The organism is Blautia sp. HCP3S3_B11, from assembly GCF_052064435.1.
Lineage (GTDB): Bacteria > Bacillota > Clostridia > Lachnospirales > Lachnospiraceae > Blautia_A.
The window spans coordinates 1-57,671 of record NZ_JBQHVP010000021.1 but is presented as its reverse complement, the minus strand read 5'-3'; the positions used below and the strand labels follow the sequence as shown (position 1 = coordinate 57,671).

Annotated in this window: 48 protein-coding genes, 2 tRNA genes, 1 pseudogene and 1 riboswitch (1 of these 52 running past the window's edge); of the genes and pseudogenes, 27 read left to right on the top strand and 24 right to left on the bottom strand. The window is 39.7% G+C overall.

The features are described 5' to 3' along the window. The 11 genes and pseudogenes from ACTNC0_RS15265 to ACTNC0_RS15215 all read right to left on the bottom strand — a co-directional run. Positions 1-716 (bottom strand): annotated as a pseudogene (locus ACTNC0_RS15265) (DNA topoisomerase); its annotated part reaches 64 nt to the left of the window's first position; the annotation flags it as partial. A gap of 73 nt (positions 717-789) precedes the next feature. After that, positions 790-1,425: a helix-turn-helix domain-containing protein gene (locus ACTNC0_RS15260; RefSeq protein ID WP_441088044.1), complete on the bottom strand. Its 636-nt coding sequence runs from the start codon at positions 1,423-1,425 to the stop codon at positions 790-792. A 148-nt stretch (positions 1,426-1,573) separates the two neighbouring features. Next, positions 1,574-2,806, bottom strand: a complete 1,233-nt coding sequence (locus tag ACTNC0_RS15255; protein WP_427808746.1) for an ATP-binding protein — start codon at positions 2,804-2,806, stop codon at positions 1,574-1,576. Positions 2,807-2,958: 152 nt separating this feature from the next. Continuing rightward, positions 2,959-3,537, bottom strand: coding sequence for a DUF4366 domain-containing protein (locus ACTNC0_RS15250; protein WP_441088043.1), 579 nt, complete (start codon positions 3,535-3,537; stop codon positions 2,959-2,961). Beyond that, the gene (locus tag ACTNC0_RS15245) at positions 3,497-4,285 is read right to left on the bottom strand and encodes a replication initiator protein A (protein ID WP_441088042.1); all 789 of its coding nucleotides are present in this window, start codon (positions 4,283-4,285) and stop codon (positions 3,497-3,499) included. Before ACTNC0_RS15245 ends, ACTNC0_RS15250 begins: the two co-directional genes overlap by 41 nt. 820 nt (positions 4,286-5,105) lie before the next feature. Continuing rightward, positions 5,106-5,182: transfer RNA gene (locus ACTNC0_RS15240), tRNA-Arg, on the bottom strand. 1,009 nt (positions 5,183-6,191) lie between these two features. After that, positions 6,192-7,067, bottom strand: a complete 876-nt coding sequence (locus tag ACTNC0_RS15235; protein ID WP_441088041.1) for a DUF3881 family protein — start codon at positions 7,065-7,067, stop codon at positions 6,192-6,194. 32 nt (positions 7,068-7,099) lie between these two features. Beyond that, the gene (gene serS, locus ACTNC0_RS15230) at positions 7,100-8,389 is read right to left on the bottom strand and encodes a serine--tRNA ligase (RefSeq protein ID WP_441088040.1); all 1,290 of its coding nucleotides are present in this window, start codon (positions 8,387-8,389) and stop codon (positions 7,100-7,102) included. A gap of 246 nt (positions 8,390-8,635) precedes the next feature. After that, positions 8,636-9,157: a DUF4446 family protein gene (locus tag ACTNC0_RS15225; RefSeq protein ID WP_117676585.1), complete on the bottom strand. Its 522-nt coding sequence runs from the start codon at positions 9,155-9,157 to the stop codon at positions 8,636-8,638. A gap of 13 nt (positions 9,158-9,170) precedes the next feature. Beyond that, a complete protein-coding gene (locus tag ACTNC0_RS15220) occupies positions 9,171-10,136 on the bottom strand; it encodes a ParB/RepB/Spo0J family partition protein (RefSeq protein ID WP_441088039.1) in 966 nt (321 codons plus the stop codon). Beyond that, positions 10,136-10,903, bottom strand: a complete 768-nt coding sequence (locus ACTNC0_RS15215) for a ParA family protein (RefSeq protein ID WP_117676583.1) — start codon at positions 10,901-10,903, stop codon at positions 10,136-10,138. Before ACTNC0_RS15215 ends, ACTNC0_RS15220 begins: the two co-directional genes overlap by 1 nt. A 454-nt stretch (positions 10,904-11,357) precedes the next feature. Between ACTNC0_RS15215 and ACTNC0_RS15210 the strand changes: the two genes are divergently transcribed. Beyond that, positions 11,358-12,311 carry an alpha/beta fold hydrolase gene (locus ACTNC0_RS15210; RefSeq protein WP_441088038.1) on the top strand — a complete coding sequence of 318 codons (954 nt, stop codon included), beginning with the start codon at positions 11,358-11,360 and terminating at the stop codon, positions 12,309-12,311. Between the two features lie 277 nt (positions 12,312-12,588). On the opposite strand, the gene ACTNC0_RS15205 is transcribed toward ACTNC0_RS15210, so the two are convergent. The 12 genes from ACTNC0_RS15205 to rpmH all read right to left on the bottom strand — a co-directional run bounded on the left by ACTNC0_RS15205 (position 12,589) and on the right by rpmH (position 25,982). Beyond that, positions 12,589-14,298 (bottom strand): DUF4340 domain-containing protein, encoded by a 1,710-nt coding sequence (locus ACTNC0_RS15205; RefSeq protein ID WP_441088037.1) that lies wholly within the window; start codon positions 14,296-14,298, stop codon positions 12,589-12,591. Then, the gene (locus ACTNC0_RS15200; protein ID WP_441088036.1) at positions 14,299-15,783 is read right to left on the bottom strand and encodes a GldG family protein; all 1,485 of its coding nucleotides are present in this window, start codon (positions 15,781-15,783) and stop codon (positions 14,299-14,301) included. A gap of 17 nt (positions 15,784-15,800) precedes the next feature. Further along, positions 15,801-16,664: an ABC transporter permease gene (locus ACTNC0_RS15195; RefSeq protein ID WP_441088035.1), complete on the bottom strand. Its 864-nt coding sequence runs from the start codon at positions 16,662-16,664 to the stop codon at positions 15,801-15,803. A gap of 2 nt (positions 16,665-16,666) precedes the next feature. Further along, complete coding sequence (locus tag ACTNC0_RS15190; RefSeq protein WP_441088034.1) at positions 16,667-17,740, bottom strand: ABC transporter ATP-binding protein; 1,074 nt, start codon at positions 17,738-17,740, stop codon at positions 16,667-16,669. Between the two features lie 209 nt (positions 17,741-17,949). Further along, positions 17,950-18,690, bottom strand: coding sequence for a 16S rRNA (guanine(527)-N(7))-methyltransferase RsmG (gene rsmG, locus ACTNC0_RS15185; protein WP_441088033.1), 741 nt, complete (start codon positions 18,688-18,690; stop codon positions 17,950-17,952). 349 nt (positions 18,691-19,039) lie between these two features. Next, the gene (mnmG, locus tag ACTNC0_RS15180) at positions 19,040-20,914 is read right to left on the bottom strand and encodes a tRNA uridine-5-carboxymethylaminomethyl(34) synthesis enzyme MnmG (RefSeq protein WP_441088032.1); all 1,875 of its coding nucleotides are present in this window, start codon (positions 20,912-20,914) and stop codon (positions 19,040-19,042) included. Positions 20,915-21,092: 178 nt separating this feature from the next. Beyond that, a complete protein-coding gene (gene mnmE, locus ACTNC0_RS15175) occupies positions 21,093-22,466 on the bottom strand; it encodes a tRNA uridine-5-carboxymethylaminomethyl(34) synthesis GTPase MnmE (RefSeq protein WP_441088031.1) in 1,374 nt (457 codons plus the stop codon). 429 nt (positions 22,467-22,895) lie between these two features. Then, positions 22,896-23,834 carry an RNA-binding cell elongation regulator Jag/EloR gene (jag, locus tag ACTNC0_RS15170; protein WP_441088029.1) on the bottom strand — a complete coding sequence of 313 codons (939 nt, stop codon included), beginning with the start codon at positions 23,832-23,834 and terminating at the stop codon, positions 22,896-22,898. Positions 23,835-23,854: 20 nt separating this feature from the next. Continuing rightward, on the bottom strand, positions 23,855-25,144 hold the full coding sequence (locus ACTNC0_RS15165; protein WP_441088050.1) for a YidC/Oxa1 family membrane protein insertase: 1,290 nt from the start codon (positions 25,142-25,144) through the stop codon (positions 23,855-23,857). An 87-nt stretch (positions 25,145-25,231) separates the two neighbouring features. Then, a complete protein-coding gene (gene yidD / locus ACTNC0_RS15160; protein ID WP_182430666.1) occupies positions 25,232-25,444 on the bottom strand; it encodes a membrane protein insertion efficiency factor YidD in 213 nt (70 codons plus the stop codon). After that, positions 25,413-25,784 carry a ribonuclease P protein component gene (rnpA, locus tag ACTNC0_RS15155; RefSeq protein WP_117676616.1) on the bottom strand — a complete coding sequence of 124 codons (372 nt, stop codon included), beginning with the start codon at positions 25,782-25,784 and terminating at the stop codon, positions 25,413-25,415. The genes yidD and rnpA overlap by 32 nt, the downstream gene beginning before the upstream one ends. A 63-nt stretch (positions 25,785-25,847) precedes the next feature. Then, a complete protein-coding gene (gene rpmH, locus ACTNC0_RS15150; protein WP_008708004.1) occupies positions 25,848-25,982 on the bottom strand; it encodes a 50S ribosomal protein L34 in 135 nt (44 codons plus the stop codon). A 662-nt stretch (positions 25,983-26,644) separates the two neighbouring features. Between rpmH and dnaA the strand changes: the two genes are divergently transcribed. The 7 genes from dnaA (at position 26,645) to ACTNC0_RS15115 (ending at position 35,101) form a co-directional block, all read left to right on the top strand. After that, positions 26,645-28,000, top strand: coding sequence for a chromosomal replication initiator protein DnaA (dnaA, locus tag ACTNC0_RS15145; RefSeq protein ID WP_117676574.1), 1,356 nt, complete (start codon positions 26,645-26,647; stop codon positions 27,998-28,000). Between the two features lie 278 nt (positions 28,001-28,278). Continuing rightward, the gene (gene dnaN / locus ACTNC0_RS15140; RefSeq protein ID WP_441088028.1) at positions 28,279-29,394 is read left to right on the top strand and encodes a DNA polymerase III subunit beta; all 1,116 of its coding nucleotides are present in this window, start codon (positions 28,279-28,281) and stop codon (positions 29,392-29,394) included. A 13-nt stretch (positions 29,395-29,407) separates the two neighbouring features. Continuing rightward, positions 29,408-29,617, top strand: coding sequence for an RNA-binding S4 domain-containing protein (locus ACTNC0_RS15135; RefSeq protein ID WP_117676572.1), 210 nt, complete (start codon positions 29,408-29,410; stop codon positions 29,615-29,617). Positions 29,618-29,621: 4 nt separating this feature from the next. Next, on the top strand, positions 29,622-30,710 hold the full coding sequence (recF, locus tag ACTNC0_RS15130; protein WP_441088027.1) for a DNA replication/repair protein RecF: 1,089 nt from the start codon (positions 29,622-29,624) through the stop codon (positions 30,708-30,710). 73 nt (positions 30,711-30,783) lie between these two features. Continuing rightward, complete coding sequence (locus ACTNC0_RS15125; RefSeq protein WP_441088026.1) at positions 30,784-33,297, top strand: hypothetical protein; 2,514 nt, start codon at positions 30,784-30,786, stop codon at positions 33,295-33,297. Positions 33,298-33,320: 23 nt separating this feature from the next. Then, positions 33,321-34,190 carry a 16S rRNA (adenine(1518)-N(6)/adenine(1519)-N(6))-dimethyltransferase RsmA gene (gene rsmA, locus ACTNC0_RS15120; protein WP_441088025.1) on the top strand — a complete coding sequence of 290 codons (870 nt, stop codon included), beginning with the start codon at positions 33,321-33,323 and terminating at the stop codon, positions 34,188-34,190. A gap of 458 nt (positions 34,191-34,648) precedes the next feature. Beyond that, positions 34,649-35,101 carry a DUF1002 domain-containing protein gene (locus tag ACTNC0_RS15115; RefSeq protein ID WP_441088024.1) on the top strand — a complete coding sequence of 151 codons (453 nt, stop codon included), beginning with the start codon at positions 34,649-34,651 and terminating at the stop codon, positions 35,099-35,101. Positions 35,102-35,444: 343 nt separating this feature from the next. Here ACTNC0_RS15115 and ACTNC0_RS15110 read toward each other — a convergent pair whose 3' ends face one another. Further along, on the bottom strand, positions 35,445-36,098 hold the full coding sequence (locus ACTNC0_RS15110) for a GTP pyrophosphokinase (RefSeq protein ID WP_117676566.1): 654 nt from the start codon (positions 36,096-36,098) through the stop codon (positions 35,445-35,447). Between the two features lie 366 nt (positions 36,099-36,464). Between ACTNC0_RS15110 and ACTNC0_RS15105 the strand changes: the two genes are divergently transcribed. From ACTNC0_RS15105 to ACTNC0_RS15015, 19 genes are all read left to right on the top strand, one after another. Further along, complete coding sequence (locus ACTNC0_RS15105; RefSeq protein WP_441088023.1) at positions 36,465-37,370, top strand: S1 RNA-binding domain-containing protein; 906 nt, start codon at positions 36,465-36,467, stop codon at positions 37,368-37,370. 80 nt (positions 37,371-37,450) lie between these two features. Then, positions 37,451-39,121 carry a putative manganese-dependent inorganic diphosphatase gene (locus ACTNC0_RS15100; protein WP_441088022.1) on the top strand — a complete coding sequence of 557 codons (1,671 nt, stop codon included), beginning with the start codon at positions 37,451-37,453 and terminating at the stop codon, positions 39,119-39,121. 50 nt (positions 39,122-39,171) lie between these two features. After that, the gene (locus tag ACTNC0_RS15095) at positions 39,172-39,759 is read left to right on the top strand and encodes a flavin reductase family protein (RefSeq protein WP_441088020.1); all 588 of its coding nucleotides are present in this window, start codon (positions 39,172-39,174) and stop codon (positions 39,757-39,759) included. A gap of 28 nt (positions 39,760-39,787) precedes the next feature. Beyond that, positions 39,788-40,300, top strand: a complete 513-nt coding sequence (locus ACTNC0_RS15090; protein ID WP_441088019.1) for a shikimate kinase — start codon at positions 39,788-39,790, stop codon at positions 40,298-40,300. 228 nt (positions 40,301-40,528) lie between these two features. After that, positions 40,529-41,821 (top strand): UDP-N-acetylglucosamine 1-carboxyvinyltransferase, encoded by a 1,293-nt coding sequence (locus ACTNC0_RS15085; protein WP_117676561.1) that lies wholly within the window; start codon positions 40,529-40,531, stop codon positions 41,819-41,821. Positions 41,822-41,916: 95 nt separating this feature from the next. Continuing rightward, positions 41,917-42,017: riboswitch (SAM riboswitch) on the top strand. Between the two features lie 77 nt (positions 42,018-42,094). Next, a complete protein-coding gene (gene metK / locus ACTNC0_RS15080; RefSeq protein ID WP_441088018.1) occupies positions 42,095-43,276 on the top strand; it encodes a methionine adenosyltransferase in 1,182 nt (393 codons plus the stop codon). A 259-nt stretch (positions 43,277-43,535) separates the two neighbouring features. Then, complete coding sequence (locus ACTNC0_RS15075; RefSeq protein ID WP_441088049.1) at positions 43,536-44,684, top strand: sensor histidine kinase; 1,149 nt, start codon at positions 43,536-43,538, stop codon at positions 44,682-44,684. Then, positions 44,681-45,370: a response regulator transcription factor gene (locus ACTNC0_RS15070; protein WP_441088017.1), complete on the top strand. Its 690-nt coding sequence runs from the start codon at positions 44,681-44,683 to the stop codon at positions 45,368-45,370. The genes ACTNC0_RS15075 and ACTNC0_RS15070 overlap by 4 nt, the downstream gene beginning before the upstream one ends. Positions 45,371-45,382: 12 nt before the next feature. Further along, on the top strand, positions 45,383-46,849 hold the full coding sequence (locus ACTNC0_RS15065) for an aminotransferase class I/II-fold pyridoxal phosphate-dependent enzyme (RefSeq protein WP_441088016.1): 1,467 nt from the start codon (positions 45,383-45,385) through the stop codon (positions 46,847-46,849). A gap of 10 nt (positions 46,850-46,859) precedes the next feature. Beyond that, positions 46,860-47,447, top strand: coding sequence for a guanylate kinase (locus ACTNC0_RS15060; protein WP_441088015.1), 588 nt, complete (start codon positions 46,860-46,862; stop codon positions 47,445-47,447). 52 nt (positions 47,448-47,499) lie between these two features. Continuing rightward, positions 47,500-48,489: a DNA polymerase III subunit delta' gene (holB, locus tag ACTNC0_RS15055; RefSeq protein ID WP_441088014.1), complete on the top strand. Its 990-nt coding sequence runs from the start codon at positions 47,500-47,502 to the stop codon at positions 48,487-48,489. Position 48,490: 1 nt separating this feature from the next. Continuing rightward, complete coding sequence (locus ACTNC0_RS15050; protein WP_117676554.1) at positions 48,491-49,390, top strand: PSP1 domain-containing protein; 900 nt, start codon at positions 48,491-48,493, stop codon at positions 49,388-49,390. Further along, entirely contained in the window at positions 49,383-50,123 is a 741-nt protein-coding gene (locus ACTNC0_RS15045) for a tRNA1(Val) (adenine(37)-N6)-methyltransferase (RefSeq protein WP_117845292.1), read from the top strand. Before ACTNC0_RS15050 ends, ACTNC0_RS15045 begins: the two co-directional genes overlap by 8 nt. A gap of 91 nt (positions 50,124-50,214) precedes the next feature. Next, positions 50,215-51,066: a 16S rRNA (cytidine(1402)-2'-O)-methyltransferase gene (rsmI, locus tag ACTNC0_RS15040; protein WP_441088013.1), complete on the top strand. Its 852-nt coding sequence runs from the start codon at positions 50,215-50,217 to the stop codon at positions 51,064-51,066. A 259-nt stretch (positions 51,067-51,325) separates the two neighbouring features. Further along, complete coding sequence (gene gyrB / locus ACTNC0_RS15035) at positions 51,326-53,251, top strand: DNA topoisomerase (ATP-hydrolyzing) subunit B (protein WP_441088012.1); 1,926 nt, start codon at positions 51,326-51,328, stop codon at positions 53,249-53,251. Between the two features lie 19 nt (positions 53,252-53,270). Then, positions 53,271-55,841 (top strand): DNA gyrase subunit A, encoded by a 2,571-nt coding sequence (gene gyrA, locus ACTNC0_RS15030; protein ID WP_441088011.1) that lies wholly within the window; start codon positions 53,271-53,273, stop codon positions 55,839-55,841. 2 nt (positions 55,842-55,843) lie between these two features. After that, positions 55,844-56,401, top strand: coding sequence for a hypothetical protein (locus tag ACTNC0_RS15025; protein WP_441088010.1), 558 nt, complete (start codon positions 55,844-55,846; stop codon positions 56,399-56,401). Positions 56,402-56,418: 17 nt separating this feature from the next. Then, the gene (locus ACTNC0_RS15020; protein WP_441088009.1) at positions 56,419-57,129 is read left to right on the top strand and encodes a lysophospholipid acyltransferase family protein; all 711 of its coding nucleotides are present in this window, start codon (positions 56,419-56,421) and stop codon (positions 57,127-57,129) included. A gap of 195 nt (positions 57,130-57,324) precedes the next feature. After that, positions 57,325-57,412, top strand: a tRNA-Ser gene (locus ACTNC0_RS15015). Positions 57,413-57,671: the final 259 nt, after the last annotated feature.

The following is a 57,671-nucleotide window of genomic DNA, read 5'->3' as shown; positions in this document are numbered from 1 at the left end:
CTGGCTGCTTCAGCTTCAGCCTTTTTCTTGTAGCGTTCGCTTGATGCAGTAAATCCGTCCAGTCCGATCTGAACCGTGTAGAAAGGTTCGGGCTTGAATGCAGCAATGGCAGCTTCACGCATCACCGCCATCGCAAGGGTAGGGGTCATTACACGACCGACATTCAGGGTCTGCCCATAAAGGGTCGAAAAAAGTCGAGTAGCGTTAATACCAACAATCCAGTCGGCTCGCTCTCGACACAGTGCTGCTTCATACAAAGCATCATATTCAGTTCCAGACCTGAGATTTTCAAAGCCCTCCTTGATAGCCACATCTTCCATGGACGAAATCCAAAGTCGCTCAAACGGCTTTCTGCACCCGGCTTTGTGGTACACCAGACGGAAGATCAGTTCTCCCTCACGACCGGCATCTGTTGCGCACACAAGACTTGCAACATCTTCTCTGGCCATGAGCCTTTTCAGGATACCGAACTGCTTCTTTGTACCGGAGGACACTTCATACTGCCAGTCCGCCGGGAAGATCGGCAGGTCAGCATATGCCCATTTGCTGTATTTTGCATCGTAGGCTTCGGGCTGTGCCAGCTCCACCAGATGACCGACACACCAACTGACGATGTAGCCGTTGCCTTCCAGGTAGCCATCTTCACGCTTGGTAGCACCTAAGACCTTGGCAATGCTCTGGGCGACTGAGGGTTTCTCAGCCAATACTAATTTCATTTGTATCTACTCCTTTCCAAAAAAATAAGCAGCCACACACCGGAGTGCATGACTGCTATGTATTGAACCTTTATTATTGTTCTTTTAGTAAATAACTCTTGTCGATTGAAAGATTAACGCAAGTTGCCGCCGCAATATAGATTACTAAAATAATAACCTCTAACACCAAGGTATTGTACGGGCGAGGATAGAATCTTGCCGCAACGCTTATGATAAATCTAATCGGGAAATAAAGTCCCAACCAAGCAGAAATCTTGTAAAACTTTCTGCGGAAGTTCTTTGTTTTTTCTGTTGCACTGGATGCTTTCTTTTGATAGGAATATTCAAAACCACCAATAGCTACAACAAATGGAATAAAACTTAAAAATCCAAAGAACACATGTTGCAGAATAACTGTTGTCATAAACTGCATCAAAAGCACCATGACTTCGAGAGTTACCAAATAGATCATAATCTGCCCCAAATTATCATTTTGTACTTCTTTTACTTTTGGCAGGTCATTGTCACTCTGGTAATCATCGTTTAGTAAATAATCTGTTGTAACGCCAAACAGCTTGCTGAGTTGAAGAATGTTATTTGCATCAGGCATCGCAGTTCCTGACTCCCAACGAGATATAGCTTGTCTTGAAACATCCAACTTTTCAGCTAAATCTTCTTGCGACATTCCATTGGACTTTCTCAGTCCGATAATCTTATCTGAAAGTTTCATATGAAATCCTCCTTTGCTTTGGTGATTTCATTGTACACAAATCCACTATATTTCACCACCGCACCAACTTTACATATCCGCAACAAGATGTTACATTACCTGTTCTTTCTGCTATGGCTCAAATTCTTTCGGGTTGTAAGTGTTGTTTTTACTCCTGTAACAGCCAGTCAGCTATGTCGTGGATCTCAATTCCTTCATAGCTATATTTGGGATGTTTGGTTCGGGCAATAATCATTTTCGGATAAGCATCTCTAATCTGAAGCAGAGGGGAACATTCTCTCTCAAATGTTTCCTGTCCGGAAATGTTGTCACATACCTGAATATAAATTTTCTCGCTGCCCCTTTGAGCAACAAAGTCTATTTCTTTTTGATAGAGCTTGCCAACATAAACATCGTACCCACGGCGAAGAAGTTCGATACAAACAATGTTTTCATATACTCTGCCATAGTCCATATTTCTGCTTCCAAGTATTGCATATCGAATACCACTATCGCACAAATAGAACTTCTCAGAGCTTTCAAGATATTTCTTGCCACGGATGTCGTATCTCTTAATATCATAAAATACGAAAGCATTGCACAAATACTTAATATACTTGCCAACGGTTACATGATTGGTTGGGGTATCATTCGCTGTCAGCAGCTGACTGACCTTATTAGGAGAAGTCAGGTTGCTAATGTTATCCATAAGGAACTCACTCAGGCGTTGTAAAACCAAAGTGTCTGGCAGAGCGTACTTCTGTACCAAATCTCTTGTAACGATGGTTTCATAGACTTCTTTGATATAGTTTGTTCTGTCTTTTTCAGTTCTGTAAGCGTAAGAACCTGCTAAACCGCCCTTGATAGAATAATCATCAAAGAGCTTATCTTTATCACCAATATCATCATAATACTGGCAATATTCCTGGAAACTAAAAGGGAATACATGAATTTCAATATAGCGTCCAGTAAACAGCGTTGCCAGATCTGCACTCAACAGGAAAGCATTGGAGCCGGTTACATAGATGTCGTACTTACCCTTGGAGTAAAGGCTGTTGATTGCCAATTCAAACTTGGGACACATCTGAACCTCATCCACAAACAGATAGTTTGTTTTTCCAGGCTTATAATGCTCCTCTACATAGCTGTGTAACGCATGATATTCCTTTATTTCTTCATAAGCCAAGTCCATAAAGTCAATGAAGATGATATTGATGTTTTCAAAATGGCTTTTCAGGTAATCAATATATGCCTGCATCAGTTTAGACTTACCGGATCGACGAATGCCCGTGATGATCTTGATGTCAGGAGTGCCATTCAGTTCAATGATTCTGTCGAGATACTTTGCTCTCGTAATTGTTTTCATATAGTCACCCGCTTTCAAAAGTTGAAGATTTTTCATTTCTTGAAACTGTCTCGATGTACTTATTATACTGTCTGATAATAGTATATGCAAGAGGTCGCTTTCAAAAACACAAAATATTTTATTTTTTGAAAGTGGTGACTATGTAAAGGCAATCCGAAGATTGCCCCAGGCATCATGCCTGTCCATTGTTATACGGGTTCGTTGTCCTCGTCGTCAGCGATGAAGTCCACATCATCGTCCTCGTATTCCTCACTGTAGCCGTAGTCCTCATCATCGTCTACATAGTCTGCATCCGGGTCAGGCTTCGCAGCTTCTTTTTCCTTTTTCTTTTCCTGCATCTTCTTGAATACAAAGAAGCCACCGCCGCCGATCAGAGCTACCATTACCAGAACAGCGGGCATCATGTTGGTCTTAGGCTTCTCAGGTTCAGGCTCGACCACATCAGGCTCAGGCTCGGTTACATCGGGAGTAGGTTCGGTTACATCTGGTTCCTCAGTCTGGTCGATATACTGTGCAGCTTCTTCCTCATCCATGAGCTTGAGCAGGTCAGCTTCATCCACCTGATTCAAGAAGTGGACAGTTTCATTTCCCTCATCGTCACGGTCGATGATGATATAAAAGTAGTTGCCGTTCTTTGTGACCACCGTGATAAATTGTTTTCCATCTTTATCAGGAGAACCGATGTCATCAACCAGAGTCAGATTGCCGTCAGGAGTAAGGGCAGGCTCACTTGCGTACTTCAGTTGTGTTTTCTTTGAAACGGTCAATAACAAACCTGATATGCTCTGAATCCAGTTTCATAAAGGTGCTTCGGACGATTTCTACCGGCTTATCATCACTGGCTATTCGTATCTGTTTACGGTTGCTGCACATCACTTCAACGATAAGTCTGAGAATCAGTTCAAGGATTTCTCCATCAAGCCGGAAGTCCTGCTTCAGATATTCCATTTCAAGCTTATCGTAAAAATACTCATAATACCGAGTGAACTCTCCGGTCCCATCGTCTTCCTGTCCGTGAAAAACGGAAGAAAGGAAAGGATCAGTATCACTAAATTCAGTATCTTTAATATCAGTATTATTACATTGTGATTTTGGAAGTTCTTGAGTTGTGATTTTCATTGTTCCAGAATTGTGATTTTCACAATTCAAGAGTTGTGAATCCACAGCAGAAATAAAGTTCTTCACATAGATCAGATTGGGTTTTCCCAAGCCCTGACGCTTTCGCTCGATCAATCCTGCTTTCTTCTCAAGTTCGCTGAGTAGCTTTATAGCCTTTTGTTCAGCACAGTTCAAAGCCGACTTTGCTTCGTCGATTGTGAAGATGATATACACGCGACCGTTTTCATCTATCCAACCGTTCTTGGCAGACAGGCTCATGCGATCAAGCAATATACCGTACAGCATCTTGGCATCGGCAGAGATGTTCCAAAATCTCTCGTTGGTGAATAACACCTTCGGAACTCGATAGAATGTGAACAGTTCTGATTGCTGACCGTAGAAGTAATCATACGTCACTCATTTTCACCACCTCTTTCTGCGGGAAATTTTCTTTTTCCAGAGGGGAGCTGCGGAATGTCGTGCCTCTTAATCCAAACGGACAACGGACGAAATAGCAGGAACGATACCTCCAACGAGGTTGATGATACTCACAATATCGACAGCCTTTGGGCTTTTGGCAACGGACACGCTCATACATATCAACGCACCCCCAATTCCTTCAAAATCTTTTTGGTACACCAACCGATGCAGGGATGATCTCTACCATAAGGGCAACCATCGCATTCTAACTTCGGTTTTTGGGGTACAGAGATTAAGTAGTAGCATTTATCTTCGCCCAGACAGCAGCCCGTTTTATTGTTTTTCCAAAAATGACAGTAGCGGCAGTCGTTTGGCTTGTCTGGGGAATAGACGATCTTACTCAAAAATCAAACCTCCAATCTTTCAGATTTACCCATGAATTTTGGGCATAAAAAAAGAGCGTCTATCCATCCCCAATGCGGGGCAAATAGACGCTCTATGTACATGGTAATATTCAATTTTATCTGCTATAACTGGGTGATACTTAAAACATCCGCCTTTTGCAATTAGCAAGAATTTTAGCACGATTTTGGGGCTGATTAGCAGGAAGGGCATTTCCATTAGCAAAAACAGCCTTTTTTCTGCTAATCATTAGCAGAAATTTTTGTCTTATAACAGTAGTTCGATTTTTTAGAGCTTCTCAAAAATCAGAATTTGGAGTAAAATTCAGAACCATGATTTAGACACAGTAAGGGGAAGCTGTTGGGATGAAAAAAGCCGAAAACCCTTGAAAACAAAGGCTTTCGGCGTTGTTAGCTGGCGTCCCAAAGAGGACTTGAACCTCCGACCCCACGCTTAGGAGGCGTGTGCTCTATCCAACTGAGCTATTGGGACGTATTAAATTTTTTTGTCAGCCCCCGTAGTTATCGGACTCAGCTCCCTCCTAAGGTTTTTCCAAGGTGAGCGTTGTAACGCTACCTTAGGAGGCACTTGTTCTATCCATTAAACTAACAGGACTAATACCGGATTTTTGGCTTAAAATCAAGGTTTTCAGCCATTTCAACGGCATTGGATTTTATGATTTAAAACTGACTTACGTCAGCTGAATCAATCTTATATGATGAAATTTTTTGGTATGAAGTTATCGCCTTTTCCAAAAACGCATGTCCTCTTAATTGTGACATCACATAACAAAATCGAACTCAAATTCATTTTTCTGTTATACGCCGAGGCGATAACTCTGGTCACCGCTTAGGAGGCGAGTGCTCTATCCAGCTGAGCTACGAGGACACTTGACTCACAATCGTAATTCTACTATATTTTTATTCGAATTACAAGAGAATCTTTCATATTCTTTTCGTACACATTTAGAACCTGTCACTGTTCACAGGTAGTATCCCGCGATGTGTTTTTTGTGAGCGAAGGTCACCTACAGAACCTGCCACTGGCAGCTTCTTACGGATGCTTGTCAACAGAAAACCCGAGACATGCCGCGCGAATTTATGCGAATAGCATAAATTAAGTTTGCGAAGCATGTTACTGAGAACGCAGTGAACAGTAACCTTACCCAAAATTCAAATGTTTTCATCAAATATGTTATGAAGTGGATATTTTCTCCTCCACAATTGATTTGTATCAATCGGATATCCGCAATCCGCTTTGCTACGTGGCTCTACACCGAATAACTGCTCTGCAGTTTATCAGGAGGGGCTTGTACCCCTCCTGATACAAGTAAGTCCCCACCCACTGCTTATTGCTCTTCGCAATTGAAACAGGGAACTTACTTGATTTGGTTAAACTATCGTTGTTATGTTTCACGTGAAACATAATATTTTATCTGATATTCATACCAGTTTTTTATACTTATATGCCATCACTAACTGGTTAAATATCTCCCACTTATTTAATAATGTAACTGACCCTGAAGCCAGATGATTCCTTTAAATCGGCGGCCGATCTTGAGTTCTCCCAGAAGATCTTCCCGGTTGATACACACGTCAAACTGCATATCATTACATTCTATAGTAATCTGACAAATTTTCTCTCCTGTAATGATATTTTCAAAAGTCATATAATCAATAATCTCCCCCATGACGCTGTACTGGTCACATTCAATGCCATATGGCATGAAATACGAATCTACAATGGAAAGAATATCATCAGTGACAATTCTCTGTGAAATCATAGAATATGTATCCATATCCTCCATTGTGAGGCTTTCCATTGCCTCTTCGTCTCCGTTGCGGGCTGCCGCAATCAAATGGTTTCTGTTTTTTGTCAGTTCCCGTTCAGCTTTTACAGCCTCTTTATCTTTCTCCACCGGAAAAAGAATTTTTCCTTCCCTGGCCAGTCCGGAAAGGGTTAAGGGCTGGCCATCAGGAAGCATACCGCTTTTGTATTTTTCTTTCATGTACTCAGCGGCATTCTGAAGATAAAAAATTAAAGTAACTCCTATTCTCAGATCGTCACAGGCACCGGCAAAAGACTCTTTTTCTGTATGTCTCTCTATTATGACATTCTCCTGTGTCGTAATACCTGTTCCGCGAAAGAAAGGAAAATAATAGTCCGGATAAAATACGTTGTTTTCATCATACTGTCCACAGACAGTGATTCCACAATCGCATCCATAATTCTTGGAAAACTCAGCAAATACACCCTCCGGATGATCCTTTACTATTGTTTTATCATCATAATTTTCAACCACATCCGTAATGATCTGCCTTATACTGCTTCTTTTGGTGATCTTGGAAAAACCAACTGCTCTCAGATAACTGTGCATAAGAACACCTCCCTGAAAAAGCTCACTCTCCATTAAGCGTGCTTTTTCTCAATCTTTGTCATGCCGCCCATATATGGCTGCAGAGCTTTCGGAATGCTTACAGATCCGTCTGCATTCAGGTTGTTCTCCAGGAATGCAATAAGCATTCTAGGCGGTGCAACAACTGTATTATTTAATGTATGTGCAAGATATTTGCCGTCTTTACCGTTTACACGAATCTTCAGACGACGTGCCTGTGCATCTCCAAGGTTAGAGCAACTTCCTACTTCGAAATATTTCTTCTGACGTGGGGACCATGCTTCTACGTCAAGAGATTTTACCTTCAGATCTGCAAGATCACCGGAACAGCACTCAAGTGTACGAACCGGAATGTCAAGAGAGCGGAACAGATCTACTGTATTCTGCCATAATTTATCAAACCACATTGGACTTTCTTCCGGTTTGCAGACAACGATCATTTCCTGTTTTTCGAACTGATGGATACGGTAAACACCTCTCTCTTCAAGTCCATGAGCACCTTTTTCCTTACGGAAACATGGAGAATAACTTGTAAGAGTTTTTGGAAGTTCCTCTTCCGGAATAATCTGGTCGATGAATTTACCAATCATGGAATGTTCACTTGTACCGATCAGATATAAATCTTCGCCTTCGATCTTGTACATCATAGCATCCATTTCTGCGAAGCTCATAACACCTGTTACAACGTTGCTTCTGATCATGAAAGGAGGTACACAGTAAGTAAATCCTCTGTTAATCATGAAATCACGCGCATAAGAGATTACTGCAGAATGAAGTCTTGCAATATCCCCCATCAGGTAGTAGAAACCATTTCCTGCAACACGTCTTGCACTGTCAAGATCAATTCCGTCAAAGCTTTCCATAATATCTGTATGATATGGAATCTCATAATCCGGAACAACCGGCTCACCGAATTTCTCAATTTCTACATTTTCACTGTCATCTTTGCCGATCGGTACAGACGGATCAATGATATTCGGGATTACCATCATATTTTTGAGAAGTTCTTCTTCTACTTCTTTTTCTCTTGCAGAAAGTTCTTCAATACGTGTTCCGGAAGCAGCTACCTGTTTCTTGACTTCTTCTGCTTCTTCTTTCTTTCCCTGTCCCATCAGAGCACCAATCTGTTTGGAAATTTTATTTCTCTCAGCGCGAAGAGCCTCTACTTCCTGTTTGATCTCTCTGTTTTCTTTGTCCAGTTCCAGCACTTTATCCACTAATTCCAGTTTATTATCCTGGAATTTATTGCGGATGTTCTGTTTTACAACTTCCGGGTTTTCTCTCACAAATTTAATGTCTAACATCTTGTTCCTCCTGAATAAAATAGTTACTGTTTACATCATTCACAGTAGCATAAAATATTTTGTAACTATTCATTGATCTGCTTTTTTTCAAATTACCAGGCAGTTACTATTCTTTTATGTATTCTGGCAGCCGCCTGGCGGATATATTGTTGCCATACAGTTACTATTTTGTTACTGTTTACTTCGTATCCAGTAACACTGTTTTTTATTTTATCTTTAAGTATGCTCTTTCTTTTCTGTTTTTAATCAGTCCTGTTCGAGATTATCCAGGCCGAAATTAACAGCTTTTCGAAGTGCTTCCACTTCTTCCTGGCTAAGCATAACATAAGATTCGCCTTTTACAATTTCTTTCATATACAAAAAGCAATTGTCACGGCTATGCACTGCATTTAAAATTAGCCCCGTATTTTCCTTGTCCAACAAGGCCAATGCAAAACTTAATTTGCCGCCTACATCATCAAATGCATCATATTTCTCTACACCATACTTATTAAACATCTTATCAAGATTCTTTTTAATAAAAAGGAGATCATGATCGTGTTCTTCTTTCGCATCATACAGTTTATCTATCTGAGCGAATTTTCTTACAAATACTTTCTCCAGAGACTGTGCATCCGAGCCTTTCATAAACGTCTTATATTTTCGTTCCAGACGACTCAAGCGCATATTCATACTGATATTCCTTACCAGCAGGAAGATAGTAAGAATCAGTAGTATAATAATGATGATCCCGGAATCAATTCCAAGACTTTCAAAAATGCCACTCATATTACTGTCACTCCTAACCAATGGATTCAAAGAGATCTATGATTCTCTCCAATTCATCCTTGGAATAATACTCAATTTCAATTTTACCTTTGTCATTTTTCTTTCGGTGGATCTGTACTCTGGTGCCCATGATACTCTTCATTTTTTCTTCCAGACTCTCGTAGATTGCATCTTCCGCAGAGCTGAATTTACTCTTTTTCTCTGTTTTCGGTGGCTCCAGCATGCGTTTGACAAGTGCTTCTGTCTCTCGAACACTTAATTTCTCGTCGAAAACTTTCATCGCAACAGATTCCTGTTTTTCTTTGTCTGATATTGCAAGGATTGCACGTGCATGTCCGGCAGTTATCATCTCATCGATCAACATCTGCTGCACTTTTTCACTGAGTTTAAGAAGTCTCATAGCATTTGTTACAGCAGTTCTGCTTTTGCCTACACGCTCTGCGATTTCATCTTGTTTAAGGTGAAATTCATCAATCAGGCGTTTATATGCCATTGCTTCTTCGACCGGATTTAAATCTTCCCGCTGAATATTCTCAATCAGGGAAATTTCTACTAATTCCTGTTCAGAAAAGTCTTTTACAATTACAGGAACTTCTTTGAGTCCGGCAAGTTTTGCTGCTCTCCAGCGTCTTTCTCCTGCAATTATTTCATAATAATCCTTTTTATCGGATACAAGCAGCGGCTGGAGAACTCCATACTGTTTAATGGACTCAGATAGTTCTAACAACGCATCTTCATCGAACTGTTTACGAGGCTGATTTACATTAGGCTCTACGCTTGATATTTTTACTATCATTGCTGTTTTTTTATGCCCTGCTGTATTGCTTTTTTCCTTCGTACCAGTTGTTTCTTTTTCAGTTGCTACAGTTTTATTTTCTGTTTTAGCTGTTGTTTTTTTTACAGGTTCTTTGACAGCAGACTTCTTTTCCGGAAACAGTGCATCTAAACCTCTGCCAAGACCGTTCTTTCTGCCTGCCATTAATTATCCTCCCTGTTGATCACTTCTTCAGCTAAAAGTCTGTAGCTCTCTGCTCCCGCTGATTTTGGATCATAAATTGTTATCGGCTGTCCATAACTTGGTGCCTCTGCTAATCTTACATTTCTCGGAATAATCGTTTTGTATATATTCTGATTAAGATTTTCCTTTACGTTCTCCACAACCTGCAGAGACAGATTTGTTCTGGCATCATACATTGTGAATACGACACCTTCCATTTTCAGACGCTTGTTTAATCTGTCTTTTACCAGATCAATCGTATGGATTAACTGCGAAAGTCCTTCCAATGCATAGTACTCGCACTGAATAGGCACTAATACTGATGTTGCTGCAGTCAACGCATTAATTGTCAGCATATTTAGTGATGGCGGACAATCAAGTATTATGTAGTCGTATTTGCGTCGAAGCTTATCTGTAATTCCTTTTAATATAAATTCTTTATTATCGATGCCTACTAATTCGATTTCTGCACCGGAAAGATTAACATTAGATGGAATCAGGTCTACGTTTTCGACAACATTTTTTATAATCGTATCTTTCGTCTCGGCTTCTCCAAGGAGAAGTTCATACAATGTATTTTCTACAGAATTCTTGTCAACTCCAAGTCCACTGGTTGTATTACCCTGTGGATCTATATCAATTGTAAGAACCTTCTTTCCCTTTTCTGCCAGACAGGCCGAAAGATTAATTGCAGTTGTTGATTTACCAACTCCGCCTTTCTGATTTGCAACTGCTATAATTCTTCCCAACTTCATTCCTCCTTTATGAGGTTTTATTTGTCATTGTGCGTATTGCAGATTTATTATAACACTTTTATTTTAATCCCGCCACATAATGTTTCACGTGAAACATAAAAAAACAAATAAATTTTTTTTAAAAAATTGTTTAGTTTGTATGGCTCATGATTTTCTTGTAAAATCAATGTCCTCGCAGTATAATATCTTTATATATGTTTAGTGTTTTTTATAGCAATTCTAGAAAATAATGCAAATAAGACAGTTCAGCAGAGTGCGAAGGACAAGAAAGATATCTGCAGGCGTGCTGACACAGGACTTCACGCTCTGACGGGCTGAATTAATTGCAGTATTTTATGAAACTGCTATAGTTACTGTTACATACTATTTTGTCATAAAATATATTCCTTAAAATAAGGTATGCAGTAACGTTTTAAACATTTGCTATGCTTAATAAAGGAGGCTGAAAATGAACAGAAACAAACATAAATTTCTTACATTTGCTGCTCTGATGACTGGTGCAACTGTTACAGTCCATCTGATCAACCGCACTGTTGCTGCTGCCGCACAGCTTAAACAGATGCTTCATATTTCTGATGATAATTACTTTGAATGGCGTTTTGGCAATATTTACTATACAAAAAAAGGAACCGGCTCACCAATTTTATTAATTCATGATGCTTTACCAGGAGCTTCCGGATATGAATGGAGCAAAATTGAAGATGAACTGGCAGTTGACCATACCGTATTTACTGTTGATCTTTTAGGTTGTGGACGCTCCGATAAATCCAGCATCACATATACCAATTTTGTATATGTACAGATGATCTGTGACTTTATCCGGAAAATTATCGGAGAAAAAACAGATGTAATTGCCAGTGGATTTTCCAGTTCCTTTGTTGTAATGGCCTGTCATAATGAGAAAGAGCTCTTTAACAAAATCATGCTGGTTAACCCTCCAAGCTTTACTCAGTTAAGGCATATGCCAACAAGAAAAGACCACTTATTAAAACTTGCTCTGGAGGTTCCAATTTTTGGAACATTGATTTACCATATGATCGTTTCACGTGATAATGTATGTAATTTGTTTATAGAGAAAATATATTACAATCCGTTTCATGTGGATTCTCAGATGACAGATGCATATTATGAGGCAGCACATAAGGGCGGATGTTATACGAAATATCTGTACTCCAGCTTGGCTTCCAAATACATGAATATTAACATCAGTCATGCTGTCAAGGCGTTAGATAACAGTATTTATATCGTTGAGGGAGAAGCAGAACCAAATGCAAAGTCCATCACAGATGAATATTGTTCTTGTAACCCGGCTATAGAAATTTCTACACTGACTGGTACTAAGCATCTTCCTCATGTTGAAAAACCAGAAAACTTTCTCGAACAGGTTAAAATCTTCTTTTAGTGGCAAATTAGAACATATTTGAAAAAGGCGTTCTGCAAAATGTGCGCCACGATTTGTGGGAATGATTTTTCAGTCACACCTTATCGTATAAAAAACATAAGAAAACAAAGCTATTCCATATAAGTTATGAAACAGCTCTTATAAAGCGAAAGCGGCCCTATAAAGTTGTTCTCAAACACAAAAAGCTTCGACACACAGATTTATTTCTATGTATCGAAGCTTTTTTATAGCAATTCCAGAAAATAATGGAATTGCTATGGTCTTTATTTACATTTTCTTACTCTTCTGTATCGCTTTCAGATGTATCTGTTGTATCAGATGCACTCGCGGACTTTGAATCATCATCAGTTACTGCATCACTATTATCGGATGTTTCTGTTTCACTATCAGTTTCAACATCTGCTAATGTTGTTTCATCTGATTCCACTTCGTCTGAATCTATTTTAGTCTCATCCTTCTCAACGCCTGCGACTGACTCGAATGCTGAAAATAACTCTTTTACATTCATTTTGTTTACAAGATATACCTTGTTATCTACTACTGCTGCATAGTAGTTTGTATCATAACTGTAGTAGGAAACTTCCAGCGTGTCTCCGTCTTCTTCTGTAAATGTTACTGTCAGTTCTGCATCTCCATCCGGATCATATTTTTCCGTAAGGCATTTCTGTGCTGCCATGTTGATCAGTTTATTATAGAATGTTGTAAATGTTGTTTCATCCAGATCCGCGCCGTCAAGTTTATACGTTACTGTTTCTGTATCATTTCCATCTTCGTCTGTTGATGTTTCACGTGAAGCATTTACCTTATAATCTGTTCCCTGATAATTTACTTTTAAGCTTGCAAGGCTGTTTACAGATACATAACTTACTGTCATATCCCAGAAATCTTCTTCTGTTTTATCTGTAAGTGCAGACAGTGTTTCTTCCGACATAGTGTAGACTTCATTACTGTCATTTACCATGACATATCTGTTACTGTCATCAGCTTCGTTACCAACCAGAATTGTAAGCTGTTTATCTACCATCTCTGTCTTTTTCTCATCTGTCGAATCTTCATTATCTGATGAATCGTCTGCATCCGATGCCTCAGCACTATCTTCTGATTCGCTTGCAGATTCCTGCGTATCTTCACTTGTATCTGTCGTTTCTGCTTCTTCCTGATAATCTACGGTGATTGTCGAATACGGTTTATCCAGTCCATATTTGCTCTTATCTTCGCATTTATAATCTGCCATGGAATTATAAGCCATGCTTCCAAAAGAAGATACCAGAGAACTTACTGTAGCTGAATCTGCCTTATCCTCTTCTCCATTAGCACTTACTGACCATACGCTGGTATCCGCATCCTTTTTTAATTCATAGGAATTATTTCCGTCTGCAGAAATCTTAGTGATTGTATCTGTGCCGGAGATTGCCGGGAAGTCTTCCATCTGTGCGTAATCATATAATGTCTTTGTAAATGGTTCTACGCAGGAAGAATCTACCAGATAAACTGTTTTCTCATCATCATCTTTTCTTACATAATACTGGCTTGTAGATGAATTCTCATCTCCTACATATAATGTAGTTGTTGTATCATCACCGTCTTCATCCTCTGATTTCGTCACAATCTTAATTGTATTTGCCGGAGAATCCAAACCATACTCTGCAAGGTCATCTACATCTTCCAAAACTCTGCCTGACTCTACGGAAGTAACCGATGACGCAGCACTGTCCAAAGTACTCTGATTTACCGGAAAGTCTGTATCATCTTTTTTTACCCAGCTATCATCTTTTTTTTCAAATGTTGTTTCTGTATCATCAACCATGAAAGCCAGAGATTTAATGTCGTCAGCAGAAGCAGTAAATACAGAGGTGCTTTCTTCGGATTCCTCTTCTGATTCTTTCTGTTCCTGGTGGGATACGTAGGTTTTTACGCCTGCGTATGCCCCACAGCAAACTGCAAGAACTGCAACTGCAAGAATCATTTTTACAGTTTTATTCTTCATTTAAGCTTTTCTCCTCTTCATCCAGACTACCAAACCTACAACCAGGAAGAATCCAGGAATCAGACCGATCGTACAGATTTTCCAGAATGCAGCATCATAATCTGTAAGTGTCAGATAAGATACGGACAGGCTCTTTGACGGAATAGATACGGTTGCGCTGTCTTCTGTATCAGTCATCCATTTCAGTGATTCAATGATCAGCTTTTCATTTCCGCCTGATACCATCTGATTAACCTGTGATTCCATTAGATTAGAAGTAGAATAATAAACAATCTGAGTTTCTTTGTCATCATCCAGAGTTTCTGTAATGCTCACTCCCAGATCAAATGGCCCTTCTTCATCGCCATCTTCTTTCTCTAATGTATCACTGTTAAGATCTGTCTTTGAGTATGCCTGATCAGAAGTTGTTAAGATACTGTTGATCGTTACAGTGTCTCTCACATCATCCATCTTCTTGATTCCCTGTGCATATGGTGCAAGTACATAATATCCGCCGGAGGCTGTCTCAGAACTTGCATCTGTACTGTTTACAGTCGGAACCAGATAATATGGCATCTGCATTGCATAATGCTGGCTGTCACCCTCAAATACAATTCCTGCTTCTCTCTGAACACCATAATTTTCAAGAACTGCATCAAAGTTTGGCAGATCTTCTGTTGTATAATTAGAGAAGATCATTGCTTTTCCACCATTTTCAAGATAATCGATAATGGCATTTTTTTCATCTTCAGAGATATCTGTAGATGGAGAATCAATAAACAGACAATCTGCATCATCCGGAACACTGCTTTCTGTAAGAAGATTCAGTGACTGAATATCCATGTTTGCTTTTTCGATGTCTTCTTTGATAGAAGAATCCATCTCTTTTTCTCCATGTCCTTCCAATGTGTAAAGAACCGGAAGATCTTCAGAAGTTACATATCCGATAGCACTTGTGATCTGACCTTCGCCATCAAAACCAGTTGTCTGATAACTGTATGTCTGATAATCCATTGTACTTTCATAGATATTGTTATAATCAATAACTTTGTTTCGATCTCCGCATACCACAATAAGACTATTTGCAGAAAGATCATCGCTTGTATACTCGGCTACAAATTTAGGATTTACTACCGGGTCTTTCTGTTCTACTTTAATATGTTTGGATTCATCTTCATATTTCTTAAGAAGATTCGTGATATTTTCATCTTCTGAACCGCTCTGTGCAATCTGATAAATCGTTACATCCTTATCCAGATCTTTCAGCATTGCCTTAGTATCGTCGCCGATACTGTAAAGCTTCTCACTGCTGATATCGATCTCTGAGTATTTGGATGGAATCGCACTTACAATCATATTTATCACAACTACAACTGCAATAAATATTACTGACATTACCATTGTATAGGAACCGTTTTTAATATGTTTCTTGCTGACAGTTCCAATCAATTTCTTTTTATCAAACTTCGTATGTTTACTGTTTTTCATTTTTTCTTTCAGCTTCATTTCCCTTCACCTCCCCACTAATTCCAACGTCTCTTCAGAATAGACTGTGTTGTAAGGAACAAGCATACTGCGATCACTGAAAGAAAATATACAATTCCTTTTATGTCAAAAATGTTACTCGTGAAATTATCAAAATGTCCACTCAGGTTGAATACATCCAGAACTTTCTGAATTCCGCCTTCAAAAATACTGGATTTTACTACATAAATGATTACAAGTATTACTTCTCCGATCACTCCGATCACTGCTGAGATCAGAACATTCTTAATCATTGTATAAATAATAATCGCTGCTGCCAGAATCAGTAATCCAAATGCTACACATGTAGACATTGATGTCTGAGAGAAAAATGAAGAAATACCATTCATCATGTAGAAGGCAAATAAAAGGACAAATGTAAGTACTGCCGCAATTACCTGGCTTTCAGTTAATGCTGACATAAATACACCGATTGCAATATTTGCACATCCAAGAAGGAAAAATCCAAGAACTGCTGTATAAGCAGATGCAAAGGATACTGTACCAAACTTAGACATAATCAGTGGATAAGCACACATAACTGCCATAGGAATGGCATATACCGTTACCAATGCAAGATATTTACCTATTACAATACCACCTACAGAAACCGGTGATGTCAAAAGCAGCTGGTCTGTTTTCTGTTTTCTTTCTTCTGCCAGTACACGCATCGTCAGGATTGGCACTCCAATAAGGAACACAAAGGTAATGGCACTTAATGTATATTCAAATTTAGGATATGCTGCTGAAAGCTGATATGCAGAAAAATAAATACCTGCCAGTACAAGGATAAAAAAGATAAACAAATATCCTACCATGGATGTTAGGTAGCTTTTCAGCTCTCTTTTATAAATAGCTGTCATGATTATTTTTCTCCCCCTTCATCATTTTTCTGTGATTCTGTTGATGTCTGTTCCACGTTTACAGCTTCCGTTTTAGCTTCTGCTGTTTCCTGGCTTTCAGAGCTCTTCTGGTCTGTATCATCTTCACTTGCAGATGCCGGTTTCTCAGATGCTGTAAGTTCAAGGAATATTTCCTCAAGAGATACTTTCTTGGACTTCATCTCATAAATTGGGCTGTTTATATCAGACATCTTGTAGAATACTTTTTCTCTGATATCATTATTCTCTTCTGTGGAAACCTTAGCGCTCCAGAGATTCTGTTTCTCATCCTTCTCAATAGTCACGCTGTTAACTCCTTCAATGCTTTCCAGAGCCTGTTTAATCTGTGATTTTTCACCTTTAATAAGCATTTCAAGAGTATTAGATCCTTCTGCCAGCTTTCCAAGGTTCTCCGGAGTATCACTGGCAACCAGTTTTCCATGGGAAATGATCAGCACGTAATCACACACCGCACTTACTTCAGATAAGATATGCGAGCTGAGGATTACTGTATGCTTCTTCTTTAAATCTTTGATGAGAGTACGGATTTCAATAATCTGTTTCGGGTCAAGTCCTACTGTCGGCTCATCCAGAATGATAACCTCCGGGTAGCCCATGATTGCTTCCGCCAGTCCAACTCTCTGTCTGTAGCCTTTTGACAGATTTTTGATCAGACGATTTCTCATATCAGAAATCTTTACCATATCCATGACTTCTTCTATCATGGTTGCTTTTTTGTCTTTTGGAATTTTTTTGAGATCAGCCACGAATTTCATATATTCCAGAACGGTCATATCAAAATAGAGTGGCGGCTGTTCTGGCAGATAACCGATACATTTCTTCGCTGCTTCCGGTTCTTCAAGGATATCGTGTCCGTCAATCCTGACGGTTCCTTCTGTGGATGCAATGTATCCTGTTATCATATTCATTGTGGTGGATTTGCCTGCACCGTTTGGTCCAAGGAATCCATAGATTTTACCTTTCTCGATTTTAAAAGAAAGGTGGTCAACTGCCGTATGGTCGCCATATCGTTTGACCAGATTGTTTACTTCAATCAATGTGTTCTCCTCCTTTTATTTAAATGCCGCAAATTCGTCCTGGTGTGTTTGAAAAAGACTTTCCGCAGAAATGATTTTCCAAACACGCTCTGGCTTCAGGATTAATATAGAAAATGTCCTCAGGCGAAACAGAGAATGGGGGAACCCGAGGACATCTCTATAAGAACAGTTTATGATGAAGTTGTGATGAAATTAGGATAAAAGTGTGATTATTTTGTGATGTTTGTGTGAGATAATGGTTCTTTCAGCGGAGTTCCTGCTTTACGCGGATATTTACCCGGAGTTGGTTTCTTCTTATCTATAATGACAAGAGAACGGTCAATTTCCGAATCAGGAAGCTGGAAATATGTGATATCTCTTAACTGTCCGCCAAGGATTTTGATTGCTTTTTCAGCCTCTGTTGCTTCTTCCTGTACAGTTCCTGATTTATAGGAAATAAATGTTCCACCTGTCTTTACATATGGAAGGCAATATTCTGACAGCGTTGCAAGATTTGATACTGCTCTGGATACGCAGAGGTCATATTTCTCACGATATTCCTTGTTCTTCGCATACTCTTCGGCTCTTCCATGAATTGCCTTAATTCCTTCCAATCCGAGAAGCGTAAAGCTTTCCTCCAGAAAATTCACTCTCTTCTTCAGGGAATCCAGCAGGCAGGCTTCCAGATGCGGGAATGCAATCTTTAACGGTACTCCTGGGAATCCTGCTCCTGTACCAATATCCATGATTGTTTTTACTTTTGTCATATCAATCGCTTTTACGCAGGACAGGCTGTCGAGAAAATGCTTTGTCAGCACTTCCTCGAATTCTGTAATTCCTGTCAGATTCATAACTTTATTCTTCTCTACCAGAAATTCATAGAACTGAATAAACTGATCTTTCTTTTTCTGACTCAGTTCTATTCCCAGCTCTTTACATCCGTTTTCCAATGTCGACAGATTATATGGCATGGTATTTTTCTCCTTTTTATACTTATTTCTAATTCTCTAATCGTTGTTTTTTCAACTTATAACTGATTTTTCTTTTTTATTTCGGTATTTCAGATTTTGAGTTTCCCTGCTATTTTATTAGCTTTTCTCTCAACTTTCTATTTTTCTTTTTGTTATTTTTTTGGGATTTTTAATGTTCTTTTCTGTTCTTTTTCTACCTGACTCTGCATATTTCAGTGTTGTTTTTTGTACTTTTAAATCGTTTTTTGGTGGTCAAAGAGTCCTTTATTCAGTTCTTTTATATCGTAAAATATGCTTGCTTTTTCATATTTTCACATGTATAAGTACATTAAATAGTGCTTATCGTGTCTTATCTTGCACTTGAAAGATATACCAGTAAAACAGATATATCTGCTGGCGATACCCCTGAAATTCGGGAGGCCTGTCCGATAGAAATCGGTCTGTATGCCTCCAGCTTCTGGCGGGCTTCGATTCTCAGACTGCCGACTTTCTCATAATCAAGATCCACTGGGATTTTCTTTGCTTCCAGTTTCTTAAACTGTTCTACCTGCTTTAACTGTCTGCGGATATATCCATCATACTTGATGTTAATATCAACCTGTTCCTGTACATCCCATGGAAGTTCTGAACGTTCTTTGTCAAGCGGTTTAATTGCTTCATAGGAAAGTTCCGGACGGCGGATCAGTTCTGCCAGTGTTGTTCCTGACTTCAATGGAGTACTGTTGTAGCTTTCCAGAAGTGCCTGAACCTCTTTATTTGCACCGATATTTGTATGTTCTACTCTTTCAATTTCTTTCTTAATCTGTTCTTCTTTTGTAAGAATCTTCTGATATTCTTCCTCGCTGATAAGACCTACCTGGTAGCCCTTCTTACGAAGTCTCAGATCTGCATTATCCTGACGGAGAAGAAGTCTGTACTCTGCTCTGCTGGTCATCATACGGTATGGTTCATGGTTCTCCTTTGTTACCAGATCGTCAATCAGGACACCGATATACGCCTCTGAACGATCCAGAATCAACTGTTCTTGGCCTTTAACTTCCATAGCCGCATTAATTCCGGCAATCAGTCCCTGAGCCGCCGCTTCCTCATATCCGGAGCTTCCGTTAAACTGTCCGCCGCTGAATAAACCTTTAATTTTCTTGAATTCCAGTGTTGGATATAGCTGGCGCGGATTAATGCAATCGTACTCAATGGCATATGCATTTTTGACGATTTTGGCATGTTCAAGTCCCGGTACAGAGTGATACATTTCCTCCTGTACATCCTCTGGAAGTGAGCTAGACATTCCGCCGATATACATTTCATTTGTATAAAGTCCCTCCGGCTCAATAAACACCTGGTGTCGGTTTTTATCAGCAAAACGCACTACCTTATCTTCGATAGATGGGCAGTAACGTGGTCCTGTTCCCTCGATCATTCCTGAATATAGCGGAGAACGATCCAGGTTTGCGCGGATAATCTCATGTGTTTTCTCATTGGTGTATGTTAGCCAGCATGATTTCTGTTCGATCTGAACATCTTCCGGGTTGGTTGAAAAAGAAAACGGAACAACCCTCTCATCTCCGAATTGCTCTTCCATTTTGCTGTAGTCAATGGTATTTCCAGCAATACGTGCCGGCGTTCCTGTTTTAAAACGGAACATTTCGATTCCCAGTTCTTTCAGAGAATCTGTAAGATAATTGGCAGCCTGGAGTCCGTTCGGACCTGTGTAGTTGCTTACATCGCCGTAGATACATCTTGCTTTCAGGTAGGTTCCTGTACAGAGAACGACTGCCTTACAATTATAAATAGCACCTGAATAAGTTTTTACGCCTTTAATCTTTCCATCTTCAACCAGAAGCTTTGTTACTTCACCCTGCTTAATAGTAAGGTTCGGATTATTTTCCAATGTCTTTCTCATCTCATTGCTGTATGCCTGTTTATCTGCCTGTGCACGCAGGGAATGAACCGCAGGTCCTTTGGAGCAGTTGAGCATTTTTGACTGAATAAATGTTTTATCAATATTCTTTCCCATTTCACCGCCAAGAGCATCCAGTTCTCTTACCAGATGTCCTTTGGAACTGCCACCTATGTTTGGATTACATGGCATTAATGCGATACTATCTACGCTGACGGTAAACATAACTGTATTCAGACCAAGGCGCGCGCCTGCAAGTGCAGCCTCACATCCGGCGTGTCCGGCGCCGACTACAACGAGATCATAATCTTCTACTAAAGTTTTCATTTTATCTCCTTTATTTCCACTGTATAATCTACTATGGTACAATCTGCTAATCTATTATTAAAAATCGCCGAAGGCGATTTTTTTGCAAAATTTATTCTGTTACAATCATACTTCATCAATACTAATGATAATCTATCGGATACAATCAAGTCACTACTCGCTGCCAGATTCTTATCCACTATTTACCCATACAGAACTTACTGAAAATCTCATTAACCAGATCCTCACCCACTGATTCTCCGAGAATCTTTCCAAGATTTTCATATGCGTTCATCAGATCTATGGAGAAGAAATCCTCCGGCATTCCCATTTCTATACTGTTTCTGACCAGATCAAGGCTTTTGTCAGCTTCTTCCAATGCTGCTTTATGGCGGGCATTTGTGATGTATACTTCGTCATTAAAGGAAATCTCTCCACCAAAGAACATTTCTTTGATTTGTTCTTCCAGCTCTGTGATTCCTTTTTCCTCTTTTGCAGAAATCGGAATCACTGGGTGACCAGTCTTTTCTTTCAGAAGTTCTGGCTGGATCACTGGCTGAAGATCCGTTTTATTATACAGGATGATTGCTTTTTTGCCGGCAAGCATAGCCATGATTTCTTCGTCATTCTCGTCAAGCGGGACTGACGAATCCACAACATAAAGGATCAAGTCTGCTTTCTGTGCCATTTCTCTGGCTCTGTCTACACCGATTTTTTCCACAATATCCTTCGTCTCACGGATTCCGGCTGTGTCGATAATCTTCAGAGAGATTCCATGAAGTGTGATATATTCTTCAAGAATATCTCTTGTTGTTCCTGCAATATCAGTTACAATAGCGCGATTTTCTCCTATCAGAAGGTTCAGCAGAGAAGATTTTCCGGCATTTGGTTTCCCAAGAATAACCGTTTGGATTCCCTCCTGGATCATCTTTCCGTCGAAAGAGGTTTTCAACAATCGTTTCACTTCTTTCTGCTCGTTGTCCACAACTTCCAGAAGCTCCTGTGGATATCCATCCAGACTGATGTGTTCCGGATCATCCAATGCTGACTCAATGTATGCGATATGATAAATCAGTTTCTCTCTGATCTCGCGGATAGCTTTCTGTACAGAACCTCTTAACTGATCCATGGAACTGCGAAGTGCATATTCATTCTTTGCCTGAATGACATCCATAACCGCTTCGGCCTGGGACAGATCCATACGACCGTTCAGGAAAGCGCGCTTCGTAAATTCTCCTGGTTCTGCGATCTCTGCACCGTTTTTCAGCACTGTTTCCAGTACTCTCTGCATGGCAAATACACCGCCATGGCAGTCAATTTCTACTGTATCTTCCCCTGTGAAAGTTCTCGGTGCGTGCATGATCATCACCAGAACCTCATCCACCAGTTCCTCTCCATCATAAATATATCCATAATGAATAGTATGAGTCGGAACTTCTTTTATTTTTTTCTTTCCACCTTTTGATCTGTAGACACGGGAAATCACGTCCATGGCATTTTCACCACTGATGCGGACAATTCCAATTCCGGATGCACTCATAGCTGTGGAAATTGCTGCAATTGTTGTTTCCATTTTTTCCTCCTCACTTATTATTTAACACTGTCAAGCGGATATTCTCAATCCACTTTCGCTGCCTGCTCATAGCCGAATAGCATTTAGAAATTTTAAAATACAAACAGGATTACACAGGCAACCCTTAGCATCTTTTTCAAATCTTTATATAAATAACAGGATTATTATACCTATCGTTAATATCCCTGTTATTTATACAAAAACAAGTCCCACCTGGGAACTGCTACCGTTGGATAATTACTTATTTTCTACAATAAAAAATGTTACTCCAGGTAAAAGTGTACACGCAAAGTTACGTGTTATTCACGCTTTCACCTAGAATAACATTCTTTTTTAATATCTGCAATGAAACATGTGCTTCTACATACAGCTATTTATTTAATTTGTTACTGTTCAGTCGCCATTACACCTTGTGTAATAAACAGCAGATTAATTTCTTTTTAATTTTACCACTACATGGCGGTAAGGTTCTTCACCTTCACTGACAGTCTCAACGAATTTATTTCCCTGAAGAGCAGAGTGGATGATTCTTCTCTCATAAGGATTCATCGGCTCAAGAATTACCGGCTTGCGGGTCTTTCTTACCTTATAAGCGATACCTCTTGCAAGATTCTCAAGAGTCTCTTTACGGCGTTTGCGGTAATCTTCTGTATCAAGTTTTACACGAATGTAATTTGATTTTCCTTTATTTACCACAAGGCTTGTCAGATACTGAAGAGAATCCAGTGTCTGACCTCTCTTACCGATAAGGATTCCCATATCTTCGCCTTCGAAATCAACTTCCAGACTTCCATCTGTTGTATTATACTTAGATGTGATCTCTACTTCTCCAAGATTCATAGAAGCAAACACTTCGCTCAGGAATACCCTTGCTCTGTTTTCTACTTCTTTAATTTCTTCCGGATCTGTAATGATCTCAACAGGTTTTGCCGGTTTCATCGGTTTTGCTGCCTTTTCTCTGGCTGGTTTCTCTTTGATTTCTTTCGGTTCTCTTGGCTGTTTTTCTTTTACAGCTTTTTCCTTTACAGGCTTTGGCTGTCTTGGTTTCTCAGAAACAGCTTTTGGCTCTTTTGTTTCTTTCTTCACCGGTTTTACAGGTTCTGGTCTCTTTTCTTCAACCGGAGTCTCTTCCTTGAAGGAATCAAGTTTTACTGTCTCTACGATTTCCTTCATTTCTTCTTCCTCAGAAACCAGTTCAATCTTACGAACCTTTATCACTGCAGGTTTACTTCCGATTCCGAAGAATCCGTTGCTTCCTTCACTGATTACCTGAATCTCAAGCTGGTCACTGGATACGCCAAGCTCGATACATGCTTTTGTAATTGCTTCACTCTTTGTTTTCGCTGAAAACTGGATATAATCCTCCATGCCAACCCCTCCGTTCCTGACTACTTCTTCTTATTACGCTCTTCAAATGCTCTTACCATATTGGCTTTGGCAGTAATGCTGCCTGGTTTTGCATTTGCTGCGTTTTTGTAAGATTCTTCGACCTTCTTAGCTCTTATCTCGGCATCAGTATTGCTGCTGCCTTTTTCAACTTTATTGATATTCTTAACGCTCTGATGTGCCTGATTTGTGATTTTCTGAGGCGGAAGCCCTTCTTTTTCGCGCTTCTTTTCCATCTTCTTCATATTCTCATTGATCAGGTCATCAATCTGAATCTTATCCATTTGTCTGTTGATGACAAGCTGCTGTACACTTCGTACTGCCGCACTTGCTACCCAATAAATACCAAGACCTACAGGGAATGTGAAACAGAATACTGCTGACATCAGCGGCATTACCATGTTCATTGTCTTCATGGAGTTCATCATTGCATCCTGCTGTGCATCTCCACCCTGCTGTGCTGCCTGAGGCATCAGCTTTAAGTTAATCATCTGTGTAGCCCACGCAAGAATCGGAATCAGGATTGCAACGATTGCAATAAGAATAGAACCACCGACAAAAGCGGCTTTAATATAAGTCAAAGGCTGGTCTGCAATATTCAGTCCAAAGAAGTTCTGCACATGCGAAATCTCTTTTGCAGTACTGTTGAGTGTATCCGCAAATCCGGAAAACTGACTGGTCTCTGCAAGAGTTTTCCACTGAGAAGGAGATAGTGCATATAAAAAGTCTGTTACAGAATTGCTCGTGGCATTGCTACCATCCATAATAAGCTGAACTCTTGTCATCTTATTATCTGTGATGAACTGCTGCAGGATATCTGTATATCCGTTTACACCTGTAATGCTTGTAACTGCAGATGCAAGGATATCCTTTACGCTGCCTACATATGCCGGAATTTTGTAAATTACCTGGTATAATGCCATCAAAATAGGGAACTGGATTGCAAGCTGTACGCAGCTTCCTGTAGGAGATACACCGTATTTCTGATATACAGCCTGTGTCTCTTCCTGCATCTTCTGCATAGCTGCCGAATCGTTATTTTTTCCCTTATACTTCTTCTGAATCTTCTGAAGCTCCGGCTGCATGATCGCACTTAATTTAGAAAATTTCTGCTGTTTGATCTGCAGTGGAGTCATAAGAGTGTAAATAAGGATACTGAAGATGATAATGCAAAGACCGATATTCTGAATTCCAAATACATTCAGCAGTCTGTAGATACCATCCATGATCCATCCCATGACGGTCGCAAGCTGACCGATAATAGGAGTGCTGCTCTTTGTCGCTAAAATCATTTCCAAGTTCATTTCCTCCTAGAATCCATAAATGACAGGAGGTTCCTTCGATCGATCAATATTCAATTTTCAAGTACATTCCTGTCTTTACGGTACAGGGTCATAGCCTCCATGGGAAAAAGGATTACAGCGAAGTATCCTCCATGCCGCAAGAAGACCACCCTTTAATGCACCATATTTTTCGATTGCTTCTAAACCATATTGAGAACATGTGGGAATATAAGGACATTTTGTTCTCTTCATCGGTGACAAATACTTTTGATAGAGTTTAATTATTCTGATCAGAAACTTCTTTATCATTGTTCTTACCTGCTATGCAGTGCTTTCCCGCAAGATGCATCAGTGCACTTTCTATCTCATGATAGGTTCTGTCTTTTGCCTGGGGACGTGCAACTACTACAATATCCAAACCATTTTCAAATTCCGCTTCGTTTAACCGATAACTTTCTCTTATCAATCTGGTGAGTCTGTGGCGGACCACACTATTCCCTACTTTTTTACTTACTGATATTCCCAGACGATTCTTCATGTACTGATTTTTCAGTACGTACATCACCAGATACCGATTACCTTTTGATGTTCCATGTTTATATACTTTTTGAAAATCTTGATTTTTTTTTAAGGACTCTGATCTTTGCATAGAATCCCCTTTCATAATCTCTTTTTTAAGAGAAGAAAAGACCACATAACTGCGGTCTTATTCTTAGGCTGATAAATGCTTTCTTCCTTTTAATCTTCTGGCAGCTAATACTTTACGACCACCTTTTGTGCTCATGCGAGCTCTGAAGCCATGAACTTTCGCTCTAGATCTTTTTTTCGGCTGAAATGTCATTTTCATAGGTAAAGCACCTCCTTTATCTATTATCCATGTTAAATTTTGTAACTTTTTAAGTATGGCAAATGCCGGATTATTCGCTTCCTGCAGCCGCCAACTTTACTTATTAGAACATCATTTCAATTATATTCATAAAGGGTGATTTCGTCAAGTATTATTTGCAACAAAGATTTCTCTTGTTTTTCTGTCATTGTGGATAGTTTAATTGGTTTACGTAATATTATCCACAAGTTGTGGATAACTTGTGGATAACTTGTGGAATACCTGCATATCTTTCCACTTTATCCCCCTTGTTTTTACACATCTCCCAAAAATTCTCTTTTATTTTTGCGCTTTTTGACAGTGTATAAAATTATACACATTTTTTTCCTATATTCAAGTGGATCGTGTCGCATTATGGTAACTAAAATGGGCTTTTCCACTGTTATCCACACTAATCCACATAAAAATTGGGGATAACTTTTTTCCACATTTCCATCAAATATACATTGCTAAAACAGGCATTTTATTATAATATATATAAGGATATTTATGTCTTTTTTAAAGAATACGGACAATGTCTGTGGAAAACAGGCTATCGCAATGACTTATACATTAATATAGAAGCAATTGTTACTGTTCACTACACGTTCAGTAATAAGTAATACGAACCGGGAGAACCAAAAATGAACAAAGTTGTGGAAAAATGGGATGAAATCCTGCAAATTGTCAAAACAGAGCATGATCTGTCTGACGTTTCTTTTAATACATGGCTAAAACCACTCACTGTTTTTGAAGTAGTCGACAACGTCGTTACTATTATCGTTCCATCTGAGCAGGTCGGTCTCAATTATATAAGTAAAAAGTACAAACTTCCTCTCCAGGTAACAATTAGTGAAGTTACCGGAATGGAAAACTGTGATATTAATTTTATATTACCGGAAGATGTTCCGAAAAGAGAGACAGTTTCTCCCAAAGCGCAGTCGCAGGACGCCCGCTGCGAAGAAGCTCATCTGAATCCGAAATACACTTTTGACACATTTGTAGTCGGAAGCAATAATAAATTCGCCCAGGCGGCAGCCCTTGCAGTTGCTGAATCTCCGGGAGATACCTACAATCCGCTGTTTATCTACGGTGGCGCAGGTCTGGGAAAGACTCACCTTATGCATTCTATTGCGCATTTTATCATTGATCATGATGAAAACAGTAAAGTACTTTATGTTACCAGCGAGGAATTTACTAATGAACTGATCGAAACAATCCGAAACGGAAATAACTCAGCAATGACTAAATTCCGCGAAAAATACAGAAATATTGATGTTCTTCTCGTCGATGATATTCAGTTTATTATAGGAAAGGAATCTACACAGGAAGAATTTTTCCATACTTTCAACAGTCTGCACAGTGCAAAAAAACAGATCATTATTTCATCAGATAAACCACCGAAAGATATGGAAATTCTGGAAGAACGTTTCCGTTCACGATTCGAATGGGGCCTGATCGCAGATATCACACTGCCGGATTACGAAACCCGAATGGCAATTCTTCATAAAAAAGAAGAAATGGATGGCTATGATATTAATGAAGAAGTAATCAAATACATCGCAAACAATATCAAATCCAATATTCGTGAGCTGGAAGGTGCGATCAACAAGGTTATGGCTTTCGCCAAACTTGAAAAGAAAGAAGTAACACTTGAACTTGCTGAACAGGCGCTTAAAGATATCATTTCACCTGACGAAAAGAAAGTGATCACACCGGAATATATTATTTCCATGGTTGCAGAACACTTTGATGTTACAGTTGAAGACCTCTCCGGAAATAAACGTAACTCCAAAATTGTAACCCCTCGTCAGATTGCAATGTATTTATGCAGGGAAATTATTTCCACACCATTGAAATCTATCGGAAAATCTCTTGGTAATCGTGACCATACTACCATTATGCACGGAATCGACAAGATTGAAAAAGAGATTTCCAACGACGAAAATTTAAAAAATACTATCGAAACCTTAAAGAAAAAGATTAATCCACAGGGATGAGGATATCTGACTGTATAAACTGTGTATAAGATGTTGATTATATGTGGATAAATGTGTATAACTTTCTGCCCCTTTTTTGGCGAATCAGTTATACACAAGTTATTCACATGCTTTAAGTGCCTCTATACACGAAGTTATCCATATTCGAAACCCTTGAAACATCAACATAATATTGAGTTTTTCACATATTCACATCCCCTACGACGGCGACGACGGATTCCTTTTATACATTTATCTATAAAAAACACATTTCACCCAGAAAGGAAGTTATACACATTATGAAAATCATTTGCCAAAAAAGTAACTTGCTCAAAAGTGTCAGTATCTCACTCAAAGCAGTTCCTTCCAAAACAACAATGCCAATCCTTGAATGTATTTTAATAGATGCAACAACAAACCAGATTAAATTTACTACCAATGATATGGAACTTGGGATTGAAACAATCGTTGATGGAACGATTGAAGATAAAGGATTAATTGCACTCGATGCAAAAATCTTTTATGAAATCATTCGTCGACTGCCAGAAAATCAGGTTACTATAAAAACAGACGAGAAACTTACTGCCACCATTACCTGTGAAAAAGCTAAATTTACAATTCCTGGTAAATCCGGAGAAGATTTTGCATATCTCCCAATTATCGAAAGGGAAGAGAGTCTTACTATTTCACAATTTACTCTTAAAGAGATGATTAGACAGACAATTTTTTCAATTGCGTCTAATGAGACTAATAAATTAATGACCGGAGAACTTTTTGAGATTAAGGATAATTATCTGAAGATCGTATCTCTGGATGGACATCGTATTGCCATCAGACGTATGGAACTGAAGAAAGATTATGCAGACCGCAAAGTGGTGGTACCTGGCAAAACCCTTAATGAGATCAGTAAGATCCTGTCAGGTGAAATTGATGATATTGTAAATATTTATTTTTCAAAGAATCATATTTTATTTGAATTCGACCAGACAATTGTTATTTCCAGGCTGATTGACGGAGAATATTTCCGCATTGATCAGATGCTTTCCAGTGATTATGAAACAAAGATCGTAATCAACAAAAAAGAATTTCTGGATTGTATTGACCGAGCTACATTGCTGGTAAGAGAGGGAGAAAAGAAACCGATCATCATAGAAATTACTGATAATTCTATGGAATTACGCATTGATTCAGCAATGGGTTCCATGAATGAAAGCATTGATATCAACAAAGAGGGAAAGGATATTCTGATTGGATTTAATCCGCGTTTCCTGATTGACGCTCTGAAAGTAATTGATGATGAAACAATCAGTATCTACCTCGTAAATCCAAAAGCACCATGCTTTATCAGAGATGATGAGGAAAATTACACATATTTGATTCTGCCTGTAAATATCAACCAGAATCAGGCAAGATAGGGAGTAAATGAAAATGGAAGAAATTAAAATCAGAGATGAATTTATAAAACTGGGGCAGTTACTGAAACTTGCAGATATGGTTCAGGACGGGGTTGAAGCGAAATATGTGATCACCGACGGACTGGTTAAAGTTAATGGAGAAGTGGATGAACGTCGCGGACGAAAAGTTTATGAAGGCGATGTTGTTTCTTATGATGGAAAAGAAATCAAAGTGATCAGGTGAGTAAATGTATATTGAATCCGTTCAGTTAAAAAATTTCAGAAATTATGATTCTCTGGAACTTGATCTGGCACAGGGGACGAATATATTTTACGGAAATAATGCCCAGGGAAAGACAAATATCCTGGAAGCGCTTTATTTATGTGGAACGACTAAGTCACACAAGGGAAGCAAAGATAAAGATATGATCCGGTTTGGAGAGGATGAATCTCATATCCGTATGATGGTGAAAAGAGATGAACTTTCTTACAAAATTGACATGCACCTCAGAAAGAATAAGGCGAAAGGTGTAGCTATTAACGGGCTGCCAATCAGAAAAGCCGGTGAGTTGTTTGGCGTGGTCAATCTTGTGTTCTTTTCTCCCGAGGATCTGAATATTATAAAAAATGGTCCCGGAGAAAGAAGAAGATTTATTGATCTTGAATTATGTCAGCTGGACAAAATATACATTACGGATCTGGCTTCATACAATCACATTGTAAATCAGAGAAATAAATTGCTGAAAGATATTTATATTCAGCCTTCGCTAAAAGATACTCTTGATATCTGGGATATGCAGATGGCAGAGTATGGGCGTAGACTTATTAATAAGCGAAGTGATTTTATTGCGGAATTAAATGAGACTGTAAGAAAAACACATCATAATCTTACGGGTGGTCTGGAAGAACTGGAAGTTATTTATGAGCCAAGCTGTACCTCAGAAGAACTGGAAAAAAGTGTACAGTTAAACAGGGAAAAAGATATGCGGATGAAGCTGACATCTGTCGGTCCGCACAGGGACGATCTGTGTGTGATGGCAAATGGAATCGATATTCGAAGATACGGTTCACAGGGCCAGCAGAGAACCGCGGCGCTTTCACTTAAATTATCGGAAATTTATATGGTGAAAAGAAAAATAAAGGATACGCCGATTCTGCTTCTGGATGATGTTCTGTCTGAACTGGACCGCAGCAGACAGAACTATCTTCTGGACAGTATCAGAGATATTCAGACGTTGATCACATGTACAGGTCTTGATGATTTTATCAGTCATCAGTTTCAGATAAATAAGGTATTTCAGGTAGTGCAGGGAAATGTATTGCAACCTGAACAATGACGGTTAACAATCTTTTGACAAGGGTATAGGCTTATGATACACTGAACGTAATTATGGAAAGTTGGTGAATGCATTGGACAAAGAAGAATTTCGGATAAAGCTGGAAGAGATTAATAAGCTGGTTCAGGACAAAGATTATAAAGGCGCCATGAACATTGTAGACAGCATAGACTGGAGACGTGTCAAGAACGTCCGTACTTTATGCGTTGTCGGTGAGATTTATGCCGCAAATGGAAGATTTGAAGATAGTAAGGAGATTTTTCTTCTTGCATATCATAAAGCATCTATTGGAAAAAATATTCTTTATCGCTTAATTGAGATTTCACTTAGAATGGATGACATTAATGAAGCGGAAGAATTTTTTGAAGAATATAAACAGGTAGCATCTAATGATAGTACACAGTATATTCTTCGGTATAAAATTGCGAGAGCGAAGAATTCTTCCTTGAATGAACAGATTAGAATTCTGGAAGAATATAAAGAGCAGGAATTTACTGAGAAATGGTCATATGAACTGGCTGCATTATATTATAAAGCAGGAGAAAAGCAGAAGAGTCTGGATTTATGTAATGAGATTATTCTGTGGTTCAGCGAAGGCAAATATGTCATGAAAGCTTATGATCTTAAAATGAGAATGGGTGAGCTGACAGGTGCAGAGAAAGCTAAGTTTGAGAAACAGTTTGTTCCGAAACTTCTTACGCCAGAGCAGGCGAAGGAACTGAAAAAGGCAGAAAAAGAAGCAGAGTCAGAGAAAGATGCTTCAGAAGAGGAAGAACAGAAAGTAGCTTCAGACAGTGAAGTGGCATATGTAAGTGAGGATACTGAAGAGAAAGAACCGGAAACACCTGAAGAATCAGAGACAGAGATTCGTGTCAATATGGAGGGTATCCAGGAGAAAATTTCCAAAGGTATCAGAGATATTTTTGGTGGTAAGACTCAGGAAGAAAAAGAAGAGTTTACAGAAGAATCTGATGATATGATCAATGAAGCCGGAATTACAAAGGAGAATGAGATTCCGGAAGAGATCATAAAGAGTGACGCATCACAGGAAGAACCGGAAAATGTTCCGCAGCTGGAAGCAGAACCTGAGAAACCGGGGGAAGCTCCGGTAGCTGTTCCTGTCGAGAGTGTACAGGAAGAGAAAAAAGAGCCGGATTTTTCTGCAACAATTAAGATGCCGGAATTAAATATACCTGCTTCCATGAAGAATATGGAACTTAGTAAAGCTCCGAAAGTGGAAGATGTCGCTGAGACGAAGTTATCCATGGACTCTTTTAAAACATCAGGAACAGAATTTAATCTGGAAGATACGATTCTTGCTGCTGCCAGCGCTCAGGGAATTGAAATTCCGAAGGAAGAAACTCAGCCGGAAGTAAAAGAGCCGGAAAAAATTTCAGAAACAGAACCTGAGGTAACGACAAAAACACAGAAGATTGCAGATGAATTAGAAGAACCGGATTTTCTCAGTGGAAATCTGGAAGATACAGACACTGAGGATGTTAAAGCAGAGCCGGCAGAGGCTATAATGGATGAGGAAAAAACAGAAGAACCTGTAGCTGCTCCAAAAGAGTTTACTGAAGATGACGAAGATGAGGTTACGGAAGAGGACCTCAGAAGAGCAGAAGAGGAATTTCTGTATGGACCGGCAGGTAATTCGGATGTTAATCTGGAAGATATAGATGATACAGAACCGGAACAGTTAGTTGATGTGGCGAAAGAGGAAGAAGAACAGCCAGAACCTCTGACTGAAGAAGAGGAACTGGAACGTTTTATAGAATCTATTCAGCCGAAAGATGAAACCGATCCTAGAGACATTGTACCAAGAGAAAAAGAACTGACGGATGATGAGAAACAGTTATTTACATATTTTGTAAAGATTCCGGGAATGAAAGAACAGTTGGTTGATACGTTATGTGATGTTCAGATGGCGGCAGCAGATAAGACTTCCAAAACTGGAAATATTATTGTCATGGGTGGCAAGGAATGTGGAAAGACGAGACTGATCTCCGGGCTGATTCCGGCAATCTGTAAAGAGTTAAATCTGGAAGCATCCAAAGTAGCTTACGTTTTCGCAGACCAGATCAATGGAAAAAATATTTATAAGATTTTCTCCAAGCTGGCCGGTGGTTTCCTTGTAATAGAGAATGCAAATCAGCTTACACAGGAAACTGTTGAGATGCTTGATAAAGCTATGGAAGTAAATACGGATGGTCTGACTATAATTGTTGAGGATGAAAAGATTGGCATGCGTAAACTGATTGCAAAATATCCGAAATTTGCAAAGAAATTTACATCTATGATCAATATTCCGGTATTTACCAATGATGAGCTCGTTAATTTTGCAAGGGTTTATACAAAGGAAAATGGTTATACCATTGACCAGATGGGGATGCTTGCACTGTACAATCTGATTGGAATCAATCAGAAAGAGGATTCGCCGATGAATATTGGCGCGGTGAAAGAACTTATAGATTCTGCGATTGCGAAATCTCAGGGAGGAATCCGTAAATTTAAACGAAATGTATCCAAGAAACGTATAGACAGAGACGGTTATATCGTTCTGTATGAAAAAGATTTCAGTAAATAATGCAAGAAAAAGGAGTAAAGACTATGCCCAGACCGTATCTAGGAGATCCAAAGTATACCATAGAAGTGCTTCAGAAGTATAATTTTGCATTCCAGAAAAGGTTTGGTCAGAACTTTCTGATCGATACTCATGTTCTGGATAAGATCATAGATTCAGCGCAGATTACAAAGGACGATTTCGTATTGGAAATTGGTCCGGGAATCGGAACAATGACGCAGTACCTGGCTGAAGCAGCCAGGGAAGTTGCGGCAGTCGAGATTGATACGACACTGATTCCGATTTTGAAGGACACATTAAAAAACTGGGATAATGTAACAGTGATCAATAATGATATCCTTAAAGTGGATATCCGGAAGCTTGCATTTGAGAAGAACCAGGGACGTCCGATCAAGGTGGTTGCGAATTTACCGTATTATATTACTACCCCTATCATTATGGGATTATTTGAGAATCAGGTTCCGATTGATTCAATCACGATCATGGTACAGAAAGAGGTTGCGGACAGAATGCAGGTAGGACCCGGAACAAAAGACTATGGAGCTCTTTCACTGGCAGTACAGTATTATGCGAAACCTCAGATCGTTGCAAATGTACCGCCGAATTGTTTCATGCCAAGACCGAAGGTTGGAAGTGCTGTGATCAGACTGGAAAGATATGCGAAACCGCCGGTTGAGGTGAACGATGAGAAGCTGATGTTCCGAATTATCCGGGCATCCTTTAATCAGAGAAGAAAGACACTGGTGAATGGTCTGAAGAATTCACCAGAGATTCCTTTTTCAAAAGAGCAGATAGAGGAGGCTCTGGGAATGTGTGGACTTTCTTTGAATATCAGAGGAGAAGCACTGACACTTGAGCAGTTTGCACAGATTGCAAATGCTTTCAGCAGTTTATAAAAATATGAATATAAAAAGCATCCGGTGGCTAGTCGGATGCTTTTTATATTACGTTCAAATTTATTTTTTAAAAGGAAGGAGAGTTAATTGTCCTTTTCGGGCAATCAACATATGAAAAAGAAATTTTATAAAAATAATGTTGGCTTTATTATTTTTATGGTCTTAGTATATCTTGGAATTATGATAGAATCATGTTTAAGATGTGAAAAAATTTTGAACAAATGTCAAATGATTTATGAAGGTAGTATGTGAAGTGATATTTACTTTACAGAGGGAAAAGTAAGTGTGTTATAATGTGCCGGTAAAAAGGAAAAATAAGAAACATCAGATAATATGAACAGTTATCGGGGTGTTAATGATTTGGCTTTTCGACTTGTAACTGTGAAGGTACTGAACAGTTACAAAGGTTGAATGATTGATGCCCCAGGTTGTTATTGGTTATGGAGGTAATTTAGATTATGAGAATAAAAAAACTGGGAACACTTATTGTTGCAGGAGTGATCATGTGCACGACACCGGCAATACCTGTAATGGCATCAGATGCAGTTGAATCAGTACAGGAGATTATCTCAGATAATGAAATAGATTCTCTCGTTTCTGATCCGGATAAAGTTGTGGATATCATTATGTATGTAAAAGATGCTGTGGCGGATCAGGATATTTCGGATGACCAGATCAAAGAGGTAATCCAGACAGCAGAAAATACTGTTGGAGTAAGTCTTACTGATGAGGAAGAGAATAAAATCGTCACGATCGTTAAGCAGGTCAAGAATTCAGATATTAACGAGGAGCAGCTGAGAAGTACTGTGACAAAGGTTTATGATAAGCTTGAAGAAATGGGAATCGGCAAAGAGGAAGTAAAAGGAATTCTGCATAAATTATTTGATTTTGCAAAGAGTCTCTTTAATTAAAAGAATATGAATTAAAAGGATATGACTGCTGCCGGACTTTCAGAGAAAAGATATCCGCCTGATACGGACATATGAACGTGATGAAGATATACAACATGTACAAGTGCAAGGAATTGCAAAAATAAAATATATGTGGTAATTTCCTAAAAAAAAGTATAAAAAATAGAATTAATTGTGCAAATGAACGAAAGTTAACGGCAAGTTCATATTTTATTCATAAATAATTGCTATTATATAGACAGTTCGAAAGAACCTACGAAAGACGTTGTAATGTGTTATCATTACACATAAATTTTTTTCATAATAATAGCCCCGGTAAACCACTGCCGGGGCACTCCTCGTTTTATAGAGGATTTTTTTTCCCATATTTCTGGATTTCGTTATTGAGTTCTTCCATGCGGGCATCCAGCTCGGCTACATATCTGGCACATTCTCTTAATTCCTTTGTGATGTAGTCTGGTCCGTCTCCCTCAAATTTGTAATGCATTTTGTGCTCCAGAGTTGCCCAGAAATCCTGTGCTACTGTACGAATCTGTATCTCTACTTTGGTATCAATGATACTGTCGGAAAGAAAGACAGGTGTGGTAACCAGCATATGGTAACTTCGGTAACCACTCTTCTTTGGGTTTTTCATATAGTCGCGTCTTGCGAGAATTGTCAGATCATTCTGTTTGGAAATCATATCTGCAATCAGATAAATGTCAGAAGTGAAGGAACAGCTGATTCGGATTCCTGCAATATCGTTAACATATCGAACCATATTTTCAATACTGGATTCATATCCATGTCGTTTCAATTTCTTTACAATGCTCTCCGGAGTTTTGATCCTGGATTTTACATGTTCGATAGGATTATATTTATGGCGGTGTTGAAACTCACCATTTAAAATATTAATCTTTGTTTCGATCTGCTTGAGAGCAGACTGATAAACGAAAATAACAGTTTCCCAGTCATTTAGCTCTTTAAAGTCCCTCAATGGGACAGAATCATAATTCATATACGAAAGTCCTTTCTATGCTCAATTATATTTTTCTATGCGATACCTTTGAAGTCATTGCTGTATTTATTTTCTGCTTTTTTTGTATTTCAGAGGTAAGTGAATTAAAAAAAATAGATTAAAAAATTAACTTCCTGACAAATTGTAAAATACTGTCAGTCAATAATAACACTATTATACCATATAAATTTTTAGTTGTGTAAATATCTGCCCGGAAATTCGGATTTCCATTCTTAAAGTGATTGTGCTATAATGTTTGCAAAAAGTTGGTTTTTAACTTGCCAGAAACCAGAGCTTTTTTTTCAAATACGCTCTAAGGAAACAGCAACGCATTATATAACAAATCCAGGTAAAGGAGAACAAATAATGGCTGAATCAATGAAAGATTACGAAACAGAACTGGAAGCTTCTTTTAAGAAAATTGAAGAAGGAGATATTCTTACAGGAACTGTGATCAGTGTAGATGAAAAAGAGGTTGTAATTGACCTTAAATATTATGCAGAGGGAATCATTCCGGCAGAAGATTACAGCAGAGAACCGGGATTTTCATTAAAAGAAGAAGTTCACGTGGGAGATGAAGTTTCTGCAACGGTTGTAAGAAAAGATGATGGAAACGGAAATATTCTTCTTTCCAGAGTGGAGGCAGCAGATGTGGAGGCATGGGATAAACTGAAAGAGTTAAAGGATTCCAAGGAAGTTATCGATGTAGTAGTAAAGGGAATCGTAAACGGCGGTGTGATCGCATATGTAGAAGGCGTGCGTGGATTTATTCCCGCATCAAAGCTTGCGTTAAACTATGTAGAGGATACAAATGAATATCTGAATAAACCAATTCAGGTTCAGGTTTTTGATATTGATAAAGAAAAAGGCAGATTAATTCTTTCTGCAAAGGAAATATTAAGAGAGAAAGCAGAAGAAGAGAGAAAAACAAAAATCTCCAATGTACAGGTAGGTCTTGTAACGGAAGGTGTGGTTGAGAGTCTGCAGCCTTATGGCGCTTTCGTAGACATTGGAAATGGTTTATCAGGACTTGTACACATTTCTCAGATCTGTGAGAAAAGAATCAAGAAACCATCTGAAGTTCTGACAGTCGGAGACAAAGTAAAAGTCAAAGTAACTGCTGTTAAAGATGGAAAATTAAGTCTGAGTATCAAAGAAGCTACGGATATGATGGCTAAGGAAATCGAAGAAGAGGTGATCGAACTTCCGGATTCCAAGGAAGAAGCATCCACTTCTCTTGCGTCTCTTTTTGCAAACATTAAGTTAAACTAAATTGCAACGGGCCAGTATCTTCACAGTTAGTGGACGGCTGAATCGTTACACTAAAATTTATAATTGAGGTTAAAATCTGTATGAGAAATCAGGAAAAAATATTTGTAATAGGTCATAAGAATCCCGATACGGATTCTATCTGTTCAGCAATCGCCTATGCGGACATCAAAAACAGGACTTCTCAGAAAGTAAAATATATTCCGAAACGTGCAGGACAGATTAATGATGAAACAGAATATGTATTAAACCGTTTTGGAATGCAGCCACCGGGATATCTGTCTAATATCGGAACTCAGGTAAAGGATATGGATATCCGTATGAGTCCGGATGCAGACAAGGGTATGTCCCTGAAGAATGCATGGGATCTGATGATGGAGAAGAGTATCGTATCTCTCCCGATCAGAGATAAGGACGGGCAGCTGGAAGGTCTGATCACTATCGGCGATATCGCCAAGACTTATATGGATACAACGGATAGCTATCTGTTATCCAGAGCAAGAACACAGTACAGAAGAATTGCCGAAACAATTGCAGGTACTGTGATAGAGGGAAATGAGCATGGATATTTTACAAAGGGAAAAGTTCTGGTAGGAACAGCAAATCCGGAAATGCTCAAAGCTTATATTGAAGAAGATGACTTGATCATCATGGGAGACAGAGAAGAGGATCATCTTCAGGCAATTGCACAGAACGTAAGCTGTATTATCGTTGGAATGGGAATTGAAGTCAGTGAGAAAGTAATTAAACTTGCTCATGAAAAAGAAATCGCGATCATTATGTCTCCGTACGATACATTTACAATTGCGAGACTGATCAACCAGAGTATTCCGGTAAGATATATCATGAAAACAGATAATCTGGTTACATTTAACACAGAAGATTTCACCGATGATATTCAGAATGAGATGATCAAACACCGTCATCGTGCATTCCCTGTAATCAATAAAAAGGGAAAATGTATCGGAACGATTTCCCGAAGAAACTTCCTGGATATGCACAAGAAGAAAGTTGCACTTGTGGATCATAATGAGAAAGACCAGGCGGTAGATAATATTGATAAGGCAGAGATTGTAGAGATCATTGACCATCATAAACTTGGTTCTTTAGAGACAATGGCACCAATCTCTTTCAGAAATCAGCCGGTTGGATGTACGGCAACGATTCTGTATGAAATGTATGGCGAACAGAAGCTTGAAATTTCACCGACCATCGCCGGACTTCTCTGCGCTGCGATTATTTCAGATACTTTGATGTTCCGTTCACCGACCTGCACTTTATCAGATAAAATGGCAGCAGGTGCGCTGGCATTAATCGCAGGAATCGATATTGAAAAATTTGCCAGAGAAATGTTTAAGGCAGGAAGTAACCTCAAAGATAAATCTCCGGAAGAGATTTTCTATCAGGATTACAAGAAGTTTATCGCAGAAGACGAGATAAACTTTGGTGTTGGACAGATCAGTTCTATGGACAGCGACGAGCTGGTAGAAATAAAAGAACGACTGGTTCCGTTTATGGTCAGCGAGTGTGGTCGCCATGGAGTTACCCGCGTATTCTTTATGCTTACTAATATTATTGAGGAGTCTACTGAACTTCTTTATTATGGTGAGGGCAGTGAAGAAATGGCGCGTATTGCATTCCATATGGAACCGAAGGATGGTGTCTTTGACCTGAAAGGTGTAGTTTCACGTAAGAAACAGCTGATTCCGGCACTTATGGAAGCTGCACAGGCGGGACAGAATGACTACAGCTGATAAGTGGTGAATTATCGTGCGTTAACAATAAAACAGTTAAGGAATATAGAATGGCAAAAGAGACTTGGAAAGCAGGAAATATGCTTTATCCTCTTCCGGCAGTTATGGTAAGTGTTTCTGACGGAGAGGGTAATGATAATATTATTACAGTTGCATGGGCAGGGACTGTGTGTACCAATCCGCCCATGGTATCCATTTCCGTAAGACCATCCCGTTTTTCTTATGATATGATCAGAAAAACAGGGGAATTTGTAATAAACCTGACAACGGAGAAGCTGGCATATGCTACAGATTATTGTGGTGTACGTTCCGGCCGGGATGTTGATAAGTTTAAGGAAATGAGGCTTACAAAGGAAAAGGCAGAATTTATTAAAGCACCGATGATCGCCGAATCTCCGGTAAGTATTGAGTGCAGAGTGAAACAGGTTCTGGAGTTAGGCTCTCATCATATGTTTCTGGCAGATGTACTTGCAGTCCATGCAGATCCGGAATATATGGATGAGAAGAAGAAATTCCATCTCAATGATGCGAAGCCGCTGGTATATTCCCATGGTGAATATCTGGGAATCGGAAAGAAACTGGGAACCTTTGGTTACAGCGTAAAAAAGAAGAAAAAATTTTCCGGTAAAAAACGATAAAAGTATGGTAAAATGAAAGGACATAAACATGAATAATGTGACATTAATAGGAATGCCCGGCTCAGGGAAAAGTACAATAGGAGTTATTCTTGCAAAAGCTTTGAGATATGAGTTTCTGGACTCTGATCTTCTGATTCAGAAAGAGGAGAAAAGAAAACTTTCTGAAATCATAGCGCAGGACGGGCCGGAACGTTTTATGGAAATAGAGAATCGTGTTAATGCGGCTATTCATGTGACAGATACAGTGATTGCGCCTGGCGGAAGTGTTATTTACTGCGAGGAAGCAATGGAGCATCTGAAATCCATAGGTAAAGTTATTTATCTTAAATTATCTCTGGAAGCTTTATCCAAAAGACTTGGAGATCTTAAGGGACGTGGAGTTCTGCTCAAGGATGGACAAAGCCTGAAAGACTTATACGAAGAACGAGTACCTTTATACGAAAAATATGCAGATATTACCATTGATGAGGATGGGAAAGATTTGGATGAAAGTCTCAGAACAATTCTGGAGATAATACATATCAAAGAGCAGGGAAAGTGATTATTACAGGTCCTGAAGCGGATAGTGGTAAATAATTTTTGTTTACAAATGACAAATATATGTTATAATATACAACTGACTTTAAAATAAGATGATCGTTTAGTATAAACATATATTCATTTGAAATAAAATGTACGTTGTTATAAAACCCGCAAAAAAGCTGTTTTTGTATGGAGTAAGATGTACTTAATTCTGCTCGTGGAGTGAAAATAATTATAGAGGTGTGATATGGAACAGTATGTTATTAAAGGAGGCAACCCTTTAGTCGGTGAGGTTGAGATTGCCGGTGCCAAGAATGCGGCACTTGCTATTCTTGCAGCGGCCATAATGACTGATGAGACGATTCTTATAGAGAATCTGCCGGATGTAAGGGATATCAATGTATTGCTTGAAGCAATCGCTGGTATTGGAGCACAGGTAGACCGTATTGATAAATCTACTGTAAAGATTAACGGATCTACAATTGGAGATGTAAGTGTTGATTATGAATATATCAAGAAGATCAGAGCTTCCTACTATCTGCTGGGAGCACTTCTTGGTAAGTACAAACATGCAGAAGTACCGCTTCCGGGCGGATGCAATATCGGAAGCCGTCCGATAGATCAGCATCTGAAGGGATTCAGAGCACTTGGTGCTGAGGTTGATATCATGCATGGCGCGATCGTTGCAAAAGCAGATGAACTTCATGGAAGCCATATTTTCCTTGATGTTGTTTCTGTTGGTGCAACAATCAATATTATGATGGCAGCATCACTGGCTCCGGGACGTACTATCCTGGAAAACGCAGCCAGAGAGCCGCATGTAGTAGATGTTGCAAACTTCTTAAACAGCATGGGAGCTAATATTAAGGGTGCAGGAACTGATGTTATCCGTATTAAAGGTGTAGAGAAACTTCACCGTACAGAATATTCTATTATTCCGGATCAGATTGAAGCTGGTACATTTATGTTTGCGGCAGCAGCAACTGGCGGAGATATTACAGTTAAGAATGTAATCCCGAAACACTTAGAGGCAACTACTGCTAAGCTTGAGGAAATCGGATGCGAAGTTGAAGAATTTGATGATGCAGTTCGTGTACGTTCTACAGGCAGACTTCATCGTACTCATGTAAAGACTCTCCCATACCCGGGATATCCGACAGATATGCAGCCACAGATCGCTGTAACACTGGCGCTTGCAGAAGGCACCAGTATTGTAACAGAGAGCATTTTTGAGAACAGATTTAAATATGCGGATGAACTTTCCCGTATGGGAGCTAATATCAAGGTTGAAGGTAATTCAGCAATTATTGATGGAGTGAAGAAGCTTACAGGTGCAAGAGTAAGTGCTCCTGATCTTCGTGCCGGTGCAGCTCTTGTAATTGCAGGTCTTGCAGCAGATGGAATCACTATTGTTGATGATATCGTTTATATCCAGAGAGGATATGAGAATTTCGAAGAGAAGCTCAGATCCCTTGGCGCTGAGATCGAGAGAGTATCCAGTGAGAAAGAAATCCAGAAATTCCGTTTAAGAGTGGGATGATAAAAAATACCAAAAAAATAGCTTGACAATTATCGATGTTAAGTATATTGTATGGTGTGCAGCAATATTAATGAAAGTTAATAATTAGTAATAGCCTTTTATTCAGAGTGGTGGAGATACAAAGGATCTGCGAAGCCACGGCAACCCCTTTAGTGGAGGAAGGTGCCAACCTGAGCGAGTGATCGAACAATAAGAGGATTGTTGAGATAATCAGACAGTCCGATTACTTCGGGCTGTTTCTTTTTGTTAACACATAGAAAAAAGGAGAATACAATGGAGAAAATTTTATTTACTTCTGAATCTGTAACTGAAGGCCATCCGGATAAAATGTGCGATGCCATTTCCGATGCCATTCTTGATGCAATCATGGAACAGGATCCAATGGGACGTGTTGCATGCGAAACAGCTACAACAACAGGTCTTGTACTGGTAATGGGGGAAATCACAACAACTGCAAATATCGATATTCAGCAGATCGTAAGAGATACTGTTCGTGAGATTGGATATGACCGTGGTAAATATGGTTTCGACGCAGATACATGTGCAGTTATCACAGCTCTGGATAAACAGTCTGTAGATATCGCTCTTGGTGTAGATAAAGCACTGGAAGCTAAGATGGGTGAAGAGGAGATTAACGCTATCGGAGCCGGAGACCAGGGTATCCAGTTTGGTTACGCATCAAACGAAACAGAAGAATATATGCCATATGCAATCAACATGGCACATAAACTTGCACGTCAGCTGACAAAAGTTCGTAAAGACGGTACATTAACTTACTTAAGACCAGATGGAAAAACTCAGGTTACAGTTGAATATGATGAAGCTGGAAAACCTTTCCGTATCGATACTGTTGTATGCTCTACACAGCATGATCCGGATGTAACTCAGGAGCAGATTCATGAAGATATCAAGAAATATGTATTTGATGAGATTATCCCGGCAGATATGGTAGATGAGAATACACAGTACTTTATCAACCCGACAGGACGTTTCGTAATAGGCGGACCTCACGGTGACAGTGGACTTACAGGACGTAAGATCATTGTTGATACTTATGGTGGAGCTGGTCGTCACGGCGGCGGAGCTTTCTCCGGAAAAGACTGTACAAAGGTTGACCGTTCTGCAGCATATGCTGCACGTTATGTTGCAAAGAATATCGTTGCAGCAGGTCTTGCAGATAAATGTGAGATTCAGCTTTCCTATGCAATCGGTGTTGCTCATCCGACATCTATCCACGTAGAAACATTTGGAACAGGCAAACTTTCTGATACAAAACTGGTTGAGATTATTCGTGAGAACTTTGACCTTCGTCCGGCTGGAATCATTAAGATGCTTGACCTGAGAAGACCGATTTACAAACAGACAGCTGCTTACGGACACTTTGGTCGTACAGATGTAGATCTTCCATGGGAACATCTTGACAAAATTGATGACCTTAAGAAATATCTTGCATAATTGATAGCAGGGAAGATATTGCAGCAACTGTGAAAATACAGTTGTGAGAAAATTGAAATACAAAAAAGAGGAAACAGGAATTATCTGGAAATATCTGACAGATGATTCCTGTTCTTTTTATAGAAAATTTAGATATGGCAAAGAGACTTTATGATATAATATTTTTAAGCTGTCCGGATTGGATAAGGTTGCTGTTTTGTGCCTTGTAATGGAAATGGGAAACTTGTTTGATCCGGTTAAATAAAAAAGATAAAGGATGATTCAAATGAAGTTAAAGACAAGGATCATAGTGGGGTTCAGCATGAGCATTCTGGTTCCGCTGCTTTTATTTTCAGCAACTTTATATGGATTAAGCCATACGAAATTTGCGCAGCAGGCAAAGAATTCTTCAGAGGTTGTGTATGATATTTCTGTTGGAGAATCAGCCAACAGCCAGACTCAGGTAAGATTGATAGCCAAAGATGTATTATTTACGGCGACGGTAATTCTGGTTTTTACATCTTTGTCGATAGGGTTGTGGATATACAGAAGCATTGCAACACCACTGGTAAAATTAAAGAAAGCGACTCAGAATATCAAAGAGGGAAATCTGGACTTCGTTCTGGAAGTAGAGGGAGATGACGAATTCTCAGAGCTTTGCAGAGATTTTGAAGAGATGAGAAAACGGCTGAAAGAGTCGGCAGAAGAGAAAGTTCTTTTGGATAAAGAGAACAAGGAACTGATCAGTAATATTTCCCACGATCTTAAAACACCTATCACCGCAGTGAAAGGATATGTAGAAGGCATTATGGATGGGGTGGCAGACACTCCGGAGAAAATGGATCGTTATGTAAAGACCATCTATAACAAAACGAATGAGATGGATCATCTGATTAACGAGCTGACCTTTTATTCCAAGATTGATACAAACAGAATTCCATATACATTCAGTAAACTGAATGTAGAGGATTATTTCAGCGACTGTGCGGAAGAAACGGGACTGGAACTGGAAACAAGAGGAATAGAACTGGTATATGCGAATTATGTGGAGAGTGGCGTACAGGTAATCGCAGATGGTGAACAGATCCGTCGTGTAATCCATAACATTATCAGTAATGCCATCAAATATATGGATAAACCGAAGGGAATCATTCAGATTCGTGTTAAAGACGTAGGTGATTTCATACAGGTTGAGATAGAGGATAATGGAAAAGGAATAGCTGCAAAAGATCTTCCATCTATTTTTGACCGTTTTTACAGAACGGATGTGTCGAGAAATTCTTCCAAGGGTGGAAGTGGAATCGGACTTTCCATTGTAAAGAAAATTCTTGAGGATCATGGTGGAAAGGTCTGGGCTACAAGCAGACTTGGAATCGGCACGATTATGTATTTTGTACTTAGAAAGTATCAGGAGGTACCAATGAAATGAGCAGGATTTTAATCATAGAAGATGAAGAAGCAATCGCAGATCTGGAGAAAGACTATCTGGAACTGTCCGGATTTGAGGTTGAGATTTGTAACAGAGGAGATATAGGGCTGACTAAGGCACTGAATGAGGAATTTGATCTGATCATTCTGGATCTGATGTTGCCGGAAGTGGATGGCTTTGATATCTGCAGACAGGTGCGTCAGGAGAAAAATACACCAATTATTATGGTGTCTGCAAAGAAAGATGATATAGATAAGATCAGAGGTCTGGGGCTTGGCGCAGATGACTATATGACAAAACCATTTAGCCCGAGTGAGCTGGTAGCCAGAGTCAAGGCACATATGGACAGATATAATCGTCTGATCGGATCAAATGTGAGAAAGAATGATATTGTGGAGATTCGAGGCATTAAGATTGACAAGACTGCACGCCGTGTATGGGTGAACGGAGAGGAGACAACCTTTACATCCAAAGAGTATGATCTTCTTACATTCCTTGCAGAGAATCCTAACAGAGTATTTACTAAAGAAGAACTGTTCAGAGAAATCTGGGATATGGAATCAGTGGGAGACATTGCAACAGTTACTGTTCACATTAAAAAAATTCGTGAAAAAATCGAATTTAATACGGCCAAACCGCAGTATATTGAGACAATCTGGGGGGTAGGTTACAGATTTAAAGTATAAAAAAGGAAGAAAATGGAAAGATTATATAAAAAATTAAAAAGTTATGGGCAGTCGGATTATTATCCATTTCACATGCCGGGACATAAGCGAAATAAGGCATCTTCAGCAGGAGAGTTTCCTTTTGAGAGAGACATTACGGAGATTTCCGGATTTGATAATCTTCATCATGCAGAAGGAATCCTGAAGGAAGCACAGGAATATGCAGCTAAGATTTATGGGACAAAGAAATGTTTTTTTAGTGTAAATGGAAGCACAGCTGCACTTCTGGCAGCAGTCAGTGCAAGCGTAAGTAAAGGTGGCAGGATACTTGTGGCAAGAAACTGTCATAAAGCAGTTTATCATGCATTGTACTTAAGAGAATTACAGCCTGTCTATATTTATCCACACGAAGATCACCGGCTGGGGATAAACGGAGGGATTTCTGCCGAGCGTGTGGAAAGATATCTGGAAGAAAATCCGGATGTACAGGCATTTCTGCTGACATCTCCTACATATGACGGAATTGTGTCTGATATAAAGGCGATTGCAGAAATGGTGCATAGACATGGGATTCCACTGATTGTGGATGAAGCACATGGTGCACATTTTCATTTTTCGGATTATTTTCCGGTTTCGGCGGCAGATCTGGGAGCAGATATCGTCATTCAGAGTTTTCACAAAACGCTTCCATCTATGACACAGACAGCGGTGATTCATATATGCAGTGACATGGCAGATGTGGAGAAAATCAGAAGATTTATGGGCATTTATCAGACCAGCAGTCCTTCTTATATTCTGATGGCAAGCATGGATGCGTGTATGGATAAATTAAAAAAAGATGGGCAGCAGATGTTTCGGGAATTTACCTTTAATCTGGAACAAGCCAGACAGCGACTGTCAAATTGTGAAAAGATAAGGCTGATCGAAGCCTCTATGATTAAGGGAACCGGAATCTATGATTTTGACAGATCGAAGCTTCTCTTTTCAACAGTGGAAACTTCAATTAATGGACATCAGCTTCACGGGATGCTTCGCGACAGATTTCATATTGAGATGGAAATGGAAGCGGAGAAATATGCGCTGGGGATTGCGGCAGTTGGAGATACCAAAGAGGGATTTGAAAGATTATGTGATGCGATTGAACAGATTGATACAGAGACAGAATTCGTAGCTTCAGCAGAGGAATCCCAGGAGACTGTTTCTTATGCGAGAATGAAGCAGCTTATGAGTATTTCCCAGGCAATGGATGCACAGCAGAGAAGATATCCTCTGGAAGAGAGTATTGGAAAGGTCAGTGCAGAGTTTGCTTACCTGTATCCGCCGGGAATCCCGATTATTGTGCCGGGAGAGCAGATAACTGGACAATTCGTACGAAATGTGAGAAGATACATGGAACAGGGACTGGAAGTGCAGGGGCTTAGTGATATATCTGCTGAGACGATCTGCGTGGCGGCCCGAAATGAATCGGGACAGGAAGATGACAGTCCGGCAAAGGAATAAAATAGCAGACATGGGAAAGATATTTTACATTATGGGAAAAAGTGCGTCCGGAAAAGACAGAATTTATTCACTTCTGGCCGCACATAAGGAACTGAATTTAAAGACATTGGTCCTGTATACGACACGCCCTATCAGGGCGGGGGAACAGGATGGGAGGAATTACTACTTTGTAGATGATAAGAAACTGAAAGAATTTCGCAGAAACGGAAATCTGATCGAGGCGAGAGCATATCATACCGTTCACGGAATCTGGACATATTTTACCGCAGATGACGGACAGGTGGACCTGACTGGTTCTGATTACCTTGGTATTGGAACGCTGGAATCTTTTAAGAAAATGCGTAAATATTATGGGGATGATGCGGTCTGTCCTGTTTATATCCAGGTAGAAGATGGTGAAAGACTTAGCCGCGCTCTTAAGAGGGAGCGTGAGCAGGCAAATCCGAAATACGAGGAAATGTGCAGACGGTTTATTGCGGACCAGTCGGATTTCTCAGAGGAGAACATTCTCCGGGCCGGAATATGGAAACGTTTTCAGAATATAGATCTCGACGAATGTGTGAAAGAAATCGTAAATTATATAAAATCTATGCAATAGATCTTCTTTTATGGTATAATATCTTACAAAACGGACTGGTGAGGTGATTCTTATGATGGGATTTAACAACATTATCGGACATGATGAGATTATCGGACATTTAAAAAATGCAATAGATGCGGGAAAAATATCGCATTCTTATATTTTTACCGGCGAACCAGGTTCTGGTAAGAAACTTCTTGCAGGAACTTTTGCGGCTACACTCCAATGTGAAGCCGGCGGTACAGAACCGTGTCAGAAATGTGATTCCTGTAAGAAAGCTATGGGCAAGAATCATCCGGATATTATTATGGTTACACATGAGAAACCGGGAACGATCACAATTGATGAGATCAGGGATCAGGTGATTCATGATGTGGATATCAGGCCATATTACAGTCCCTACAAGATTTATATTATTGCAGATGCAGATCTTATGACACCGCAGGCACAGAATGCTCTTCTTAAAACAATTGAGGAGCCGCCGGAATATGCAGTGATCATGTTATTGACGAATAATATAGGCGGACTGCTTCCAACGATTCAGTCAAGATGTGTTCGTCTTGACCTGAAGGTAGTAGATGATGGTCTTGTGAAGAAATACCTGATGGAACATCTTCATGTTCCTGACTATCAGGCAGAGATTGATGCGTCTTTTGCACAGGGAAGTATCGGAAGAGCAAAGGAAGCCGCCACTTCCCAGGAATTTGCAGAGATGACGCAGAATGCACTGAGAATCCTTAAATATGCAAATACCATGGAAGTTTATGAACTGTCAGATGCGATCAAGAGCCTTTCAGGAGAGAAACAGAACATTAATGATTATCTGGATATTTTCCAGTTCTGGTTCAGAGATGTCCTGATGTTCAAGGCAACACAGGAAGTTGATAATCTGGTATTTAAGCAGGAAATTAATTTTATCAGAGAACAGGCGAAACAGCGTTCCTATGAAAATCTGGAGAAAATCCTGGATTCCATTCAGAAGACAAAGGTACGTCTGAAAGCAAATGTTAATTTTGACCTGGCATTTGAATTACTGTTCCTGACGATCAGGGAGAAATAGAATGACAAAAGTAGTAGGCGTAAGATTTCGTAATGTAGGCAAGATTTATTATTTCAGCCCTAAGGATTACGAGATTAAAACTGGCGATCATGTGATCGTGGAGACTGCCCGTGGAATAGAGTACGGGAAAGTTGTACTTGCACCGAGAGAAGTAGGTGAGGAAGATGTTGTTCATCCTCTCAAAGAAGTACTCCGCGTAGCGACAAAGGAGGACGATGAGCGAGAGGCACAGAACAGAGTCAGAGAGAGAGAAGCGTTTAAAATCTGTCAGAAGAAGATTCGTGAGCATGGTCTGGAGATGAAGCTGATAGATGCGGAATATACATTTGATAACAATAAAGTATTGTTTTATTTTACGGCAGACGGCAGAATTGATTTCCGTCAGCTTGTAAAGGATCTCGCAGCAATTTTCAAAACACGTATTGAACTTCGACAGATCGGTGTTCGTGATGAAACGAAGATTCTTGGTGGAATCGGTATATGTGGAAGATGTTTGTGCTGTCATACTTATCTTTCAGAATTTGCACCGGTATCTATTAAGATGGCGAAAGAGCAGAATCTGTCTCTTAACCAGACAAAGATTTCCGGAGTATGTGGAAGATTAATGTGCTGTCTGAAGAATGAGCAGGAAACATATGAGGAACTGAATAAGAAACTTCCGGGACTGGGCGATTCTGTCACAACTCCGGATGGACTTACAGGAACTGTACACAGTGTGAACGTACTTCGTCAGCGTGTAAAGGTAATCGTTGAGATTAATGACGAGAAAGAGATTCAGGAATTTCCGGTGGATGAACTGAAATTCCGTCCTAGAAAGAAGAAAGTCAAAGTCTCAGACAAAGAATTAAAGGAACTTGGAAATCTGGAAGACAAAAAAGGAGATTCCAAATTAAATGACTGATCAGCTGGTAAAAGATAACGAACGCGTAGATGACCTTCAAAACGGATATTATGTGATTCAGGATCCGGATAAATTCTGTTTTGGAATGGATGCGGTTCTTCTTTCCGGCTTTGCAAAAGTGAAAAAAGGTGAGATTGCTCTGGACATGGGAACAGGAACAGGAATTATTCCGATTCTGCTCAAGGCTAAAACAAGTGGAAAACATTTCACAGGCCTTGAGATTCAGCAGGAATGTGCAGATATGGCCGGACGCAGTGTCATGTATAATCACCTGGAGAACGATGTTGATATCGTGCAGGGAGATATTAAAGAGGCTGCTGAGATTTTTGGGGCGGCCTCTTTTGATGTAGTGACAAGCAATCCACCTTATATGATTGGACAGCACGGACTGAGAAATCCGGATATGCCAAAGGCAATCGCCAGACATGAAGTATTATGTAATCTGGAAGATGTGGTAAGTCAGGCAGCAAAAGTTCTGAAAGAGCGTGGGAGATTTTATATGGTGCACAGACCATTTCGGCTTGCAGAGATTATGAATGTTCTTACAAAATACCGCCTGGAGCCGAAAAGAATGCAGCTGGTGTATCCATACATAGACAGAGAGCCGAATATGGTTCTGATTGAGGCATTAAAAGGCGGAAATTCCAGAGTGACAGTGGAGCCGCCGTTGATCGTATATAAAGAGCCGGGAGTTTATACGGAGAATATCCTGAAGATTTATGATATGATCTGATGAACAGGAATTGTGGAAAAATCATAATTGTTCAGTTGCTTTACAGCTACAAAAAAACATTATCGGCAAAGTAATATGAGAGGAATAAATTATGAGTGGTAAATTGTATTTGTGCGCAACACCCATAGGAAACCTGGAGGATATCACACTCCGGGTACTTCGCACATTAAAAGAAGTGGACCTTATCGCAGCAGAAGATACCAGAAACAGTATCAAACTGCTGAATCATTTTGATATAAAGACACCTATGACCAGCTATCATGAATATAACAAAATCGACAAGGCATATGTACTGATCAACAAAATGCAGGAAGGCCAGAATGTTGCATTGATCACAGATGCAGGCACACCTGGTATTTCTGATCCGGGAGAAGAACTGGCTGCGATGTGTTATGAGGCTGGAATCGAGGTAACATCACTTCCTGGACCTGCTGCCTGTATTACAGCACTGACATTGTCCGGGCTACCAACGAGAAGATTTGCTTTTGAAGCTTTTCTGCCGGCAGATAAGAAAGAACGAAAACAGATTCTGGAAGAACTGAAGAATGAAACGAGAACCATTATTCTCTATGAAGCACCCCACAGACTGGTAAGGACTCTGGAGGAACTGAAAGAAACGTTGGGAAACCGCAGGATGACGCTTTGCAGAGAACTGACAAAGAAACATGAAACTGCTTTTCATTCTACGATTGATGATCTGATTCTGTATTATCAGACGGAGAAACCACTGGGTGAATGTGTTCTGGTAATCGAAGGCAGAAGCAGAAAAGAAATGGAAGAAGAACAGAAAGCTTCCTGGGAAAAAATAACGATAGAAGAACATATGGAACTATACGAAAACAAAGGCCATTCCAGAAAAGAAGCCATGAAACTGGTGGCAAATGACAGAGGTATGACGAAGAGAGATGTTTATCAGTATCTCATTAACAATTCGGATGAATAAGAAGCAAAAACCACAGAAGAATTTATAGGAGAATTCCCGTTAGCGGGGATTCTTTTTATATAATTTGTAGCAAGAAACAGGCTTTTGTGCTATAATAAATTTGTATTATTATGTCCAAATACCAGAATATATTTGAAGACCTGTTTAGTTACTGAGAATGAAGTGAACAGTAACCCAGTTCATGGTTTCTTGTGGAAATTAACCCGCAAGGGTTTTCAGATATATTCTGGTGATAACTATATATAACAGGAGGAAAGAAATGGGCGGAGAAAATACAGAATACGGAGCGGATCAAATCCAGATTCTGGAAGGTTTGGAAGCCGTACGAAAGAGACCAGGTATGTATATCGGAAGTACATCCGGCAGAGGTCTTCATCATCTGGTTTATGAGATCGTAGACAATGCAGTTGACGAAGCACTTGCTGGATTTTGTACGGAGATTCAGGTAGTTATTAATCCGGATAATTCTATCACAGTCGTAGATAACGGACGTGGTATTCCGGTAGGTATCAATCATAAAGCAGGAATTCCTGCTGTCGAAGTAGTATTCACCATTCTTCATGCCGGTGGTAAGTTCGGCGGTGGAGGGTACAAGGTTTCAGGTGGTCTTCATGGAGTAGGTGCATCTGTAGTAAACGCACTTTCTACCTGGCTGGAAGTAAAAATTTACCATGAAGGTAAAATTTATCAGCAACGTTATGAGCGTGGTAAAACAATGTATCCTCTGAAAGTTGTAGGAGATTGTGAGCCGGATAAATCAGGAACGACTGTTGTATTCCTGCCGGATAAAGAAATCTTTGAGGAAACAGTATATGACTACGATATCCTGAAACAGCGTCTGAGAGAGATGGCGTTTTTGACAAAAGGACTGAGAATCTGTCTGAAAGATACCAGAGAAGGAATGGAAAGAGAGAAAGTTTTCCATTACGAAGGTGGTATCCGTGAGTTTGTAAGCTATCTTAACAGAAGTAAAGAGGCACTGTATCCGGAGATTATTTACTGTGAAGGGCAGCAGAACGGTGTATCTGTAGAAGTTGCCATGCAGCACAATGACTCTTATACCGAGAACTGCTATGGATTTGTAAATAACATTAATACACCTGAGGGCGGTACTCATATTGTAGGTTTCAGAAATGCTCTGACTAAAACATTCAATGATTATGCAAGAAAGAATAAATTGCTCAAAGACAGCGAACCGAACTTGAGTGGTGATGACATCCGAGAGGGTCTGACTGCTATTGTCAGTGTCAAGATTGAGAATCCTCAGTTTGAGGGACAGACAAAACAGAAACTTGGAAACAGCGAAGCAAGAGGTGCTGTTGACAGCGTGGTAAGCAGACAGCTTGAAATCTTCCTTGAACAGAATCCGACAGTAGCGAAAGCTACCGTAGAGAAATCTGTCCTTGCACAGAGAGCACGTGAGGCTGCACGTAAGGCTCGTGATCTCACCAGAAGAAAATCAGCACTTGATAATATGTCACTTCCTGGAAAACTTGCTGACTGTTCAGACAAGAATCCGGAGAACTGCGAAATTTACATCGTAGAGGGAGATTCCGCCGGTGGTTCTGCAAAGACAGCCAGAAATCGTGTAACACAGGCGATTCTTCCACTGAGAGGTAAGATCCTGAATGTAGAGAAAGCACGTCTGGACAAGATTTATGCAAATGCTGAAATCAAAGCAATGATCACAGCTTTCGGAACAGGTATCCATGATGACTTTGATATCAGTAAGCTTAGATATCACAAGATCATTATCATGACTGATGCCGATGTCGATGGTGCACATATCGCGACTTTACTGCTGACTTTCCTGTATCGTTTTATGCCGGAACTTATCAAACAGGGTTATGTATACCTTGCTCAGCCACCGTTATATAAGATTGAAAAGAACAAGAAAGTATGGTATGCATACGATGATGATGAGCTGAATCAGATTCTGACAGATATCGGTCGTGACGGAAATAACAAGATTCAGCGATACAAAGGTCTTGGAGAGATGGATGCAGACCAGCTTTGGGAGACAACTATGGATCCGGAGAAGAGAATTCTTCTCAAGGTTACCATGGATGAAGCAGCAACTTCTGAAATCGACCTGACATTTACTACACTGATGGGTGATAAAGTAGAGCCAAGACGTGAATTTATTGAAGAGAATGCAAGATTTGTAAAGAATCTGGATATCTGATAATAGGGAGAATAGATAAATGGAAGATAATATTTTTGACAAAGTCCACGAGGTGGATCTGGAAAAGACCATGAAGGACTCTTACATTGACTATGCAATGAGCGTTATCGCGTCCAGAGCATTGCCGGATGTAAGAGATGGTCTGAAACCGGTTCAGCGTCGTGTATTGTATTCCATGATAGAGTTGAATAATGGTCCTGACAAGCCACATCGTAAATGTGCGCGTATTGTCGGTGATACAATGGGTAAATATCACCCACATGGTGACAGTTCTATTTATGGTGCACTTGTAAATATGGCACAGGAATGGTCTACCAGATATCCGCTGGTAGACGGACATGGAAACTTTGGTTCTGTAGACGGTGACGGGGCAGCAGCCATGCGATACACAGAGGCACGTCTGAGCAAGATTTCCATGGAAATGCTGGCAGATATCAACAAAGATACAGTTGATTTCCAGCCAAACTTCGATGAGACAGAGAGAGAGCCTGTTGTTCTGCCATCCCGTTATCCAAATCTTCTGGTAAACGGAACTTCCGGTATTGCGGTAGGTATGGCAACCAATATTCCGCCTCATAATCTGAGAGAAGTTATAGATGCTGTTGTCAAAATCATTGATAACACGATTGAAGAACAGAGAGAAACCACTATGGAGGAAATCCTGGACATCGTAAAAGGTCCTGATTTCCCAACTGGTGCCACGATTCTTGGCAGAAGAGGAATTGAAGAGGCATACAGGACAGGACGTGGAAAGATCCGCGTACGTGCGGTAACAAATATTGAGACTCTTCCAAACGGAAAATCCAGAATTATCGTTACAGAGCTTCCATACCTCGTAAACAAAGCGCGTCTTATCTCAAAAATTGCAGATCTTGTAAGAGATAAAAAGATTGATGGAATCACAGACCTTAACGACCATTCCAGCCGTGAAGGCATGAGAATCTGTATTGATCTGCGAAAAGATGCAAATGCGAACGTAGTTCTGAATTTACTGTACAAGCATACACAGCTGCAGGATACTTTTGGCGTAAATATGCTTTCTCTTATTCCAAATAACGGAAGTCTTGAACCAAAAGTGTTAAACCTGAAGGAAATGCTGGAATACTATCTGGCTCACCAGGAAGATGTAGTGACCAGAAGAACAAAATATGATCTGAATAAGGCAAGAGAACGTGCTCATATCTTAGAGGGTCTGCTGAAAGCTCTTGACAATATTGATGAAGTAATCCGTATTATCAGAGCTTCTCAGAATGTACAGATCGCAAAACAGGAATTAATGGAGCGTTTCGAGCTGACGGACGTTCAGGCTCAGGCAATCGTAGATATGCGTCTGCGTGCCCTGACAGGTCTGGAAAGAGAGAAACTGGAAGCAGAGTATGCTGACTTAATGGAAAAAATCCGCAAATACGAAGCAATTCTTGCTGACAGAAATCTTCTGCTTCGCGTGATTCGTGAAGAAATTCTCGCAATCGCAGAGAAATATGGAGATGAGAGAAAGACTGCCATTGGATTTGACGTATATGATATCTCTACAGAGGATCTGATTCCAAGAGAGAATACAGTAATCACAATGACTAAACTGGGATATATCAAGAGAATGACAGTAGATAATTTCAGAAGTCAGAACAGAGGTGGAAGAGGAATCAAGGGAATGCAGACTCTTGAAGACGATTACATTGAAGAACTTCTGATGACGACCACACATCATTATCTGATGTTCTTCACAAATACAGGACGAGTATACCGTCTGAAAGCATATGAGATTCCTGAGGCAGGACGTACCGCAAGAGGAACAGCAATCATTAATCTCTTACAGCTTATGCCGGGTGAATTTATCACAGCAGTGATCCCAATCCGTAAGTTTGATGAGGGAAATTATCTGATGATGGCTACAAAGAACGGCCTTGTGAAGAAAACTCCGACTGAGGACTATGCAAATGTCCGTAAGACAGGACTGGCAGCGATTACTCTGCGCGATGATGATGAGTTGATCGAAGTCAAATTAACTGATGATAAGAAAGATATTATTCTTGTTACAAAGAATGGCCAGTGTATCCGCTTCAAAGAGACAGATGTAAGAAGCACCGGAAGGACTTCCATGGGTGTACGAGGCATGAACCTTGATGATGGCGATGAAATTGTCTCCATGCAGCTGAATTCTCAGGGAGACTGTCTGCTTATCGTATCTGCTAATGGTATGGGTAAACGTACTTCTATGGGTGAATTTACCTGCCAGAATCGTGGCGGAAAAGGTGTGAAGTGTTATAAGATTACAGAGAAAACCGGTGATGTAATTGGTGCGAGAGCTGTAAATGAGGATAACGAAGTAATGCTGATCACGACAGAAGGCATTATTATCAGAATTGCATGCTCCGATATTTCCATTCTTGGAAGAATCACCTCAGGTGTAAAACTGATTAATCTTACAGAGGGTGTAACTGTAGCCAGCGTAGCCAAAGTAAGGGATAAAGAAGAGAAAGACCAGAATACACAGCTGGTAGCAGGAGAGGAAATTTCAGAAGCTGTATCAGCTATAACAGAAGAAACTGCTCAGGATGCACAGGGTGAGAACAGAGGAGAAGAGGAATAACCATGAAAAAATGGTATAGATATCTTGTAGCGGGAGTGTTGGTATTACTGACACTCTGCGTGGCAGGATGCGGGGGTGTAAGTCATAAATCACCGGAAAAAGTAACAGAGGAACTGATACAGTCCTATGTTGATGGAAAAGAAAGCAAAGTAAAAGACTGCTATAATCAGAAAGATAATACCGAAGCAGATCTTCAGACAGAAATTACGGCAACGCTCAATTACTTTAAAGCACATAATCCAAAGAAAGTATCTGTTCAGAACTGTGAGATTCTTTCAGAGAATGATAAGTATACATATGTATATATTACATATAATCTGGTTCTGGAGGATGACCAGGAGTATCCATGTGTAGGAACCTATATGGTAGGTAAACAGGATAAAACATATTATATCATGGCTCCATCTCAGATCACAGATGATATGAGAACTCAGGCTGCGACAGAGTATGCCAAATTTATGAAAACAGATTCATATAAGACATATACAAAAGCATACGAGACATTTATCAAGAAGAATCCGGGATATGAAGATAAGATTTCGGAAAAAATAGGATCATAATATATCGAGGACAAAAAATGAAAAGAATATTATTTATGGTATTGAGAAATCTTTTCTTTGTTCCATATGGATGGTTCAAGTTGTGCTGGTATGCGTCACATGTGGACCGCTATACAGAAGAGGAAAGATATAAGCTTCTACAACAGGTAGACCACAGAGCAATACGGGGAGGAAACCTGATCATTGATGCACATGGAGTAGAGAACATACCAAAAAAAAATGGATTTATGTTCTTTCCAAATCATCAGGGATTGTTTGATGTACTTGCAATCATACAAGTATGCCCGGTGCCATTCTCTGTAGTTGCCAAGAAGGAACTTACGGATGTTCCGTTTCTGAAACAGGTATTTGCATGCATGAAAGCTTTTATGATCGATCGTGAGGATGTAAGACAGTCTATGCAGGTGATTCTTCAGGTTATCAAAGAGGTAAAGAAAGGACGCAACTATCTGATCTTTGCAGAGGGAACCAGAAGCAAAGATGGAAATCATCCGCAGGAATTTAAAGGCGGGAGCTTTAAAGCCGCAACAAAATCAAAATGTCCGATCGTGCCGGTCGCATTGATCGATTCTTTTAAAGCATTTGATACAGGCTCTATTAAGAAGCTGACTGTACAGGTGCATTTTCTGGAACCAATATATTATGAAGAATATAAGGATATGAAAACAACAGAAATTGCATCAGAGGTAAAAAGACGTATCGAAGAAACCATAGCCAGATATGCCTAAAATTGCGTATTTATGCTGGAAAATAGTTATGATTCGCTATAGAATCAATGACGAAAAGAAGTTGAAAATAAAAAATATGAAAAAAAGTAAAAAAACCTGTTGACAAAACAGGTTTTTTTACATATAATTACAAATGCGCTTCGGGAAGTTTCAAAGTGCATTCGAATTTAATATTGAACTATTAGTTCGGAGTCTGGAGAAGTACTCAAGAGGCCGAAGAGGTGCCCCTGCTAAGGGTATAGGTCGCTAACGCGGCGCGAGGGTTCAAATCCCTCCTTCTCCGCTTTGTTTTTTTGAAAAAATGCTTTTTTTAAAAAAATAAAAAAGATGTTGACAAACGCTTGAGACTATGATAAAGTAAACAAGCTGTCAACGGGCAGTGAATCGGTTGGAAAAAGATTTGAAAAAAACTTAAAAAAGTTCTTGACAAATCAAAAACAACATGATAAAATAAACAAGCTGTCGCAAGACAGACAACCTTGATAACTAAACAGTGAAACACATACGATTCTCGAAAATTCTTTACATTTTTAAGAACGGTT

What these genes read in the sequence shown, in the direction of transcription:
- ACTNC0_RS15260 (WP_441088044.1), bottom strand. Translation starts at nt 1,425, where the DNA reads ATGAAACTTTCAGATAAGATTATCGGACTGAGAAAGTCCAATGGAATG.
- ACTNC0_RS15255 (WP_427808746.1), bottom strand. Translation starts at nt 2,806, where the DNA reads ATGAAAAATCTTCAACTTTTGAAAGCGGGTGACTATATGAAAACAATT.
- ACTNC0_RS15235 (WP_441088041.1), bottom strand. Translation starts at nt 7,067, where the DNA reads ATGCACAGTTATCTGAGAGCAGTTGGTTTTTCCAAGATCACCAAAAGA.
- serS (WP_441088040.1), bottom strand. Translation starts at nt 8,389, where the DNA reads ATGTTAGACATTAAATTTGTGAGAGAAAACCCGGAAGTTGTAAAACAG.
- ACTNC0_RS15225 (WP_117676585.1), bottom strand. Translation starts at nt 9,157, where the DNA reads ATGAGTGGCATTTTTGAAAGTCTTGGAATTGATTCCGGGATCATCATT.
- ACTNC0_RS15220 (WP_441088039.1), bottom strand. Translation starts at nt 10,136, where the DNA reads ATGGCAGGCAGAAAGAACGGTCTTGGCAGAGGTTTAGATGCACTGTTT.
- ACTNC0_RS15210 (WP_441088038.1), top strand. Translation starts at nt 11,358, where the DNA reads ATGAACAGAAACAAACATAAATTTCTTACATTTGCTGCTCTGATGACT.
- ACTNC0_RS15205 (WP_441088037.1), bottom strand. Translation starts at nt 14,298, where the DNA reads ATGAAGAATAAAACTGTAAAAATGATTCTTGCAGTTGCAGTTCTTGCA.
- ACTNC0_RS15200 (WP_441088036.1), bottom strand. Translation starts at nt 15,783, where the DNA reads ATGAAGCTGAAAGAAAAAATGAAAAACAGTAAACATACGAAGTTTGAT.
- ACTNC0_RS15195 (WP_441088035.1), bottom strand. Translation starts at nt 16,664, where the DNA reads ATGACAGCTATTTATAAAAGAGAGCTGAAAAGCTACCTAACATCCATG.
- rsmG (WP_441088033.1), bottom strand. Translation starts at nt 18,690, where the DNA reads ATGCCATATAATCTGTCGACATTGGAAAACGGATGTAAAGAGCTGGGA.
- mnmG (WP_441088032.1), bottom strand. Translation starts at nt 20,914, where the DNA reads ATGAAAACTTTAGTAGAAGATTATGATCTCGTTGTAGTCGGCGCCGGA.
- mnmE (WP_441088031.1), bottom strand. Translation starts at nt 22,466, where the DNA reads ATGGAAACAACAATTGCAGCAATTTCCACAGCTATGAGTGCATCCGGA.
- jag (WP_441088029.1), bottom strand. Translation starts at nt 23,834, where the DNA reads ATGGAGGATTATATCCAGTTTTCAGCGAAAACAAAGAGTGAAGCAATT.
- ACTNC0_RS15165 (WP_441088050.1), bottom strand. Translation starts at nt 25,144, where the DNA reads ATGATTTTAGCGACAAAGAGCAGCACTCCTATTATCGGTCAGCTTGCG.
- yidD (WP_182430666.1), bottom strand. Translation starts at nt 25,444, where the DNA reads ATGATAAAGAAGTTTCTGATCAGAATAATTAAACTCTATCAAAAGTAT.
- rnpA (WP_117676616.1), bottom strand. Translation starts at nt 25,784, where the DNA reads ATGCAAAGATCAGAGTCCTTAAAAAAAAATCAAGATTTTCAAAAAGTA.
- rpmH (WP_008708004.1), bottom strand. Translation starts at nt 25,982, where the DNA reads ATGAAAATGACATTTCAGCCGAAAAAAAGATCTAGAGCGAAAGTTCAT.
- dnaA (WP_117676574.1), top strand. Translation starts at nt 26,645, where the DNA reads ATGAACAAAGTTGTGGAAAAATGGGATGAAATCCTGCAAATTGTCAAA.
- dnaN (WP_441088028.1), top strand. Translation starts at nt 28,279, where the DNA reads ATGAAAATCATTTGCCAAAAAAGTAACTTGCTCAAAAGTGTCAGTATC.
- ACTNC0_RS15135 (WP_117676572.1), top strand. Translation starts at nt 29,408, where the DNA reads ATGGAAGAAATTAAAATCAGAGATGAATTTATAAAACTGGGGCAGTTA.
- recF (WP_441088027.1), top strand. Translation starts at nt 29,622, where the DNA reads ATGTATATTGAATCCGTTCAGTTAAAAAATTTCAGAAATTATGATTCT.
- rsmA (WP_441088025.1), top strand. Translation starts at nt 33,321, where the DNA reads ATGCCCAGACCGTATCTAGGAGATCCAAAGTATACCATAGAAGTGCTT.
- ACTNC0_RS15115 (WP_441088024.1), top strand. Translation starts at nt 34,649, where the DNA reads ATGAGAATAAAAAAACTGGGAACACTTATTGTTGCAGGAGTGATCATG.
- ACTNC0_RS15110 (WP_117676566.1), bottom strand. Translation starts at nt 36,098, where the DNA reads ATGAATTATGATTCTGTCCCATTGAGGGACTTTAAAGAGCTAAATGAC.
- ACTNC0_RS15105 (WP_441088023.1), top strand. Translation starts at nt 36,465, where the DNA reads ATGGCTGAATCAATGAAAGATTACGAAACAGAACTGGAAGCTTCTTTT.
- ACTNC0_RS15100 (WP_441088022.1), top strand. Translation starts at nt 37,451, where the DNA reads ATGAGAAATCAGGAAAAAATATTTGTAATAGGTCATAAGAATCCCGAT.
- ACTNC0_RS15095 (WP_441088020.1), top strand. Translation starts at nt 39,172, where the DNA reads ATGGCAAAAGAGACTTGGAAAGCAGGAAATATGCTTTATCCTCTTCCG.
- ACTNC0_RS15090 (WP_441088019.1), top strand. Translation starts at nt 39,788, where the DNA reads ATGAATAATGTGACATTAATAGGAATGCCCGGCTCAGGGAAAAGTACA.
- ACTNC0_RS15085 (WP_117676561.1), top strand. Translation starts at nt 40,529, where the DNA reads ATGGAACAGTATGTTATTAAAGGAGGCAACCCTTTAGTCGGTGAGGTT.
- metK (WP_441088018.1), top strand. Translation starts at nt 42,095, where the DNA reads ATGGAGAAAATTTTATTTACTTCTGAATCTGTAACTGAAGGCCATCCG.
- ACTNC0_RS15070 (WP_441088017.1), top strand. Translation starts at nt 44,681, where the DNA reads ATGAGCAGGATTTTAATCATAGAAGATGAAGAAGCAATCGCAGATCTG.
- ACTNC0_RS15065 (WP_441088016.1), top strand. Translation starts at nt 45,383, where the DNA reads ATGGAAAGATTATATAAAAAATTAAAAAGTTATGGGCAGTCGGATTAT.
- ACTNC0_RS15060 (WP_441088015.1), top strand. Translation starts at nt 46,860, where the DNA reads ATGGGAAAGATATTTTACATTATGGGAAAAAGTGCGTCCGGAAAAGAC.
- holB (WP_441088014.1), top strand. Translation starts at nt 47,500, where the DNA reads ATGATGGGATTTAACAACATTATCGGACATGATGAGATTATCGGACAT.
- ACTNC0_RS15050 (WP_117676554.1), top strand. Translation starts at nt 48,491, where the DNA reads ATGACAAAAGTAGTAGGCGTAAGATTTCGTAATGTAGGCAAGATTTAT.
- ACTNC0_RS15045 (WP_117845292.1), top strand. Translation starts at nt 49,383, where the DNA reads ATGACTGATCAGCTGGTAAAAGATAACGAACGCGTAGATGACCTTCAA.
- rsmI (WP_441088013.1), top strand. Translation starts at nt 50,215, where the DNA reads ATGAGTGGTAAATTGTATTTGTGCGCAACACCCATAGGAAACCTGGAG.
- gyrB (WP_441088012.1), top strand. Translation starts at nt 51,326, where the DNA reads ATGGGCGGAGAAAATACAGAATACGGAGCGGATCAAATCCAGATTCTG.
- gyrA (WP_441088011.1), top strand. Translation starts at nt 53,271, where the DNA reads ATGGAAGATAATATTTTTGACAAAGTCCACGAGGTGGATCTGGAAAAG.
- ACTNC0_RS15025 (WP_441088010.1), top strand. Translation starts at nt 55,844, where the DNA reads ATGAAAAAATGGTATAGATATCTTGTAGCGGGAGTGTTGGTATTACTG.
- ACTNC0_RS15020 (WP_441088009.1), top strand. Translation starts at nt 56,419, where the DNA reads ATGAAAAGAATATTATTTATGGTATTGAGAAATCTTTTCTTTGTTCCA.